Here is a 56,806-nt window from a genome sequence, read left to right as displayed (position 1 = left end):
CTTCATCAGCCCACCCCAGTTTCAACAACTGATCTGCGACCGCGCGGGTCTTGGCGATATAGTCACAGGCCACGGCATCATCATCAATGCGAAACCCCGTGATAAATTTCGAATGCCGATCCCAGCCACGCCGAAAGGCGCGGCGGGTGGAGTTTAGAGGCCCCGCTGCCTCAAGGGTGCAAACCTGCAGGAAGGGATAAGGGGCCATCAAATCCTTCAGACGCCGCCACCACCGATAGGGCATCGTATCCGCGATCAAAGCGATCAATTTGAAATCCTGATCCGTTTGAGCGCCCAAGGACGGGAGGCAGATTTGTTCAAACAACACAAATCGCTGCTTCATGCGCGCAGGATCATAGAGCATGGCCTCTAGCGCCCATTGCTCCATCGTGGCCGAACCAAAGCCACCTTCGCCCGCATAGGAAAAACGGCAGACGCCCACAATCTGATTGGATAAATCCTTGGCCATATGCCGCTTTCATTCCCAGTTTAGGACCCCAAGCTTACGGGATGGGCACGCATCGGGAAAAAGGCGGTATAAAAAAGGAAACGCCCCATTGCGAGATCGCAACGGGGCGCTTCAATAGCTTACTGCGCACAGCGCAAGACGCTCTTACTCTTCGCCTTCGCTTGCAGCGTCTGACGCGACATCGGCCAGATCTGCTTCGCTTGGTGCAGCAAGGGCTGCAGCGGCTTCTGCCTCAGCGCGGGCCGCCTCAATTACCTTATTGTCACGCTCGGCTGCGATGCGGCGAACGCGCTGTGTCGCGCCGCCTGTGCCCGCAGGGATCAAGCGACCCACGATGACGTTTTCCTTGAGGCCAACCAACTTGTCACGCTTGCCCTGCACCGAAGCCTCGGTGAGAACGCGGGTTGTCTCCTGGAAGGACGCCGCAGAGATAAAGCTACGAGTCTGCAAGCTGGCCTTAGTGATACCAAGCAACACGGGCTCACCTGTCGCTGGACGACCACCACGGGCTTCGACTTTGGCGTTCTCCTCATCGAATTCCGCCTTGTCGACATGCTCACCCTTCAGCAGCGTTGTCTCGCCTGAGTCGAGGATTTCAATCTTCTGCAGCATCTGGCGCACGATCACTTCGATATGCTTATCGTTGATCTTCACACCTTGCAGACGATAGACGTCCTGCACCTCGTCAATGAGGTAATCTGCCAAAGCCTCGATCCCCATGATCCGCAAAATATCATGCGGCGCAGGGTTGCCGTCCATGATGTAATCGCCCTTCTGAACGAAATCACCTTCGACAACGGGGATGTGCTTGCCTTTTGGAACCATGTATTCCACGGGCTCCATTGACTCATCAACAGGCACAACACTGATGCGGCGCTTGTTTTTGAAGTCACGGCCAAAGCGCACATACCCATCAACCTCTGCGATGATGGCGTGGTCTTTTGGACGGCGGGCTTCGAACAATTCCGCAACGCGCGGCAGACCACCGGTAATGTCCTTGGTCTTTGCACCTTCGCGCGGGATACGGGCCACAACATCACCCGCCTCAACAGATTGGCCATCTTCCACCGAAAGAATGGCGTCCACCGACATCGGATAGGTCACAGGGTTGCCCTGATCATTGCGCACAGGTTCGCCATCGGCACCTACGATCAAGATTTCGGGCTTAAGTTCATTGCCCTTTGGCGCAGCGCGCCAATCCATCACGATCTTCTGGGTCATGCCAGTCGCATCATCGGTTTCATCGCGAACTGCGATGCCGCTGACGAGGTCGATATATTTCACTGTGCCCGATTTCTCGGCGATGATTGGAAGAGTGTATGGATCCCACTCAAACAAGCGGTCGCCACGAGACACTTTGGCGCCCTCGGCCACATGCACCTTGGTGCCGTATCCCAGTTTGAACGCGGCGCGCTCGACCCCGTTATCATCAATGATAGCAATCTGCATATTGCGGCCAACAACGATCACATCGCCTGCGGCGTTCTTCAGCGTGTTGGCATTGCGATACTCAATTTTGCCTTCTTGACCAGCTTCTTGGAAACTCTGCTGGCCACCTTGTGCAACCCCACCAATGTGGAATGTGCGCATCGTCAGCTGCGTGCCAGGTTCACCAATGGACTGAGCCGCGATGATACCGACCGCTTCACCCACGTTTACACGGGTGCCGCGTGCAAGGTCACGACCATAGCAGACGGCGCAAACACCCTCTTCCGCCTCACAGGTCAAAGGCGAACGGATTTTGATCGAAGCCAGACCGGCGGCTTCCACCGCATCTGCCTTGCGCTCGTCAATCAGCTCACCCTTGGAGACGATCACTTCGCCCGTTGCAGGTGCGATGACGTCTTCGCCAGCCGAACGGCCCAAAATCCGCTCTGCCAATGAAGAGACAACCTCGCCATCATTAATCGCTGCTTCAGCGGTGATTGTGGCATCAGTGCCGCAATCGACCATACGCACGATACAATCCTGCGCCACGTCCACCAAACGGCGGGTCAAGTAGCCCGAGTTCGCCGTTTTAAGCGCCGTGTCAGACAGACCCTTACGGGCGCCGTGGGTCGAGTTGAAGTATTCAAGAACGGTCAGACCTTCCTTAAAGTTCGAGATGATTGGCGTCTCGATGATCTCGCCCGATGGTTTGGCCATCAGACCGCGCATACCACCCAGCTGCTTCATCTGCGTCACAGAACCCCGCGCGCCAGAGTGGGCCATCATGTAAACGGAGTTTGGTTCAGACTCTGCGCCATTCTCATCGAATTTCTTCGCAGAGATGGTCGCCATCATCGCGTCAGTGACTTTGTCATTGGCCTTTGACCACGCATCAATCACCTTGTTGTATTTCTCACCTTGGGTGATGAGACCGTCCATATATTGCTGTTCGAATTCCTTCACTTGGTCGCGGGTTTCATCAACCAACGTCCATTTCGTGTCAGGAACAACCATGTCGTCCTTACCGAAGGAGATACCAGCACGGAACGCTTCACGGAAACCAAGGCTCATGATCTGGTCACAGAAAATGACGCTCTCTTTTTGACCGCAATAGCGATAGACAGTGTCGATGACCTGCTGCACTTCTTTTTTGCGCAGCAAGCGGTTCACCAATTCAAACGGCGCTTTTGCGTTTAGCGGCAGAAGCGCGCCAATGCGCAAGCGGCCAGGCGTGGTTTCAAACCGCTGATAAACCTCGTTGCCCTCGTCATCAATTTGCTTGATGCGCGCGGTCACTTTGGCGTGCAGATGCACCTCACCTGCGGTCAGGGCGTGCTCGACCTCCTCGATGGAGGAGAAGGACATGCCTTCACCCTTCATGCCTTCGCGTTCCATGGTCACATAGTAAAGACCCAAAACCATGTCCTGAGACGGAACAATAATCGGTGCGCCGTTTGCAGGCGACAGAACGTTGTTCGTGGACATCATCAAAACGCGGGCTTCAAGCTGCGCTTCAAGGCTCAATGGAACGTGAACGGCCATCTGGTCGCCGTCAAAGTCTGCGTTAAACGCAGAACAGACCAAGGGGTGCAGCTGAATAGCCTTACCTTCAATCAAGACAGGCTCGAACGCCTGAATGCCCAAGCGGTGCAAGGTCGGCGCGCGGTTCAAAAGAACGGGATGCTCTCGGATCACTTCGTCCAAGATATCCCAAACTTCGGGGCGCTCTTTTTCAACCAATTTCTTGGCTTGCTTGACTGTCGAAGACAGGCCCTTGGCTTCAAGGCGCGAATAGATAAACGGCTTGAACAGTTCCAACGCCATTTTCTTTGGCAGGCCACACTGGTGCAGTTTCAACTCTGGGCCCGTCACAATGACCGAACGACCCGAGAAGTCGACCCGCTTACCCAAAAGGTTTTGACGGAAACGACCCTGCTTGCCCTTGAGCATATCAGACAGCGATTTCAGCGGGCGCTTATTGGCACCTGTGATCACGCGACCACGGCGGCCATTGTCAAACAACGCATCCACAGATTCCTGCAACATCCGCTTTTCGTTACGGATGATGATGTCAGGTGCCCGCAATTCGATCAGACGCTTCAGACGGTTGTTGCGGTTGATCACGCGGCGATAAAGATCGTTCAAATCCGATGTCGCGAAACGACCACCATCAAGCGGCACAAGCGGACGCAATTCTGGTGGGATCACGGGGATCACTGTCAGCACCATCCATTCTGGGCGGTTGCCAGACTCGATGAAATTTTCAACGATCTTGAGGCGCTTGATGATCTTCTTCGGCTTCAACTCACCGGTGGCTTCCTTAAGGTCTTCGCGCAACTGTGCTGCTTCGGCCTCAAGGTCGATATTGGCAAGCATTTCGCGGATCGCTTCCGCGCCGATATTCGCTTGGAACGCATCCGACCCATAGGCGTCCTGCGCATCCAGGAATTCTTCTTCGGACAAGAGCTGACCATAGCTCAGATCGGTCAGACCTGGCTCAATCACCACATAGTTTTCGAAATACAGGATCCGCTCCAGATCACGCAGCGTCATATCCAGCATCAGACCAATGCGGGATGGCAGCGATTTCAGGAACCAAATATGCGCAACAGGTGCAGCCAATTCGATATGGCCCATGCGTTCGCGGCGCACCTTCTGCAAGGTCACCTCAACGCCGCATTTTTCGCAGACAACGCCACGATACTTCATGCGCTTATATTTGCCGCACAGACATTCGTAATCTTTTACAGGCCCAAAGATACGCGCGCAGAACAGGCCGTCACGCTCGGGCTTAAATGTGCGGTAGTTGATCGTCTCAGGCTTTTTGATCTCGCCATACGACCAGCTGAGAATACGCTCAGGGCTGGCAAGCGAGACTTTGATCTCGTCAAACGCTTTTGGCGCGACAAGCGGGTTGAACGGGTTGTTCGTGAGTTCCTGGTTCATTTTCAAATCCTTGAATTCGGGCAGAGAGATGGGGGATCAGGCAGCGGCGGGGACGGGCCCCGCCAACCGCTTACTCTTCATCCTCCGCATCCAGGAGTTCCATGTTGAGGCCGAGGCCACGCACTTCCTTGACGAGAACGTTGAACGATTCAGGCACGCCTGCTTCGAAATTGTCCTCGCCTTTGACGATCGATTCATAGACCTTGGTTCGGCCTGCAACGTCATCCGACTTAACAGTGAGCATTTCCTGCAAGGTGTATGCAGCGCCATAAGCCTCCAAGGCCCAGACCTCCATCTCACCAAAGCGCTGCCCACCGAATTGCGCCTTACCGCCGAGCGGCTGTTGGGTGACAAGGCTGTATGGCCCTGTCGAGCGCGCGTGGATTTTGTCATCCACGAGGTGATGCAGTTTCAGCAGGTATTTCACACCCACGGTGACGGGACGGGCGAATTGCTCACCCGAGCGGCCATCGTAAAGAACCGATTGGCCCGATGTGTCAAAGCCCGCGCGGGTCAGCGCATCGTTTACATCGGCCTCTTTTGCACCGTCAAATACAGGCGTTGCAATCGGAACACCGCGGGTCACGGTTGAAGCGGACTCAACCAATGCTGCGTCGTCCAGATCGGCAAAGGCCTCGCCATACACCTCATCACCATAAGCGATTTTGAGGGCATCACGCACAGGCGTCATGTCACCAGAGCGGCGATATTCGTCCAAGGCTTCGTCAATCTTCAGACCCAGACCGCGTGCGGCCCAACCCATATGGGTTTCCAAAATCTGACCCACGTTCATACGCGAAGGCACACCGAGAGGGTTCAGAACGAAATCGACAGGGGTGCCATCTGCAAGGAAAGGCATATCTTCCATCGGAACCACTTTCGAGATCACGCCCTTGTTGCCGTGACGGCCCGCCATCTTATCACCTGGCTGAAGCTTGCGCTTCACGGCGATAAAGACTTTGACCATTTTCATCACGCCTGGAGGCAGGTCATCGCCGCGGCGAACTTTCTCGACCTTATCCTCAAAACGGTGATCCAAGGTGCGCTTCTGTGCGTCGAACTGTTGGTTCAGCGCCTCTACTTCAGCGGCGTCTTTCTCATCACCAAGGGCAAGCTGCCACCACTGGCCGTGGCTGAGCGTTTCAAGCAACTCTTCCGTGATCTCAGACCCTGCTTTGACGCCTTTTGGCCCTTTTACCGCAGTTTTGCCTAGCAGCATGGACTTGAGACGCGCATAGATATTGCGCTCAAGAATTGCCAACTCGTCATCACGGTCGCGTGCCAGACGCTCGACAATCTCGCGCTCGATTTGCAGCGCGCGCTCGTCCTTGTCGACACCATGGCGGTTGAAAACGCGCACTTCCACGACTGTCCCGAAATCACCAGGTGGCAGGCGCAAAGATGTATCACGCACATCAGACGCTTTTTCGCCAAAGATCGCCCGCAGAAGTTTTTCTTCTGGGGTCATTGGGCTTTCACCCTTTGGCGTGATCTTACCAACAAGAATGTCACCGGGCCCAACTTCGGCGCCGATATAGACGATGCCCGCCTCATCGAGGTTGCGAAGGGCTTCTTCCCCTACGTTTGGAATGTCGCGGGTGATTTCCTCAGGCCCAAGCTTGGTGTCACGGGCAGCAACTTCGAATTCCTCGATATGGATCGAGGTGAAAACGTCATCACGCACGATGCGCTCGGAAATGAGGATCGAGTCTTCGTAGTTGTAGCCATTCCATGGCATAAACGCCACGACCACGTTCTTACCCAAGGCCAATTCGCCCATATCGGTCGAGGGGCCATCGGCAATCACTTCACCTTTGCCAACACGATCGCCCACTTTCACCAAGGGGCGCTGGTTGATGCAGGTGTTCTGATTTGAGCGCTGGAATTTACGGAGGCGGTAGATATCCACGCCCGCATCGCCCAGTTCCAGATCTTCGGTGGCGCGCACAACGATACGTTCTGCATCCACTTGGTCGATGATCCCGCCACGTTTGGCCATGATCGCCGCACCAGAATCGCGTGCAACAACACTTTCGATGCCTGTGCCTACGAAAGGCGCGTCAGCTTGCAACAGCGGAACCGCCTGACGTTGCATGTTAGAGCCCATCAAAGCGCGGTTCGCGTCATCGTTTTCCAAGAATGGAATGAGCGAGGCAGCAACCGAAACCAACTGCTTGGGCGATACGTCAATCAGGTCAACCTGATCGCGCGGTGCAAGCGTGTATTCGCCCGATTGACGGGTGTTCACCAGATCATTGATGAACTTGCCGCTTGCGTCCAAAGTCGCGTTGGCCTGCGCAACTGTGTGGCGCATTTCTTCTGTCGCGGACATGTAGACGACCTCATCGGTCACTTTGGTGTCTACAACGCGGCGATATGGGGTTTCGATGAAGCCGTATTTGTTCACCCGTGCGAAGGTCGCAAGCGAGTTGATCAGACCAATATTCGGCCCTTCGGGCGTTTCAATCGGGCACATACGGCCGTAATGGGTTGGGTGAACGTCACGAACCTCAAACCCTGCGCGCTCGCGCGTCAGACCGCCAGGCCCAAGAGCCGACAAGCGGCGCTTATGGGTGACTTCCGACAGTGGGTTGGTCTGGTCCATGAACTGAGACAACTGGCTTGAGCCAAAGAATTCGCGAACAGCCGCAGCGGCGGGTTTCGCGTTGATCAGATCCTGTGGCATCACAGTATCGATTTCGACCGAGGACATACGTTCCTTGATCGCGCGCTCCATACGAAGCAGGCCCACGCGATACTGGTTCTCCATCAATTCACCCACCGAACGCACGCGGCGGTTGCCCAAATGGTCAATATCGTCAATGTCGCCCTTGCCATCGCGCAGTTCAACCAAGGCCTTGATGCAGGCAACGATATCTTCGCGGCGCAGAATGCGGGTTGTGTCAGGCGCATCTAGATCGAGGCGCATGTTCATCTTCACGCGACCAACGGCAGACAGATCATAGCGCTCGCTGTCGAAGAACAGCGTGTCAAAGAGGGCGCTTGCCGCTTCAACGGTTGGTGGCTCGCCTGGGCGCATGACTCGATAGATATCCATCAACGCGCCTTCGCGGCTCATGTTCTTATCAACGGCCATAGTGTTGCGGATATAGGCGCCAACATTGATGTTATCGATGTCGAGAACTGGGATGTCGGTGATGCCCGCATCCATCAGATCCATCAGCGTGCCGCCCGTGACATTGCCATCCTTGTCGGTTTCCCATGTCAACTCGTCCCCAGCTTCGACATAAATCGCGCCAGTTTCTTCATTGATGATATCCTTCGCAACAAAGCGGCCCACGATGTGATCGAAAGGCACCAACAGCTCGGAGACTTTACCCTCGTCAATCAGCTGCTTCACAGCGCGCGGGGTAATCTTCTTGCCTGCTACAGCGATGACTTCGCCCGTGGCTGCATCAACAAGATCAAATGTAGGACGGGTGCCGCGCACGCGCTCGGGGAAAAACTTGGTTGCCCAACCTTTGTTCTTAATAGAGCGGAACATCACAGTGTCATAATAGGCATCCATGATGCCTTCTTGATCCAAACCAAGTGCATAAAGCAGCGTGGTCACTGGCAATTTGCGGCGGCGGTCAATGCGCGCAAATACGATGTCCTTGGCGTCAAACTCGAAATCCAACCAAGAGCCGCGATAAGGGATGATGCGGCAAGCAAACAAAAGCTTGCCCGAAGAATGGGTTTTGCCTTTGTCATGGTCGAAGAACACACCAGGGGAACGGTGCATTTGGCTGACGATCACGCGCTCGGTGCCGTTCACGATGAACGTGCCATTTGGCGTCATCAAAGGCATATCGCCCATGAACACATCTTGCTCTTTGATGTCTTTGACGGATTTTGCGCCCGTATCCTCGTCAACATCAAATACGATCAAACGCAAGGTCACCTTGAGCGGCGCAGCATAAGTCAAATCGCGGCTTTGGCATTCCTCGACATCAAACTTCGGGGCTTCCAATTCGTATTTAACGAATTCCAAAACCGAAGTTTCGTTGAAATCTTTGATCGGGAAAACCGACTGGAAAACACCCTTGATGCCTTCACCATCCAAAGGCGCGTCTTGGTCGCCTGATTTCAGGAAAAGGTCATAGGAAGATTTCTGAACCTCGATGAGGTTCGGCATTTCCAATACTTCACGGATTTTGCCATAGAATTTGCGAATGCGCTTTTGGCCTGCGTAGGTCTGAGCCATGCTCTGATACACCTTTCGTTTCTTTCGCTCCACGCGCACCGTCGGGGCCACGGCACGGGGGGCTTTGAAACAAGCGGATGGAGGATCCATTCATGCCTGCCGTCCCACCAGCAAGCTCCCGATCCTGCACCACACCTAGAAGAAGGTCTTGGCCACCAAGGCCCTCATCTAGGTGAGGATGGCTGGACAGGAAAAACCCGCCCAGCCACATCGCAACATGGGGAATGCGCCACGCGCATTCCTACCATGATTACTTGAGTTCGACTTCTGCGCCAGCTGCTTCGAGCTTGGCTTTGATGTCGTCTGCTTCTGCTTTTGCAACGCCTTCTTTGACGGCCTTGCCACCTGCTTCAACGAGGTTCTTCGCTTCAACGAGGCCAAGACCTGTGATGCCGCGAACTTCTTTGATGACAGCAATTTTATTGCCGCCAGCAGATTTCAGGATAACGTCAAATTCGGTTTTCTCTTCAGCAGCTGCGCCGGCGTCACCACCAGCAGCAGGGCCTGCCATCATGACAGCGCCGCCTGCAGCAGGCTCGATGCCATATTCGTCTTTGAGGTAGTTCTTCAGTTCTTGTGCTTCGAGAAGGGTCAAGCCCACGATCTCTTCGGCAAGTTTTTTGATATCAGCCATTTTTCGGTTTCCGTATCTAAAATTTGTGATCCAACGTCATGCGGCATAGCCAAACATAACGGGTCTCAAGGTTGCATTATGCGGCTTCGGCCTTCTCTTCGATGGTCGAAAGGATGTTCGCAATATTCGAAGCAGGTGCGCCAATTGCGCCGGCGATGTTGGAAGCAGGTGCCCCAATGCAGCCCACGATCGAAGCAATAAGCTCCTCACGGGATGGCATGGACGCAACGGCTTTAACGCCAGCTTGATCAAGCACAGTGCCACCCATAGCACCGCCAATGATAACGAATTTAGCATTCGCCTTGGCGTAGTCCTCGGCAACCTTGGCCGCAGCCACAGGATCCTCGGAATAGGACAACACAGTCATACCCGTCATCAGGTCAGCAATGCCTTCGGCAGGCGTTCCTTGAAGGGCGATCTTGGCGAGCCTGTTCTTGGCGACGCGTACAGACCCACCAGCTTCGCGCATTTTCGCGCGCAGGTCTTGCATCTCAGCAACCGTGAGGCCCGCGTAGTGAGACACCACGACAACGCCAGAGCTTTCAAAGATTTGGCCGAGTTCCTCGACCACTCTCTCTTTCTGGGCTCTATCCACAGTTCTACTCCAATTAGGGGGTCACCCCCCGGCTCAAGTTTGGCAGGTTTCCCTACCTCTTCGGGTCCAAGTGAGGGGCCCGAGCCAGACCGCCCGAAGGCGCGGTGGCCTTGCGGAAATCCGAAACTCGTTTCCCATCTCAGGAAGGATTTACGGGCATGCGCCCACCCTCCGTCTCGGACAGGTGACCGCACCCACGAGCGAATCGCAGACACGGGTCGAGACGGGGCCATACGACAGAACGCAAAGAAACCCAAGAGGGAACACCACTTTGTGACCAAAGTTGTCCCACCCGAGTTCTTGCGGTCAAACCCCGCGGTTTTCGGCCCCCTCGCACAGAGAGGGCCAAAACTGTTTACGCGTTGGTCGCGCTTTCAACGCTAACCGACACGCCAGGCCCCATGGTGGAGCTGAGCGTGATACGCTTCAAATAAGTGCCTTTTGCGCCTGCTGGCTTGGACTTCGATACAGCGTCGACAAAGGCGCGGATGTTTTCCGCCAGTTTCGCTGCGTCAAAGCTGGCTTTGCCAACTGCACAATGAACGATGCCCGCCTTCTCGACCTTAAACTGAACCTGACCGCCTTTGGCCGCTTCTACTGCCTCTTTAACGTCCATGGTCACAGTGCCGATTTTTGGGTTTGGCATCAGGTTACGAGGCCCAAGAACCTTACCCAAACGGCCCACGATTGGCATCATGTCAGGGGTTGCGATGCAGCGATCAAACTCGATCTTGCCGCCCTGAACGATTTCCATCAGGTCTTCCGCGCCAACGATATCCGCGCCTGCAGCCTTGGCTTCATCTGCCTTAGGACCGCGTGCGAAAACCGCAACGCGCACAGATTTGCCTGTGCCATTTGGCAAGGTCACTGTGCCGCGCACCATTTGGTCAGCGTGACGAGGGTCAACGCCCAAGTTCATTGAAATATCAACCGATTCATCGAATTTTGCCGAAGCATTGGCTTTGATCAGCTCAACGGCTTCTTCGATTGTGATGTCTTCTTTTCCTGCGAAGGCGGCACGGGCTGCCGTTACGCGCTTACCAATCTTGCCCATAACTTACCCTTTCACCTCGATACCCATCGACTTTGCAGAGCCGAGGATGATTTTCATTGCCGCTTCAACATCGTTCGCGCTTAGGTCTTTCATCTTAGCTTCAGCGATTTCACGAACCTGAGCAACAGTCACAGTTGCGATAGTCTCACGACCAGGATTTTCGGCACCGCGTGGGCGGTTGCGCTTTCCAACAGATTTCAAACCTGCGGCCTTTTTCAGGTAATAAGACGCAGGCGGCGTCTTGATTTCCATCGCAAAAGATTTGTCTTGGTAATAGGTGATCAAGGTGGGGCACGGGGCGCCCTGCTCCATATCTGCGGTCTTGGCGTTGAACGCCTTGCAGAATTCCATGATGTTAATCCCGCGCTGACCCAATGCAGGGCCAACAGGTGGGGATGGGTTAGCTTGACCTGCAGGGATCTGCAGCTTCATCGTTCCAGCAAGTTTCTTGGCCATCTGGCCTCTCCTTTTTTTCATCGGCACAGCTTTGCTGCACCCTATCAGGATCGGGACGCGTCCCTTTCCCAGTCGCTAGCGTGGTTCGGCACATCATGCGCGCATGATCCTGCCTCCCACGAATGAGCGGCGCCTGCGCGCCGCACCCACATCAGGCGGTTTTCGACACCTGCGTGAATTCCAATTCCACGGGCGTTGCGCGCCCGAAAATCGAGACCGTCACCTTGAGGCGCTGGTTCTCATCATCAACTTCTTCGACCATGCCATCGAAATCTTCAAACGGCCCGTCATTAACCTTAACCTTTTCACCAACATCAAAGGTGATGGTCGAGCGGGGGCTGGCCTCGCCCTCTTCAACACGGTTTAGGATCGCGTTCACTTCATCATCGCGCATCGGCATGGGGCGGCCCTGCGGCCCAAGGAACCCTGTGACGCGCGGGATCGAAGACACAGCATGATAGGCGCGGTCGGTCAATTCCATGCGCACCAGAACATAGCCAGGCATAAAGCGGCGCGGGACGGTGACTTTCTTGCCACGGCGAATCTCGATCACTTCCTCTTCAGGAACGAGAACTTCTTCGATCTCATCCTCGAGGCCCTTTTCGGCCACGGCGTTTCTGATCTGCTCGGCGATGCGCTTCTCAAAATTTGACAGCACGCTCACCGAATACCACCGTTTCGCCATCCGCTTCTTCCATCCTCGACATAAGGCGCAATCGCGCGCCAGTTATTTTAGTGTCCAACCGCTTGGCATCATGCCGCGCGTGCCGTCCCGAAACAAAAAATCAGCGTGTATCTCGAATCGATACACGCCACCGGGAAATGTTCTCCGTCCCCCTACCCCCCGAAATAGGGAAAATCAAGGGTTCAAGGGTCTTAGCCTACCGCCGTCAGCAGCAATTCCAAACCTTGGCGGATCAGCCAATCGACCATGAAAAAGAACAACGCCGCCAAAACCGCCATCGCGAATACCATCGCGGTGGTGGTCACAAGCTCGCGGCGGGTCGGCCAAACGATCTTGGCAATCTCGGCGCGGGTTTGTTGAACAAATTGGATCGGGTTGGCCATGGACTTTTACCTTTTTCGATTGTCGGCTGATATAGGCAAGCGCGCCCGATGATGCAAGCCGCGAAGCACGCTATGTGCAGTCCAAGGTTGATAATCAAGGAAAGTGGCAGGGGCAGCAGGATTCGAACCCGCGGCCTACGGATTTGGAATCCGTTGCTCTACCAACTGAGCTATACCCCTAAGGCCGTGCATGCTGATAGCGGGGCTTGGCCCCCAATGCAAGAGGAAGGCTGCGCAGATTTCCATGGTTTATCTCCCGCTTGATGCTTGCACGGCGGGACAGTTTGCGCGAAGGAACCTAGCTATGACCAAGACCGCCACAACCCTACGCAAAAGGATCGCAAATTCCGCCTTTGCAAATCGCGCGGTTGCAGCGGCTTTCGGGGCATGGGCGCGGTTGGTGCGCATAACCTCGCGCCGCGAGGAAGAGGGTTGGACACAGATTGAGACGGCATTAGCCACCCACGGCGCTGTGATCATCGTTTGTTGGCATCAACGGCTGATGATGACGCCTTTTATGTTTGATCTTTCTAAATATCGCTGTCGCAGCCTGACGTCTGATGCACGGGCGGGGCGGTTGGTGGGCCATATCCACCGCCATTTCGGCTATGAAAGCGTGCCAATGCCGCGCGGTATCCTTGGGGCCGCCGAATTGCGCCTGATCCTAAAAGGGTTGCGCGAGGGCATCTCGATTGGCGTTTCGCCAGATGGGCCACGCGGGCCTGCGCGGGTCGCAAAATCAACCCCGATCCAATGGGCGCGCTCCGCCCAAGTGCCTGTGGTCAGTTTTACGTTTTCAGCCAAACATTATCTCAAATGGCCAACATGGGATCGGCTTATCTTCCCGCTGCCTTTTACCAAACTGCATCTGCGTTGGCGGGTTTGGGAGGAGACTGTGCCCCCGAAGCTCTCGGAGGCCGAGACCGCCGCACTGGCCGAAAGACTGCAATCCTTCATGGATGCAGAGGCGCTCGCAGCAGATCACAAAGTAGGTCACAATACCGCACAGCTTTAATGAAGAAAGCCGCCCCGGAAGGCGCGGCTTTCTTTGAGTTTAGAAAATCGCTAGCGATTAAGCGATGATTTTGGAGACCACGCCTGCGCCGACTGTGCGGCCGCCTTCGCGGATGGCGAAGCGCAGACCATCTTCCATCGCGATGGGGGCGATCAGCTCGACTTCGAACTTCAGGTTGTCGCCGGGCATAACCATTTCCGTGCCAGAAGGCAGGGTCACAGTGCCGGTAACGTCCGTGGTGCGGAAGTAGAACTGAGGACGGTAGTTCGCGAAGAATGGGGTGTGACGACCACCTTCTTCTTTTGTGAGGATATAGGCCTCAGCTTCGAACTTCGTGTGTGGCTTCACAGAACCTGGCTTGCAGAGAACCTGACCACGCTCAACGCCCTCACGGTCGACACCACGCAGAAGCGCGCCGATATTGTCGCCCGCTTCACCACGGTCAAGCAGCTTGCGGAACATCTCAACGCCTGTGCAGGTCGTCTTGGAGGTGTCGCGGATACCAACGATCTCAATCTCGTCACCCACATTGATCACACCACGCTCAACACGGCCCGTCACAACTGTGCCGCGGCCAGAAATCGAGAACACGTCTTCAATTGGCATCAAGAATGGCTGGTCAACTGCGCGTGCAGGCGTTGGGATGTAGCTGTCAACAGCTTCCATCAACGCGCGGATCGAGTTCTCACCGATCTCTGCGTCACGGCCTTCCATCGCAGCCAAAGCAGACCCTTTAACAACAGGAATGTCATCGCCAGGGAAGTCGTAAGAAGACAGAAGCTCGCGGATTTCCATCTCAACAAGTTCCAACAACTCTTCGTCATCAACCTGATCGACTTTGTTCATGTAAACAACCATCGCAGGGATACCAACCTGACGACCAAGCAAAATGTGCTCGCGCGTCTGTGGCATAGGGCCGTCCGCCGCGTTCACAACCAAGATCGCGCCGTCCATCTGCGCCGCACCGGTGATCATGTTCTTCACATAGTCAGCGTGACCAGGGCAGTCCACATGCGCGTAGTGACGCGCATCTGTCTCATACTCAACATGCGCAGTCGAAATCGTGATCCCACGCGCCTTCTCTTCAGGTGCGCCGTCAATCTGATCATACGCCTTGAAATCACCAAAATACTTCGTGATAGCCGCTGTCAGTGTCGTCTTGCCGTGGTCAACGTGACCAATCGTGCCAATGTTCACGTGCGGCTTATTACGTTCAAACTTTTCCTTTGCCATAGCCCTGGCGCCTCATTTTTTGGGGGGCAAAATCTGTGCCCGAGTTCAACACGCGCGCTCGTTACGAGGCCTGAGACAAAAAATCAAGACGACATTCAAATCATTCAGCCCATGGTTGCTAACTGGGTTAGGGCGCAGGACGTGGAACGGGCGTGACAGTTGGCGTGGCACTGGTTTCTTTCACGGCCATTTCGGGCACCTCAAGGGCAGTAAGATCCGCCTCAGCCAAAGGATCGGGGGGCACATCTAATCCCTCAAGCGCCGCATTTGCCGCATCGGGGTCAATGCCAAACCATTGCGGGTTTTCAAGCATCCATGCCTGCACGCGCTTGGCCGCGTTGCGGGCCAAAATCTGCATCTGTTCTTCGCGGTCACGGGTGAAGCCCGACCCAAATATCGTATCGGGTGACGCGCCCTCAAAAATGGTGATTTGGTTGGGTGCCTCATGCAATTTCACCCCTGCCGCATCGTCCCAAATATTGGCAGAAATCACCAAAACCGATTTTGGGCTGAGAAGGACGGGAATACCAGGATGGGCCAGAGAATAGGCATCTACACTCAGCGCAATATGGTAGAGCTTATCCCCCTCATATGCGCCAAATCGGCGATCAATCTCTGAGGAGATCACCGCAATCCACTCTTCGGGTGTGGCATCGCGTGAGGGGGGGACTTGCTGCATATTATCAGCAACAACAATATTGAACCCCAAGGCAAAATCCCCCATCGGGATTTGCGCCTGCCCCAAAGGATCGGGGGCTGCACAACCAATTAGCAGCAGGGACATCATTCCCGCCGCAACACTGCGCCTTGAGAATGTTAAAAATCGCATGACAGACCCCCAGTGTTGTCAAAGCGGTTATGTAAAGCGGTTATCCCTTGGGAAACCGCGCGGTGCCATGCGCCCTGCTGTGGCCCGTTTGCCAATCCAATCGGCAAGTTCTGTTTCCGTGCGGGTGCGTCCCGCAGGATCAGACCAACTTAGACCATCGGCCAAACGCAAGCCACGCGCATCGACCAAACCGCCATCTTTGTATTTTTGCAGCCGCACACCTTTACCGCGCCCAAGTTCGGGCAATTCGTCAAGAGGGAAGATCAGCACTTTGCGATTTTCACCGACAACGGCGATGTGATCATCCTCTGCCGCCAATCTATGGCAGACAACCGCGCGCACACCTTCGCGCAGGTTTAAGACTTGCCGCCCTGTGCGCGTCTGCGCCAAAACCTCATCTTCAGCAACGAGGAACCCGTCCCCCGCACTGGAGGCCAAAAGTAGCTTTTGCCCCTCACGATAGGGGAAGAACGCCAAAATCTCGGCCTCATTGGGCAAATCTACCATCAGGCGCAACGGCTCGCCCAAGCCGCGCCCGCCAGGCAGGTTTGAGGCTTGGATCGTGTAGAAACGTCCGTTGGAGGCAAAAGCCAGCAACTTATCGGTTGTTTCCGCATGGAACAGGAAACGGCCCGCATCGCCATCGCGGAACTTCATCTCTGTGCCAAGATCAACATGGCCTTTGACTGCCCGCACCCATCCCATGGCTGAACACACCACCGTAATCGGTTCGCGCTCAATCATCGCCTCAAGCGGCACATCTTCAATCTCGCCCGCTTCGGCAAAGGCGGTGCGGCGTGCGCCACCTTCGGCGCTTGCGCCAAATTTCTTGCGGAATTCACGCAATTCATCGGCAATCCGCGCCCATTGCAAGCTTTCGGTTTCCAACAAATCCTCTAGGCCCGCACGCTCCTCCATCAGCGCGTCACGTTCGCGCTGCAATTCCATCTCCTCCAGTCGGCGCAGACTGCGCAGACGCATGTTGAGAATGGCATCGGTTTGCGTTTCGGTCAGTTCACCCTCGCCTTCGGGCGGGGTCTGATAATCCAATTCGGAGGTGGCGCGCACGAATGTGCGTGACCAATCTTCGCGCATCAGTGCAGCTTTGGGGTCTTGGTCATAGCGGATAATATCAATCACGCGGTCAAGGTTGAGGAAGGCGATCAGAAAGCCTTCAAGAACCTCTAAGCGGTGATCGATTTTTGCCACGCGATGCTCGGAACGGCGAATCAACACATCGCGGCGATGGTCGAGGAAGGCGCGCAGCACTTCCTTGAGGCTGCACACTTTTGGCACGCGCCCATCGATCAGCACATTCATATTCAGCGAAAACCGCGTCTCAAGGTCTGAATTGCGGAACAGCATCCCCATCAAAACTTCTGGGTCTACATTGCGCGAGCGCGGCTCAAGCACGATGCGAATATCTTCGGTCGATTCATCTCGAAGATCCGCCAAAATCGGCACTTTTTTTGTTTGGATCAGTTCGGCCAGCTTTTCGATCAGCTTGGATTTTTGAACCTGAAACGGGATTTCTGTAACCACGATCACCCATGATCCGCGGCCTTGATCCTCGACCTCCCATTTTGCACGCAAGCGAAACGCGCCACGGCCCGTGCGATATGTTTCCGCGATACTATCACGCGGCTCGACAATCACGCCTCCTGTGGGGAAATCGGGGCCTTGGATATAATTCAAGAGTGTTTCATCGCGGGCATCTGGGGTTTTGATCAAATGCAAACATGCGGCGATGAGCTCGTCCAAATTATGCGGAGGAATGTTTGTGGCCATGCCCACCGCAATCCCGCTCGCCCCGTTCGCCAAAAGATTGGGGAAGGCTGCGGGCAGAACCTCGGGTTCCGTCAAGGTGCCATCGTAATTGGGGCGGAAATCAACGGCGTTTTCGTCCAAACCTTCAAGCAGCGCCTCGGCCATCGCGGTCATGCGCGCCTCAGTATATCGGCTTGCCGCGGGGTTATCGCCATCAATATTTCCAAAATTTCCCTGACCATCGACCAATGGATAGCGCAGGTTAAAATCTTGGGCCAAACGCGCCATTGCGTCATAAATCGCGGCATCGCCATGTGGGTGGTAATTCCCCATCACATCGCCTGAGATTTTCGCAGATTTACGGAAGCCTCCGTTCGAGGCCAAACGCAACTCGCGCATTGCAAACAGGATGCGGCGATGAACAGGTTTCAGGCCATCACGCGCATCAGGCAGGGCTCGATGCATGATGGTAGACAGCGCATATTGCAGATAGCGCGTGCCAATGGCACGGCTGAGCGGCTCAACTTCCCGCCTCTCGTGAAAACTGTCATTCTGCTCGCTCATTGCACAACCTGATAGGCAAATTGCCCCGACCAAACAAGCGCCCCGTGCGCCCATTGCGATAAATTATTCCTCGCCTGCGCGGTTTTTTGCCCCAGATCGCCAGAATAGCAGGTCACCGCTGTGATCCGTGATTGCGCATTTTGTGCGTCACACATAGGCAAAGGCTGCGACAGGGCGAAGGCAAAGACCATGACAAAATCTATTCTGATAACAGGCTGTTCGTCAGGCATCGGGGCGTGCTGCGCGCACGGGTTGCGGGCACACGGTTGGCGGGTCATCACAAGCGCCCGCAAAACGGCGGATGTTGCGGCGCTGCGCGCCGATGGGTTCGAGGCCGTGCAATTGGATTACGCCGACCCTGCATCTGTGGAGACGGGGCTTGCAAACTGCCTTGAGCTGACGGGCGGCACCCTTGACGCGCTTTTCTCAAACGGGGCCTTTGGCATCCCTGGTGCAGTCGAAGATTTGCCACGCGGCGCTCTGGCCGAGATTTTCGAAACCAATGTCTTTGGCGTTCATGATCTGACGCGCCGCGTGATCCCTGTGATGCGCGCACAGGGGCATGGCCGCATCGTGCAACATTCGTCTATCTTAGGGCTTGTGACCTTGAAATGGCGCGCGGCTTATGTGTCGACCAAATTCGCGCTTGAAGGGCTGACCGACACACTGCGCCTTGAGATGCGGGATACAAATATCAGCATCAGCACATTGAACACGGGGCCCGTCACCTCGAAAATCCGACAGAATTCTATTCCGCTTTTCGAAAAATGGATTGATTGGGAAAATTCTGCACGCGCGGATCAATATCGCAACGGCTTGTTGAAACGCCTCTATGAAGAGCGCGGGCCTGACCCCTTTGAACTGCCTCCCGAGGCGGTTCTGAAGAAGCTTGTTCATGCGCTTGAGGCACCACGCCCCAAGCCGCGCTATTACATCACAACGCCAAGCTACTTCATGTCGACCGCGAAACGGGTGTTACCGACCCGCGCCCTTGATTGGCTGATCGCAAAAGGGTGAGATTGCCGCATCCGTCCACTGCCCTCTGGCAAAAATAATTCGCCTCTGTAAAAAACGCCCTAGCTGTGGCCTATCACAGACCGCCACGACCGAAGGGAAACCCAAATGATCAACGACCCACTTTTTATTGTTGTCGCCTTGGCCTGTCTGGTCGTTGTGGCGATCTTGTTTCTTGGCATTAATTCCTTCCGCAAAGGCACCGCCGAAAGCGCGAAGCAATCCAATAAATTCATGCAAGCCCGTATCATCGCGCAATTTGTGGCGGTGATTTTGATCGTTCTTTTTGTCATTTTGCGCGGCTAGCCAGCCAATTAAGGGAGCAGACCCATGGTTGTTTTGAACAAAATTTACACAAAAACAGGTGATGACGGTGAAACCGCCTTGGGTGATGGCAGCCGCGTGGCGAAACATTCCATGCGCGTCACAGCATATGGAACCGTGGACGAGTTAAACGCGACCTTGGGCATCGCGCGGCTTGAAGCCAGTGACGAGATGAGTGCGCATCTTGCCCGCATTCAAAACGATCTTTTCGACCTAGGGGCTGATCTTTGCACCCCAAATATCGAGAAAGACGCCGAACGCCCCTATCCCGCCCTACGTATTGTTGAGGCGCAAGTGACGCGTTTGGAAAAAGAAATCGACAAGATGAACGCCGATTTGGAACCGCTGCGCAGTTTCATTTTGCCAGGTGGCAACGCCTTGTCGGCACATCTGCACATGTGTCGCACCGTCTGCCGCCGTGCCGAGCGGAATTGCGTGGAATTGGCAACGATGGAATCGGTCAACCCTATGGCGGTGAAATATCTAAACCGCCTCTCTGATTGGTTCTTCGTTGCGGGTCGCGTGGCCAATGAGGGTGGCAAAGCCGATATTTTGTGGACACCAGGCGCCAATCGCGAGGCTGAGTAGGTTACCGCAAACAAGCCTTTAAAATTAGTTTTCCCGAGAGCAGCGCCGCGTTAGAGCGTCTCAGATGCCGCTTTTGGTCTGTTGCCGCAGGGAATCAGCGATTAAAACAGCGTCTGAATAATCGCGCCGCGGCGCATGATCGAAATGCTTTAACTGGAGAACGTGCGGATGAAAATTCTGGTGCCGGTCAAGCGCGTGATCGACTATAACGTAAAAGTTCGTGTCAAAGCGGATGGCTCGGGTGTTGATCTCGCCAATGTGAAAATGTCGATGAACCCGTTTGACGAGATTGCCGTGGAACAGGCAATCCGCCTGAAAGAAGCGGGCAAGGCTGAGGAAGTGGTGGTTGTGTCCATCGGCGTAAAACAGGCGCAAGACACATTGCGCACCGCTTTGGCTATGGGGGCAGATCGCGCGATCCTTGTAGAAGCCGCCGATGATGTGCATCACGATATCGAGCCTCTGGCCGTTGCCAAAATCCTGAAAGCTGTGATTGCAGACGAGGGCCCAAGCCTTGTGGTTGCAGGCAAGCAGGCCATCGACAATGACATGAACGCAACCGGTCAGATGCTTGCCGCCCTTCTGGGATGGAGCCAAGCAACCTTCGCCTCTGCCCTTGAGGTCGAGGGCGACAGCGCCACTGTGACCCGCGAGGTTGATGGCGGCTTGCAGACAATTAAGGTCAAAATGCCCGCAATCGTCACAGTTGACCTGCGCTTGAACGAGCCGCGTTACGCGTCACTGCCAAACATCATGAAGGCGAAGAAAAAGCCCCTCGATGAAAAAACGGCGGCAGATTACGGCGTGGATGTGACCCCGCGTTTGACAGTGATCAAAACGACCGAGCCAGAAACCCGCAAAGCGGGCATCAAGGTGGCTTCGGTTGAAGAGCTTATCTCGAAACTTAAAGACGAAGCGGGGGTAATCTGATGGCGGTTCTTCTTCTTGCAGATGTCACCAACGGCCAGCTTGCCGTTGATCAGGTGTCCAAGGCCCTCACAGCCGTATCTGGCTTGAGCGATGTTCATATTCTGGTTGCAGGCGAAGGTAGCGATGCCGCTGCTGCAGAGGCCGCGACCCTTGCAGGCGCATCCAAAGTAATCTTTGCGGGCGATCACGGCTTTTGCCACATGTTGGCCGAACCAGTTGCCGATTTGATCGTGTCGATGGCGGACGGCTATAGCCATATTGCTGCTGCGGCGACCTCGGACGCAAAAAACGTGCTGCCCCGTGTGGCCGCTTTGCTGGATGTGATGATCATTTCCGAAGTTGTGGGCGTTGTGGATGCCGACACGTTCGAGCGCCCCATCTACGCTGGCAACGCCATCCAAACGGTAAAATCAAACGACAGCGTGAAGGTCATGACCATCCGCACCGCAGGGTTCGATGCCGCCGCCACTGGCAACTCGGCCCCTGTTGAGGCCTTTGGCACAGCCGCCACAACAGGCCTGTCCCAATGGGTTGAGGATAAAGTGGCTGCTTCGGATCGTCCCGAACTGACCTCTGCAGGGATCGTTGTTTCGGGTGGTCGCGGGGTTGGCAGCCAAGAACAATTCGCCCTCATTGAAGGACTGGCCGACAAGCTGGGCGCTGCGGTTGGTGCAAGCCGTGCTGCTGTCGATTCTGGCTACGCCCCCAATGATTGGCAGGTGGGCCAGACGGGTAAGGTTGTCGCGCCGGATCTCTATGTTGCCGTTGGTATCTCAGGTGCCATTCAGCACCTTGCGGGTATGAAGGACAGCAAGGTGATTGTGGCAATCAACAAAGACGAAGAAGCCCCCATTTTCCAAGTGGCGGATTACGGGCTGGTTGGGGATTTGTTTGATGTCGTGCCTGAATTGACAGGCAAGCTCTGATCCAATCAAACTTGGCTCTAAAGACCCGCGCCGCGAATTGGTGGCGCGGGTTTTGTTTTTTCTACAGCTTGAGGATTTTCTCTGAGAGGTCACGCGCCGCGCGGACATGGATATCAGGCCCAAGCAAAGCGCGCACTATTTTCTCTTCTCCCAATCCAAAGAACATGCCCCGCGTTGGTTTTTCTTGTTCCTCACGCGTTGTCACGCATATCGTCAATGAGGCCGCTTGGGCGGCTATTTCTTCCAACATCCCTTTGGTGACAAAAAGCGGGTCTGCCAACAACTCACGGCAATAGCCCGTTTCCGCAGGCGGGAGGTGCCCGATCCATAGCAAGTGAACTGGGCAAATAGCGCGGTTCAAAAGGCTACGCATACGCGCCATCCAAGCCATCTTTAATTCATCCACAACGATCTGAAACCGATCTTCGGAACAGGTTAAAAGATGTTCCAACATATGGCGCGAGAAATGGAAATCCGTGAAATCAACCTCGCGAAAGATTACCCGCAATATGTCAGAGGGTTGCAGGAACCTATCATTGCGGCGTGGATGCACCTGATAAAAGCGGTTGGTCAGGTGATGCGCACCTGTAATTTGCAACACAATCGCCTCGGCCCTACTCATCGCATCGGCGATAGCCCCATCGCCAAGCGCCAATTCCAACCCCGCATTCATTGCGGCCATATTCGCCACGGGGCGCCCCAACATCGCCGACAAGCGGTCAGGATAGGGCTGCGGCACGAATTTGCCGAATGTCTCAGAGCCGCCCAAACACAGCAAAAACGGCTTGGTTAGATCAATTTGCGGCCCACGAAACCGCATCGGTGACCCCTCATAGGTCACAAGTTTATAATCGAGGGGGCCATGCCCCTTGAAGGCAAAGCTCATTGCCTGCTCCCACCTTGATTCGTCTCACCCAAGGGAAAGAATGGCCAAAGCCTCTTACGAATTCCCTAACCATCAGATTTTACAAGATTTTATGTTGATTTTTGAATGATCCTGCAGCTTTGCGTTCTCAACTGCTGCAGCGCTTTTGCGCGGTTACGGCTTGTGTCTTTGGGGCTTCGCCTTTTATGGTGCAGCATGCAAAGACCACGCGTTTTCAAGACAAAGGTTCAGCGATGGAAATCAGCAAAATCGGCATCGTAGGCGCAGGCCAGATGGGCAATGGGATCGCGCATGTCTGCGCCTTGGCAGGTTATGAAATCTGGCTGAACGATGTCAGCCAAGATCAGTTGGACAAGGGCGTAGCGCTGATTGACCGCAACCTTGAGCGCCAAGTGAGCCGCGAGAAAATCTCGGCCGCAGATAAGGCAAATGCCTTGGCGCGCATCCATACGACATTGCACCTCTATGACTTAGGCAAAACTGATCTCGTCATCGAGGCCGCGACTGAACGCGAAACTGTGAAGCAAGCCATCTTCGAAGATCTGCTTCCACATTTGCAGCCGCATACTATTTTGACATCCAACACCTCCTCTATCTCCATCACGCGCTTGGCCAGTCGCACGGATCGGCCTGAGAAATTTATGGGGTTCCACTTTATGAACCCTGTGCCCGTGATGCAGTTGGTTGAACTGATCCGCGGCATCGCAACAGATGACGAAACCTTTACGGCCTGTAAGGCGGTCGTGGATCGCCTTGGGAAAACATCGGCCACAGCAGAAGATTTTCCTGCGTTCATCGTTAATCGCATCCTGATGCCGATGATCAACGAGGCGGTTTATACCCTCTATGAAGGTGTCGGCAGCGTGCAATCAATTGACGAGTCGATGAAGCTTGGCGCCAATCATCCAATGGGGCCGCTTGAATTGGCGGATTTTATCGGTTTGGACACCTGCCTTGCCATTATGAATGTCTTACATGATGGATTGGCCGATACGAAATATCGGCCTTGCCCGCTTTTGACCAAATATGTCGAGGCAGGGTGGCTGGGACGCAAGACCGAGCGTGGCTTTTACGATTATCGGGGCGAAGTGCCTGTGCCCACCCGCTAGGGCCTAGACATAAATCGCGCGTCAGGGTTGTCTTTCAAAGACAAAACATGCGCCCTCAAATCAGCCATAAATTGACGCGGGGAGGCGCTGGCCTCCTTCCAGTCTTCTGGTAGGATCGGATGCCCGATTACAGGGGCCTGCGGTTTATCAAACGCATGGGCCACCTCATGCAGCAAAAGACCCTGCCGCAAAATGGGCGAAATCCGATTGGCAATTTGATACCACCGCGAATTTGATCCAGGGAAATTGAGCGGCAAAATTGTTGCCCCCGATGTGCGGATCATCTTTGCGGTAAACACATTCCATTCCGCTTCAACCGCAGGGCCGAAGGCGGTTTTTGCGGCGGCGACCACCCCTGATGGGAAAAGCGCAATCAACCCGCCCGCCTTGAGATGACTCATCGCTTTGTCGCGCATTTCAACCATTTTGCGCTGAGCCTCGGATTCATGGGGAAACGGCACGGGGATCATGTATTGAGCCGCGCTTTCATCAATTCCAGTCAACAGCGCGCGGGTCAAAATGCGGTAATCTGGCCTTTTGCGCCCGATCAGATCAGCCAAGATCATGCCATCCACCAAACCATGCGGATGATTGGCCACCAACACCACGGGCCCTGTTGCGGGAATACGGTCAAGCTGTGCCTCTGGGGTCAGCAAATCAATGCCCATGACCTTCATCGTAGCAGGCCAAAACTCCTGCCCTTTCGGGGCACCAAGTGTTTCAAATGCACGCACGCGGCGGATAATCGTGATCTTGCCCGTCATCCATTCTATCGCGCGAATAATCGTGCGTGTGACGGGGCTGTCGAATGTGTTGGAGTAGGTCAGGCTGCGCCGATCATAGACGGGGCCTTGCGGCACTTCGGCCGCCACAATGGGTGCTGCGCCAGATTTTGTTTCTGTCGTCTCAGTCACGCAGTCTGTCCCCTCCAGCCGCTTGTCGCAAACGGGCCTTAACGGCCTTCGCCAAATTTATCTGCGACAAGCTCCGTCAGCGCCCCTGCCAGAGATTGCGCTTGAGTGCCAGTTGTTTCAACCTCAATTTCAGTGCCAATCGAGGCAGCAAGCATCAAAAGGCCCATAATCGAGTCGCCCGAAGCAGAAATGCCATCTTTGCTTACTGTCGCTTCGGCATCGAATTTTTCGACTGTTTCGACAAATTTCGCAGAGGCCCGCGCGTGTAGGCCTTTTTCATTTACGATTTTCAGAACGCAGCGTACCGTCTCGGTCATTCAGGGGTTCCATCAAAGCTGTTGATATAGCGCCGCCCCGCCTCGGTGGCGCGCGCCACCGCTTGATCCAAGGGCAAATGGCGCGATTTGGCCAATTTGATCAGCATCGGCAGATTAACACCGGTCAGAATTTTGCGGTTGGCACTGCGGCACGCAGGCAAGGATAAGTTCGAGGGTGAACCACCATACATATCGGTAACCACAACCACACCATAGCCTGTATCCACGGCATCTGCGGCGGCAGAAATATCACGTTGGCAGGTGGCGCGATCATCTTCGGGGCCGATGGGGATCGCGCGGGCCGCGTGAACAGGCCCCACCACATGTTCAGTCGCGGCCAACAATTCGCGGGCCAATCCACCATGTGCAACGATAACAATCCCTATCACCCGCAAGACCCTATTGTATTTCAGGGCGTGGCGATGAGGCCGCGCCGCTCCAATTCTCTATGACGTTTTGACACTTGCCAGCCCGCTTGTGCAAGGTGGCTTACGATGATTTCCGTCATTGCAACAGAGCGGTGTTGCCCCCCCGTGCATCCAAACGCAACTGTCAGATGCGTTTTTCCTTCGTCAACATAAGCAGGAAGGAGCGTTTCAATCAGTCCCAAAACTTGGGTGGAGAAGGGCGCGAACCGCGGATCTTTGGCAATGAAATCGCGCACGGCTTGGTCGCGCCCATCAGATCGGCGCAGATCATCGTGCCAATACGGATTTTCCAAAAAGCGACAGTCAAACACCATATCGGCGCCAGTCGGCAGGCCGCGCTTGTAAGAAAAGCTTTGGATCGTCAGCGCCAAGCGATACGGGGTTGTTGCGCTAAAATGGCGCGCAATCTCCTCGCGCAACTCATGCGGGCTGAGGTTGCTGGTATCGATCAGGCTTGTGGCGCGGGCGCGCACGGGGCTAAGCAATTCCTTCTCACGGCGTATGCCTGTCAGTGTATCCTCAGCGGGGGCCATTGGATGGCGCCGCCGCGTCTCTGAAAAGCGGCGAACAAGAACATCATCGGCGCAGTCGAGATAAACCAGTTCGGATAAAACCTGCTCATGCGCGGCCAATCCATCGACCGCAGCAATCAATGCCTGTGCGGAGAAATCGCGGTTTCGTGGATCTGTGCCCAGCGCCAGAGGCCGCGTCAAAGGTGGGCCTTCCAATAGGCGGGGCAAGAGCGACAATGGCAGGTTATCAATCGCCTCGTATCCCAAATCCTCTAACGTATGGATGGCGCTGCTGCGGCCCGCACCAGACGGCCCTGTGACAAAGACCACCCGTTGCGCCTCGTCATCTCCCGAGGGGCGCGTGTGCTGTGGGTGGCCTGTTTTATCTTCGCGATCCATCGGCTTGGCACTTGTTAAGAACGGGTGGCATTGGCTCCTGCTCACAACTGTAGCGCAAATGGGCTGCGATCCAAGCGATTACGCGAGCGGGGCGAAGCCATGTCGCAGGGCGTGAACCACCGCGCTTGTCTGCGGGACGCGCGCATTGACGCCCAAAAGACGCGCAAAATGCCCGCGCCACATCGCCATGCGGGTGGCAGGCAGGCGTGGCTGCGGCATGTCTTGCAGATGTAAGACAAGCGCAAGGGCCGCCTGATCCACCAATGGCCCCGCATTCAAAAGCCCAATCCCCCGCGCCTCAATCATCGGCAGGCGTTCAGGGGGCGCGCGCAAGGTTAAACCTTCGGTATCGGCCTCAAGCAGGATCGCGTCATCGCAGATCAGCTCTGCACCAAACGTCATCAAATCAAGCGCAAGCGAGGATTTGCCTGCACCAGATGCCCCCAAGATAAGCACCCCCTGCCCTTCATACGCCACCGCCGTGGCGTGCAAACGCAGCGCAGCACCATGCATATGGCCAAACTGCGCCAAATCGAGCGCATTGGCAAAATTCCCACGATCCTCAGCCATAGATTAAATCGGCAAGCCAACGATGAACCGCGCACCAAGCGGGTCGGAGGTGACATCAGCCTCAGTGGGGCGAATATTTTCAGCCCAGATCACCCCACCATGCGCCTCAACAATCTGCTTGGAAATCGCAAGGCCGAGGCCCGAGTGATTGCCAAATTGTGCTTGGGGCCGCTCTGAATAGAAACGGGTGAACACTTTCGTCAGCGCGTCATCAGGGATGCCTGGCCCTGTATCTTCTACCACCACCAAAATGCGATCCTCTCTTTTGCGCGCCCAGATACGGACGGCATCCCCAGCATCGCAGAAAGACAAGGCATTGGACAAGAGGTTGACAAAGACCTGCGCCAAACGCCCCTCTAGCCCGGTGATCAGGATGAGCGCATCTGGCAAATCCGTGATGAAACTTACATCTTTCGCGCGCGCCTCGCCCGCGTGATAGTCGCAGATGTTGCGCAAGGTTCGCAGAAGATCAAATTCTTCTTCCTCCTCCTTGACCAAATCAGCATCTAATCGCGAGGCATTCGAAATATTTCGAATCACTGTTTTTCTGCGGCCAGAATGTGGCATCGGCGCGTGAACGAACCGTTAGCGCCTCAACAAATCGGGCGAGTTCGACAAAATTTGTCCAATCGGGGAAATGGTTGCGCTAACTGTGCGGATGCGTCCTGTTCAGTAATAAAACCGTCATGTTATACGGGGCTTACGCGGGGTTGAGTGCAGCTCTGTTCCCGCGTTGATTTCCATCACTGCCGGGCAGCATCGGCACAGGAGCACAAGAGAACATGAGCACAGGACGCGTGAACCCCGCCCATCGGCTGGAGCATCAAGGCATTTCGGATCTGGGCCAGGTTCACTATAACCTGCTTGAACCTGCACTGATCCAAGCCGCTTTGACCCGCAATGAGGGTCGCCTTGGCAACGGCGGCACTCTGTTGGTCAGCACAGGAAAATATACGGGCCGCTCTCCTAAAGATAAATTTGTTGTCGCAACCCCTTCGGTCGAGCCGCATATCTGGTGGGACAACAACGCCCGCATGGAAATGGACGCCTTCGATCGCCTCTATTCCGACATGGTCGCGCATATGAAGGGCGGCGAATATTTCGTGCAAGATCTCTATGCTGGTGCGGATGCGGACCACCGCCTTGATGTGCGCGTGATCTCGGAGTTGGCATGGCACAACCTGTTCATCCGTCACCTGCTGCGCCGCCCATCGCGCACAGAACTGGACAGCTTTGTGCCCGAATTCACAATCATCAATTGCCCTAGCTTTAAGGCGGATCCTGCGAAACATGGCTGCCGCACGGATACAGTGATCGCGCTGAATTTTGACAAAAAACTGATCTTGATCGGTGGCACCGAATATGCGGGCGAAAACAAGAAATCGGTTTTCACCTTGTTGAACTATCTCTTGCCTGAGAAGGGCCTCATGCCGATGCATTGCTCGGCCAATCACGCCACGGGTAACCCTGATGATAGCGCGGTGTTCTTTGGTCTTTCTGGCACAGGAAAAACCACGCTTTCCGCTGATCCTGCTCGCGTGTTGATTGGTGATGATGAGCATGGATGGTCAGAAAATGGCATCTTCAATTTTGAGGGTGGCTGTTACGCCAAGACCATCAACCTGCGCAAAGAGGCAGAACCAGAAATCTACGCCACGACCCATAGTTTCGGCACTGTAATCGAAAATATGGTCTATGACGAAGAAACGCTTGAACTTGATTTTGACGATGCAAGCCTGACGGCAAACACCCGCTGCGCCTATCCGTTGGAGCAGATCTCAAACGCGTCCGACACAGGGCTTGGCGGGCATCCGAAAAATATCATCATGCTGACCTGTGATGCTTTTGGTGTTTTGCCTCCGATTGCGCGCCTGACCCCTGCGCAGGCGATGTATCATTTCTTGTCAGGTTTCACCTCTAAGGTTGCCGGCACAGAGCGCGGCGTGACCGAGCCAGAACCAACCTTCTCAACTTGTTTTGGCGCCCCCTTTATGCCGCGCCGCCCTGAGGCCTATGGCAACCTTCTGCGCGAAAAAATCGCCACTTACGGGTCGACCTGCTGGCTTGTGAACACGGGCTGGACGGGCGGGGCCTATGGCACAGGGTCGCGCATGCCCATTAAAGCAACCCGCGCCCTTTTGACCGCGGCACTGGATGGGTCACTCAATCAAGGCCAATTCCGCAAAGACTCCAATTTCGGCTTCGAAGTGCCTGTCAGCCTTAAAGGGGTAGATGATGCCCTGCTTGATCCACGCAGCACATGGTCAGATGCCGCAGCCTATGATGCGCAGGCCGCAAAATTGGTTGGGATGTTCGCCGATAACTTTGCGCAATATGTGCCCTACATAGACGAAGACGTAAAAGCAGCCGCGATCAGCTAAACCTCATCGCAAGAGCAAGGCTTCGAAAACCGCTCCCGACACAGGGGCGGTTTTTTTATCAGCCCATCAGACCACGGCGCACCAAATTGGCCCCCGCCACAAGTAGAACGATCAATGTGATCTTGCGAAATTTGACGGGATCAAGCCGATCAGACAGCTTGAACCCCACCTGCATGCCCAGAAAGGCAGGGATGAGCAGCGCCACCGAAAACGGTGCCGTGGTCAGGTTCAGCACCCCTGAGGAAAGATGCCCCGTCAACAGGCTGACCGACCCCAGACCATAGACCACACCCTGCACCAACATCTGGCGGGCCTTTGGAGTATCAAGGGCAATGAGATAAAGAACCGTGGGCGGCCCCCATGTGCCTGTCAGCCCCCCCAAAGCCCCCGCCAAAGTGCCGACACCCCATTCCGCCTTGCGGCGGTGCTGCGGTGGAATGTGAAATTTGATGCCCATCAACTGGATCAGGGTTAACACCACCACAGGAAAACCAAGGATCAGATACATCGTTTGGGTTGGTATGACGGTCACAAATTGCGCAACGATAACGATCATCACACAGACGATCAGGATATACCGCCAATATTCCTCAAACGCCGTTTTGGCCTCAGCCCAGCCATAACGGGCCACCTGCAATCCGTTGGAAAGGACTATCGGGAAAATGATGCCTGCAATCGCCAATTGCGGCTCTAGAAACATCGACAAACCCGAAATCATGATCAAGGGCATGGCAAAGCCAACCGCACCTTTCACGAAACCTGCCGCAAAAGTCACGCCAAGGGCGAGGGCGAAAGCCCAATATGGCATAAGGTGTAAGAAATCTGTCATGGCTGCTCCCTGCCTTGGTCAGGGTATTGCGCACATCCAACACCAAAACAAGCGCGACATTTTAATTCTTTTCGGTGCATTTTTTCGAATTAATGTTGCGCTGCATCTGCAAAATGATTTAGAAGCAGGTGCAGAATCGAAAGATAAGCTTGCCCTTGCGCACCCTCAATTTGGAGAGACGCTATGCCCCGTGACGCCGAAATGACCGCTGCCCCTGTGATCTTGGCCAATCTCACCGCTTTGACGGCAGAGGCCCTGCCCCCAGTCGAGGCGGTTTTGGCCCGTGCCAAAGACGCCGTGCGCGATTTGGTGACAGTGGACGGGAAAATCTCGGGCGCGGCGATTGAGGCGGAGCAGACCGCCGCACATGGTCTGGCCTGGCTTGCCACCTATGTTGAGGCGCTGCGCCAGATGCAAACATGGGCCGAACTCTTGGGCAGTGAAGGCAAGTTTTGTGATATTGAACAATTAATCTTGCAAATTGCTTTTGGCGAATATCTGGCCCAACTTCAGGGCGGGATTGCTATGAACCAAGGCGAAGTGCTGCGCCTGTCTGAACTTGGGCTTGGGGACGCAGATGCAAATCTTCTGAAAACAGATGCAATCGCCACATTGGTCACACGCGGCAACACCCAAGCAGCCCGTTTGCGCCTTGTTGAGTTGATGCATGAACGCGCCGCAGAAATCACTGTTGGCACCTCAGGCCTTGAAGATGAATTGGAAATGATCCGCGAACAATTCCGCCGCTATGCGCTGGAAAAGGTCGAGCCTTTCGCACATGACTGGCACCTGAAAGACGAACTGATCCCCCTCTCGGTGATCGAAGAGCTGGCAGAGATGGGCGTGTTCGGCCTCACCATTCCAGAGGAGTATGGTGGCTTTGGCCTGTCCAAAGCGGCGATGTGTGTCGTCTCGGAGGAACTTAGCCGCGGATATATTGGTGTGGGCTCCCTTGGAACGCGTTCAGAAATCGCGGCTGAGTTGATCCTTGCTGGGGGAACAGATGAGCAAAAGGAAAAATGGCTGCCCGCCTTGGCAAGCGCCGAGAAGCTGCCAACAGCCGTGTTCACCGAACCCAACACTGGCTCAGACCTGGGCAGCCTGCGCACCCGCGCGGTCAAGGATGAGGCGGGCAATTACCGCATCACGGGTAACAAGACATGGATCACGCACGCGTCACGCACCCATGTCATGACCCTCTTGGCCCGCACTGACCCCACGACCACCGATTACCGTGGCCTGTCGATGTTCTTGGCCGAAAAAACACCGGGCGATGACGAAAACCCCTTCCCCACCGCAGGTATGACGGGCGGCGAGATCGAGGTCTTGGGTTATCGCGGCATGAAAGAATATGAACTTGGCTTCGACAATTTCGAGGTGAAGGGCGAGAACCTTTTGGGCGACCAAGAGGGGCAAGGCTTTAAGCAACTGATGCAAACTTTTGAAAGCGCGCGCATCCAAACCGCTGCCCGCGCCATCGGCGTGGCACAATCCGCCTTGGATGTTTCGATGCAATATGCCCAAGATCGCAAACAATTCAGCAAATCCCTAATCGAATTCCCGCGTGTTGCCTCAAAATTGGCCATGATGGCCGTAGAAATCATGATTGCGCGGCAATTGACCTATTTCTCCGCTCGCGAAAAAGACAATGACCGCCGTTGCGACCTTGAGGCAGGAATGGCCAAATTGCTTGGCGCACGAGTGGCATGGGCCGCCGCGGATAACGGATTGCAGATCCATGGCGGCAATGGGTTTGCGCTTGAATATAAAATCAGCCGTATTTTGTGCGATGCCCGTATACTCAACATCTTTGAAGGCGCGGCAGAGATCCAAGCTCAGGTGATTGCGCGCCGCCTTCTAGGCTAATCATGCGCGCCTTGAGGGCATTTGCCGCCCTTCTGGCACTCGCCGCTTGCAATGAAGACACGCCCATGCCCCCTGTCGGGGCATGGGTCTTGCAATCTGATCCAAGCATAACCTTGAAAGTGGACGCAGAATTTAACTTTTACGGTCAAGGCCCCTGCAACCGTTACTTTGGTCGGTTCGAAGTGGTGGAAACTGGCCTCAGTGCAGGCCCAATTGGCGCTACGCTGATGGCCTGTCCCAATCTCGACCAAGAATTCGCCCATTTCAGCGCCCTTGAGGCGACCCGCAGCACGGCTGTAGAGGATGGGCAATTGGTTCTGCGCAGTGCTGAGGGCGCATTTCAGCCATCAACATTGACGGTTGAGGATATCCACTAAGCGCCCACGCGCGGCGGGAAGTGGGCGATCCCCCAAACTGGGGGCCAAATGATTGGCCAAAAAATGCCCTGTCAGGCGCAAGCCTGCTTGCCGTTCAGCGTGATCAGCGGGGCCAACCCCCTGCAAAAAACGCGGCAAGGGTAAAAGGCGATCTGCCCATTCACCCGCCGCATCGCGCGCCACAGCGCGCCCTGTGCGCGGCGACACATAGGCCAAATCCTGCGACACGCCTGTGCGGGCGCAGTGGCTGAGATCGAGGCCAAAGCCCAACTCAGACAACAGCGCCAATTCCCATTGCACATAGGCATCGAGCCAATGATCCGCACCAAGCCCATCCAGCAGTGCAAGGCTATGTGCATAAAGCGCGGGGTAAGCGCTGCGTTCAGGCAAGGCAAAAGACAAAAGTGCGCAAACCGCGTTGAGCCCTGCAAGCTGCACAGGGTCGCTCATCACAGGGGCCGCGCGCGCGATCAAAGGCTCGATTGTGAAGGCGCCCATATGATCCGCGAGGCGCGCGCGCCATGTCGCCTGAAGCTGCGTTCCAACTTGCAAATGGGCGGCCATTTTGCGAGAGGCCCCACCCCGCAAAACGCCCACGAAACGGCCCTGCTCTGCCGTGAAAATTTCAAGGATGGCGGCAGATTCCCCATGGCGCCGCGCCGCGAGCAATACACCTTCTGCGTGCCATTCCATCAGATCAGACCCTTTGCTGAGGCTAAAGCAATCCCTCTTGATCTAGCATATGCCGACCCGCACGATCTTCCACCTCAATCACCCAAAGATCAGGGTCAAATTCGCGCTGTTTGGCGATGGCTGCATCCACCTCGGCCTCTGGCCCTTGCGTCAGCACATCCCAAACCCGCGCACCAGTCTCTAGATCAAACCCACGATGAAACAAGGAGGCGGTGCCATCAAGCAAGGACAGCTTAACCAAGACCGCACCCGCATCCTTATCACCCCGCGCCACGACAAAGGCGGGAATCTCGGACAAAGACAGCCGCCGCAGATAGGCTTGCACCCAAAACTCTGCGCGCAGACGGGGGGTCACTTGGTGTTCCCGTCCTTAAAATCGAGGCCCATTTCTGAATAGCGCTCAGATTCTTCGAGCCAATTCGGGCGCACTTTGACCTGCAAAAATAGATGCACCTTGCGGCCAAGAAACTCGGCCAATTCTTCGCGCGCGGCGCGCGAAACGGCCTTAATTGTTTCGCCCCGATGACCCAACAAAATGCCCTTATGTCCGTCACGGCTGACGTAAATCACTTGATCAATGCGCGCGCTGCCATCATCGCGTTCCTGCCAGCTCTCGGTTTCCACCGTTAATTGATAGGGCAATTCTTGATGCAGGCGCAGGGTCAGTTTCTCACGGGTCATCTCTGCCGCGATCATGCGCATTGGCAAATCCGCAATCTGATCCTCAGGATAAAGCCACGGCCCCTCTGGCATCTCTTGCGCCAACCATTCGCGCAAATCGCCCACACCATGGCCGCGCTCTGCTGAGATCATAAAGGTTTTCACAAATGGAAAAGCCGCGTTGGCCTCTTCGGTCAGCTTCAACAACTGAGGCGCCTCAACGCGGTCGATTTTGTTAATCGCCAAAGCGATCTTCCGACCCGAGGCCTTTTCAAGCAAACCGCTTAAGATTTCCTTGACCCCTTCGGTCAATCCACGATGGGCCTCGATGAGCAGGACAACCACATCCGCATCCGCGGCCCCTGTCCAAGCGGCCGCGACCATCGCCCGATCCAAACGGCGGCGCGGCCGAAACAGACCAGGCGTGTCGACAAAAACAATCTGGCTTTCGCCCTCAAGCGCCACACCACGAATACGCGCGCGGGTGGTCTGGACCTTATGGGTCACAATCGAAACTTTTGCCCCGACCATATGATTAAGCAAGGTAGATTTACCTGCGTTCGGTTCACCAATAAGGGCAACAAATCCAGCGCGGCTGGTCATGGGCAGTTCCTTTTTTCAACGATCTTTGGGCATAGCGGGAAATCAGCCCTAGCGCCAGACGCATTAAGCGGAACCACCATCGAGGGCGGCAAGCAATTTTTTTGCGGCTTCTTGTTCGGCGTGACGCTTGGCTTTGGCACTGGCCTGCGCGGCCTCGCCCGAACTGAGCGTAACTTCGATGGTGAAGGTAGGGGCATGATCTGGCCCTTCACGGCTTAGCTCGGCATAGCGAGGCAAGCCTTTCCCCTTGGCCTGCGCCCATTCCTGCAAGGCGGTTTTCGCATCGCGGGCATCATCGGCCACTGTATCGGCCTTGCCCGCCCAAAGACGGCGGATCAGCCCACGCACCGCATCATAACCTGCGTCCAAGTAAACGGCGGCAATCACAGCCTCCATTGCATCGCCCAAAAGGGCATCTTTGCGGCGCCCCCCCGTCATCATTTCGGATTTTCCCAATTTCAACACCGCGCCCAAATCTACGCTGCGCGCGACTTCGGCACAGGTTTCCTTGCGCACAAGTGCGTTAAAGCGGGGGGCCAGTTGCCCCTCTGGCGCGTCTTGATCCTGTTCGAGCAACAGCTCAGCAATGACCAATCCCAACACGCGATCCCCCAAGAATTCCAAGCGTTGATTATCCGCTCGGGTCGGAGAGGAGAGCGAAGAATGGGTCAAAGCCCGCAAAATCAATTCGGGGCGGGAAAAGCTATGCCCTAAACGGGCGCAAAACTCGTTAATCTCACGCGATAATTTCACTGTAATGCTCTAAAAAACCGATCACTGCGCCATGTCCAGAAATAGACCATGCGATCCCCTGCAGAAGAAAAGATCACCCGATCTGCGCGGCCCAAAAGATTTTCAACAGGCACGAACCCAACCCCGCCAATAGAACGAGGGAAACGGCTATCTTGAGAGTTGTCACGATTGTCGCCCATCACGAAAACATGACCCTCGGGCACGGTAAATTCGGGGGTGTTATCCGCGAAAGAGCGGTCATCAATATTCAACACCGCATGCGATACCCCATTGGGAAGCGTCTCAATCGCGCGGTCTTTTTCGCAGATCCCACCCGCCCCAACAGGCGCATTGGAACAGCGCGGAAGGTGGCCCAGCGGGCCTTGTGGCTCGAACCCCTCCACGAAAGGTGCTGTTGGCTCTTGTGGGACGGGCGTGCCATTGATGATCAACTGGCCGTCTTGAACTTGGATCACATCCCCTGGCAGACCAATAACACGCTTGATAAAATCTGCGTCATTGGTGGGATGGCGGAAGACGGCGATATCACCACGCTCGGGCAATGTCTCGAAGATGCGGCCTGAGAAGGGACACATCGAGAAAGGGCAGCTGTGACGCGAATAGCCATAGGCCATTTTATTCACAAACAGGAAATCACCGATCAGCAACGTGTCTTTCATCGAGCCTGACGGGATCCAAAATGGCTGAAAGAACAAGGTGCGAAAGACACCCGCAATCAGCAGCGCGTAGACAATCGTTTTGATCGTCTCACCAATTCCCTCTTTTTTTGCCTTATAGCTTGCCATGCGTTTTGCCCCATCCGCTAAAAAATCGCGGTAGCCTTCGCCTGTGGCACCCTTGTATCGCATCGCGGCAGGATTGCCAAAACGTCAACCGACCCATGCCCCTCATGGGCTGCGCGCGCCCTGCTGTCAAGCAAGCGAACGGTTTGGCGGGGTTGGCATAGCGGGAAGTTGCGCAGATATCCCATCAGGCAGCGCCTCGATCACAACGAATGCCTGCGCCCATGGGTGATCATCGGTCAATGTAACGTGGATAACGGCATCATACCCTTCTGGGGTCATTTCGTTGAGCCGCTCTTGCGCCCATCCTGTGACGTGCATCACGGGCTGGCCCGTTTCCAAATTCGTCACCGACATATCGCGCCACGCAATCCCCATGCGCAGCCCCGTTCCCAGTGCCTTGGAACAGGCCTCTTTGGCGGCCCATCTTTTGGCGTAAACCGCAGCGGGGTTTTGCATGCGTTCGGCACGTTTTTGTTCATGTTCGGTGAACACGCGGTTGCGGAACCGATCACCAAACCGATCAAGCGCACGTTGGATGCGTTCGATATTTGCCAGATCCGTTCCGATCCCCAAAATCACGCGCGGGCCTCCTCCATCAGGCGGCGCATTTCACCGATGGCCGCAGACAACCCTGTAAACACCGCCTCGCCGATCAAGAAATGACCAATATTCAATTCGCGCACCTCTTTGATGGCCGCAATCGGGGTGACTGTCGCATAATTCAATCCGTGCCCCATATGCACCTCAAGGCCCAGATCAGCCGCCTGTTTTGCACCTGCAATCAAGCGGGAAAGTTCGGCTTTGTGGGCCTCCATCTCACCCTCGGCGTGGTAATCGCAATAGGCCCCCGTATGCAGTTCAATCACAGGCGCCCCAATGCGCGCGGCTGCCGCAATTTGCAGCGGGTCTGCGGCGATGAACATCGACACACGGATGCCTGCATCGCGCAAAGGCGCAATGAATTCCGCAAGGCGCGCCTCGTCCCCTGCCACATCAAGGCCACCTTCGGTGGTGCGTTCTTCGCGCCGCTCAGGAACGATACAGGCGGCATGTGGGCGATGAGACAGGGCGATTTTTTGCATCTCCGCGGTGGCGGCCATCTCGAAATTGAGCGGGGTTTTAATCGCCGCCATCAGCCCCGCGATATCTTCGTCCCGAATGTGACGGCGGTCTTCGCGCAAATGCGCTGTAATGCCATCAGCCCCCGCCGCTTCGGCTAAGAGGGCCGCCCGCACAGGATCAGGAAGCGCACCACCGCGCGCGTTTCGCAATGTTGCGACATGGTCAATATTGACACCCAGCCTAAGATCGCGGGTCATCTGGTGCCTCCCACCCATTGGACAATGAGTGCTAATCTAGCGTTTTGCGCCCGAAGTGCCAGCCTGTTCGCGGTGTTTCTCAATCTTCGCTCTGCGCTTGGCAATGCGGCGCTTTTGATACGCACGGATCAGGGGCACACTGATAAAATAGGCCAAGATTGATGATAAAATCCCCGGAATAATCGCCCCAATCATCCATGGGAAGAATGCCGTGTCATAGAAAATCTTGAGTTCATGCCAATGCGCGGGCGCACCTGAGAAGATCGACCACAGGTTATGCAACAAATCATCCGCCGCCCCCCGAAACCGCGCAATCAACCCTGCATTCACATCACTGCGCATGGTTGAGCCAAGCATGAAATGCCCTGTTTCAAGCGAGATTATCGCAATCGGCACATAGGTCAGCGGGTTGCCGACAAAAGTCGCCAGAAGCGAAGCAATCACATTGCCCCGCAAAATCCATGCAAGCAGAGCTGCGATGAAAAAGTGCAACCCAAAAAAGGGCGTAAAGACCGCAAATACGCCAGCGGCAACACCGCGCCCAATCGATTCCGCCGATCCCGGCAGGCGGTTCAGACGATGGGTGACATATTGGAAGGCACGCATCCATCCGCCACGCGGATAGACCCATTCGGCCACAATCCGAAGCAAGGGTCGCTGATCCCTTCGCTTAAACACCACGGATTGTTCCTCTCCCTTACTCGCGTAGCTACACCCGCGCCGTGTCGGGTCTAAGGACGCCTTTCTACATGTCGATAACGGCCAAGCTTGGCGACATCGCTATCAGCCTCCAATGCCATCATCACCGCATGCAGATGTTCAGCATCCCTTACATCAACATCAATTAATAAACGAAAGAAGTCTGGCTTTCGGTCGATAAAATGTAAATCAGAGATATTGGCATTTTGTTCGCCAATCAACGTGCAGATTCTTCCCAAAACACCGTTAAAATTCGAAATAGTCACGTTGATCGTGACGTTATGCACCGCAGCGTGCCGACCTTCTGACCAATGCAGGTCAATCCAACGCTCGGGCGCGTTGTCGAATTCAGCCAAAGATTCGCAGTCAATCGCATGAACCATTGGCCCACGCCCCCGATAGGTGATGCCCACAATCCGTTCACCTGGCACGGGCTGGCAACATTGGGCACGCTGCACATCTGACCCCGAAGGCAAACCAATCACAGCCCGCTTTTGATCGACATCGACAAAATCACCGCTGGTGGCGAGTTCTGGATAAAGCTTGGTCACCACATCGCGCGCCGAAATTTCAGCAGATCCGATCCGCGCCAAAACCTCGTCACCATCTTCTAAGCCAAGCGCCTTGGCGGCTGTGTCCAAGGCCTTGGGGGTGGATTTCTTATTGGCATGCTCAAACGCCACCCGCGCCAATTCGCGCCCCAATTTGATATAACGCCCCCGATCCTCTTCGCGGAGGCGGCGGCGGATTGCGGCCTTGGCACGACCTGTCACCACAATATCAATCCATGTGGCTTGCGGGCTTTGACCTTCGGCGGTCACAACCTCGACCGATTGGCCATTTTTCAGGCGTGTCCAAAGCGGCACACGAATGCCATCAACCTTGGCCCCCACGCAAGAATGGCCAATGCGCGTATGAATCGAATAGGCGAAATCTAACGGGGTCGCCCCGCGCGGCAACTTCACAACATCCCCTTTAGGCGTGAAGCAAAACACTTGGTCGGAATACATTTCCAACTTCACATGTTCGAGGAATTCATCATGATCCTCGGCCATCTCAAAGCGTTCTGTCAGCGTGGACAACCATTTTGCAGGATCAACTGCAAACGGGTTCGCCGCGCGCACACCGTCTCGATAGGACCAGTGCGCCGCGACACCAGATTCAGCAACTTCATGCATCTGGCGCGTGCGGATTTGGATTTCAACACGCTTGCCATCTCGCCCTGAAACAGAGGTATGGATCGAACGATAGCCGTTCGACTTGGGCTGGCTGATGTAATCCTTGAATCTTCCCGGAACCGAACGCCATCTTTGATGCATCGCCCCTAAAACGCGATAGCATTCATCCTCTGTCTCAACGATGACGCGAAACCCGTAAATGTCGGACAAACGCGAAAAGGCGAGGTCTTTTTCCTGCATTTTGCGCCAAATCGAAAAGGGCTTTTTGGCACGGCCATAGACATCGCCAGAAATGCCATGCTTGGCCAAAACGGCTTCGATATCATCGGTGATCTTTGGGATCACATCGCCCGATTCTTTCTGCAAGGTCAAAAAGCGGCGCATGATCGAATTGCGCGCTTCGGGATTGACCACGCGAAAGGCAAGGTCTTCCAACTCCTCGCGCATCCATTGCATCCCCATACGGCCTGCAAGCGGCGCGTAGATATCCATTGTCTCGCGCGATTTTTGCAGCTGCTTTTCGGCGCGCATATGGCGGATGGTGCGCATATTGTGCAATCGGTCGGCCAGTTTCACGAGGATCACGCGCAGATCCTTGGACATGGCCATGAACAATTTGCGAAAGTTCTCAGCCTGCTTTGATTCGCGATTGGACAGCTGCAAATTAGTCAGCTTGGTCACGCCATCGACCAATTCCGCAACATCCGTCCCAAAACGGCTTTCCAGTTCGGAATAGGTGCCCTTGGTATCTTCGATTGTGTCATGCAGCAGCGCCGTTGCGATTGTGGCATCGTCCAGCCGCATCTCGGTCAGGATCGCGGCCACCGCAACAGGGTGGGTGAAATAGGCCTCACCCGATTGGCGCATTTGTCCCTGATGCATATCCTGCGCATAGGAATAGGCCCCCCGCAGGAGGGCCTCATTGCATTTTGGATTGTAGTTTCGGACAAGACTGATCAGATCATCGGCATCGAGAAGGCCGCTTCGATCTGATCCATTTCCGTCCATAAATCGCCTGTTTTAGTTCTGCCCCTGCGCTTCAAGCAGGGCACGCAACATCTGTTCTTCGGTCATGTCATCCGCTTGTGGACGATCCTGATCGGCGCTTTGCAGCAATGTCATCGTGTCTTCTTCAGGCTCATCAACCTCAATCTGGGTTTGATGCGATTCAATGAAACGCTCACGCAGGCCATCTGCGGATTGTGTCTCTTCTGCAATCTCGCGCAACGCAACGACAGGATTCTTGTCATTGTCGCGATCCACAGTAAGCGGCGAGCCAGACGCCATTTCGCGGGCGCGATGTGCAGCAAGCATCACCAATTCAAAGCGGTTGGGAACCTTGTCTACGCAATCTTCTACCGTCACGCGGGCCATACTAAACTCTCCAAGGCTGATTAAGGGAGGGGCGCAAGCCTCGTAAATAGTCAGACCGCCCCCGAAATACAAGTGCAAAAGACCGCGCGCGCGCTCACAGTGGATTGATCTCACGACACTGTTCGGGCGGCAATTTTGCGCGCAATTCAGAAACCGTTTCGCCAAGGATCGGGTGACACCAATTTGGGGCAACATCACAGAGCGGGATTAAAACAAAGCCGCGCTCAGCCATGCGGGGGTGGGGTAAAATCAATTGATCAGGCGCGCGCGATTGCGCCTCTTTTGTCGAAAGATTGGCCCAAACGTGCCATGTGTCTGGATCTGGCAAAACCAAATTGCCGAGGCCTAAAAGATCTAAATCCAACCCACGCGCGGCCCAGCGTTGCAGACGGCTGCGGCCAAAATCAGCCTCTATGGCATGCAGCTTTTCCAGCAGCAAATTTGGGCCTAACGGCCAGTCAAAGGAGATCGCTGCATTCACAAAATCAGGGCCAGAACCTGCAGGAAATGCAGGGGTTCGATAGAGTTGGCTCAATTTGAAATCGCCACCATCCTGCGCGGTCACATAGTCCCGCAACTGTGCAATCGCACGATCCAAAACCACGCGCGGCGCCTGCCCCTCGACAGGTAGATTTGAGCCAAGCGCGACAAGTGCTTTGCGCGGCTCCGCATTAGAAAGGAAAGCTTGCGCCAAATGATTTATCCTCTATTTTGCTCTGCATTGCTGATCGTGATATTTTGACGAATTATTCAAGGCCGCGATTGGTCTGTTTATTATAAGGTCTTTCAAATGTTTTATCGTGATGAGCGCCTCGCGCTCTTTATTGACGGCTCAAATCTTTATGCGGCAGCCAAGGCTTTGGCTTTTGATATCGACTATAAACTCTTACGCCAAGAATTCATGCAACGCGGAAAACTTCTTCGCGCATTTTACTATACGGCCCTTCTTGAGAATGACGAATATTCCCCGATTCGTCCTCTGGTGGATTGGTTGAACTACAACGGGTTCACCATGGTGACGAAAGCCGCCAAGGAATTCACAGATGCGCAAGGGCGGCGCAAGATCAAAGGGAATATGGATATTGATTTGGCGGTCGATGCGATGGAAATCGCAGACCATGTCGATCATATCGTGCTGTTTTCTGGCGATGGCGATTTTCGTCCGCTTGTGGCTGCCATCCAACGCAAGGGCGTTCGGGTTTCGGTTGTGTCCACCATCCGCTCGAACCCACCTATGATTGCCGATGACCTAAGGCGGCAGGCGGACAATTTCATTGAATTGGACGAGTTAAAAGACGCAGTAGGACGCCCCCCGCGCGAAAATGGCGGTGAGGATGACTTTGAGGAAAGCTATTAAGGCGCCCCGCGCACAGCACCGCGCCCCTCTTCCTCCCCCACCAGATAGAGCGACAACATCTTCGACAAATCCCCCAAGCGCACAGGCTTGGTCAGATAGGCATCCATGCCGACATCAATCCCCTTTTGGCGGTCATGGCCAACGGCGTCAGCTGTGATGGCGATTATAGGGATTTTTGAGAACCCTGACGCACTTTCACGCGCCCGAATTTCGCGGGCCATTTCAAAACCATTCGTCGTGGGCATGTGACAATCGGTGAGGATCAGATCGAAACAGTCTTGATCCAGCGCTGCAATCGCCTCGCGCCCATTGATGCGCAGGAAATGTGGCATGTGTGAGGCGTTTGCGCCGATGCCGTTTAGGCAGAAACGCTAGACGGCGGGGCCACAAAGACTTAACTGTGGGGTGATCGGAGAGATACTATGCAAAAACCGCCCCTCACCCTCTATTTGGCCGCGCCGCGCGGATTTTGCGCAGGTGTAGATCGCGCAATTAAAATCGTGGAAATGGCTCTCGAGAAATGGGGCGCACCCGTCTTTGTGCGCCATGAAATCGTGCATAACAAATTCGTGGTGGATGCCCTACGCGAAAAGGGCGCAGTTTTTGTCGAAGAATTGGACGAGTGCCCAAATGATCGACCCGTAATTTTTTCTGCCCATGGGGTGCCCAAATCTGTTCCCGCAACCGCAGAGCGGCTGCAGATGATATATGTTGATGCAACCTGCCCGCTTGTGTCCAAAGTGCATATCGAGGCGGCGCGGCATCATGAGGCGGGGTTGCAGATCGTGATGATCGGCCACGCGGGCCATCCGGAAACGATTGGCACTATGGGCCAATTGCCCGAAGGCGAAGTGGTCTTGGTTGAAACAGTAGCGGATGTGGCGGCCCTCACGGTGCGCGACCCCCTGAAACTGGCCTTTGTGACGCAAACCACCCTTTCGATTGATGACACCGCCGATGTTGTTGCGGCCCTCAAGACACGGTTCCCTGCGATTATCGGCCCACACAAAGAAGACATTTGCTACGCCACCACCAACCGCCAAGAGGCCGTCAAGGCGATGGCGGTCAAGGCAGATGCCATGCTTGTCGTGGGCGCGCCCAATTCCTCAAATTCAAAACGCTTGGTCGAGGTAGGGGCAAAAATGGGCTGCAACTATGCGCAGCTTGTGCAACGGGCGACTGATATTGACTGGCGCGCGCTTGAGGGGATTACCAGCCTTGGTCTGACGGCGGGCGCATCTGCGCCAGAGCTGTTGGTCAATGAGGTGATTGATGCCGTGCGGGCGCGCTATGATGTGACAGTCGAACAGGTTGAGACTGCCGTAGAAAATGTTGAGTTCAAAGTGCCGCGCATCCTGCGTGAGCCTGCCTAACCATCGCCCATGGATCCGCTTTACCCATTTGTTTTTGCAGGGCTGTTTTCGCCTGGGCCAAATGTTATCCTCTTGACCACATCAGGCGCGCTGTTCGGGTTTCGCGCGACCATTCCGCATATTTTCGGTGTCGCCGCAGGGGTGGGGGTGATTGCTGCTGCCTCAAGCTTAGGTGTCAGCGCGATTTTATTGGCCTATCCAGTGGCTGCCTTAGTGATGAAAATAGCCGCAGCATCTTGGATCCTTTATATGGCATCCACCCTATGGCGGGCCAAACCGGCAGATCCTAAGGCGCGACAGGTCGCAAAGCCGTTTACCTTTCTTCAGGCTGTGATGTTTCAATGGGTCAATCCCAAGGTTTGGGCCGTTAGCCTTGCCGCTGCTGCGGGCTTTGGCGCGGGTGGCACGCTTTTGACAGAAGCCTTGCGCCTTTCGTCCGCCTTTTCAGGAATTAATCTTTTTGTCTGTCTGTTTTGGGCAGCAGCAGGAACGGCCTTGGCGCGGCTTCTGACCACGCCGCGTGCATGGAATATTTTTCGCAAAACCATGGCAAGCGCCCTCGCGCTGACAGCCGCAATGGTCTTTATGTGAGCCCCGCCCTATATTGCGCCACAGGGTCAGGCTGCGACCCAATCAACCAATTAGGCCCGATGCAATGTTCCGATTTTTCGAAACACTGGTAGATCCCTATACGCCCTACGCCGATGAGGATACGCCCCCCAATCGACTCTGGCCGTTTTTGCGCGGCTATGCGCAACCCTTCAAACGGGTGTTCATCGCAGCCGCCTTTATGTCGATGGTGGTCGCTTCGATTGAATTGGGGCTGATCGTCTATTTGGGGCGCGTTGTTGATCTGCTATCAGTCAGTAGTCCCGCAGAACTGTTTGCAAATCACGGGCTCGAGCTTGGCTTAGTCGCGCTCTTTGTGGTGCTAGTCCGCCCTTTGATGCAGCTTTTGGATGTGGGGCTTTTGAACAATGCGATCCTGCCGAATTTCGGCACGCTGATCCGTTGGCGGGCACATCGGCATGTTTTACGTCAATCGGTCGGATGGTTCGAAAATGATTTTGCGGGCCGTATCGCAGGGCGGATTATGCAAACCCCGCCCGCCGCAGGCGATGCGGTGTTTCAGATTTTTGACGCCATCACATTTTCAATCGCCTATTTCATCGGCGCGGTGATCCTACTGACCCAGTCAGACCCACGGCTTGCCGTGCCCTTGGTGATTTGGTGCGGGCTCTATGGGCTGTTGGTGCGCTGGACAATCCGCAATGTCACCCCCGCCTCCAAGGCCAGTTCAGATGCGCGATCCATGACAACGGGACGGGTCGTTGACAGCTATACCAACATCCACTCGGTCAAGCTTTTCGCGCATACAACACGCGAACTGGACTATGCCCACGAGGCGATTGAGCATACCCGCCAAACATTCGCCCGCGAGATGCGGATATTCACGATAATGGACGTCACGCTATTGACCTTGAACGGACTTTTGATTGTGTCCGTTGTCGGTTGGTCGGTCTGGTTGTGGTATACGGGAACGGCGACTGTGGGCGTTGTGGCGGCGGCAGCCGCCCTCACCTTACAACTCAATGCAATGACGGGCTGGATCATGTGGGCTCTCTCAAGCCTATTCCGAGAATTGGGGGTGGTGATGGAGGGGATGGAGACCATTGCCCAACCGATCACATTGCGTGACCGCCAAAACGCATCCGCGCTCAAATTCGAGAAAGGATTGATCGAATTTGATGCGGTCAGTCACCATTATGGGCGCGGCGCGGGTGGCTTAGATCGCCTCAGTTTATCCATCCAGCCCGGCGAAAAGGTCGGGCTTGTCGGGCGCTCTGGCGCTGGGAAATCGACCCTCGTTAAACTTTTGCTACGATTTTATGATTGCGAAGGCGGCGTGATCCGCATTGATGGCCAAAATATTGCCGATGTGACCCAAGACAGCCTGCGCGCCACAATCGGCGTTGTGCAGCAAGACAGCAGCCTGTTGCACCGCTCCGTGCGCGACAACATCGCCTATGGCCGCCCCGATACAAGTGATGCTGACGTAATCCGCGCCGCAGAACGCGCCGAGGCCTTAGGGTTCATCCATGATCTAGAAGACCCAGAGGGCCGCACAGGGTTTGAGGCCCATGTTGGCGAACGCGGGGTGAAACTTTCAGGCGGACAAAGACAGCGTATTGCGCTTGCGCGGGTGGTTCTGAAAGATGCGCCGATTTTAATTTTAGACGAGGCCACAAGCGCGCTTGATAGCGAGATTGAAGCGAGCATCCAAAACACGCTGAGCGACCTGATGGCAGGCAAAACCGTGATTGCGATTGCGCATAGACTGTCGACCATTGCGCAGATGGATCGCATCATCGTTTTAGATGAAGGCCACATCATCGAAGATGGCCCACATGAGGTGCTTTTGGCAAAGGGCGGGCTCTATGCTTCGCTGTGGAACCGCCAATCGGGCGGCTTTCTTAATCCAGACGGAGGTTCCGCGTGAGCGAAGAAACCCTCACCATCACCCGCCTCGGACATCGCGGCGATGGCATTGCACAGAACGCGGGCGGAGGCCAAATCCTTGTCCCCCTTACCCTGCCTGACGAGGTGGTGCGCGGCGTGGTAAACGAAGGTCAATTGGACGGGGCCAAAATTGTGACCCCTTCCCCCGCGCGGGTAAAACCTGTCTGCGCGCATTATAAATCCTGTGGCGGGTGCAGCCTGCAACATGCCTCGGACACATTTGTCAGTGCGTGGAAGGCAGACCAAATTGCAATTGCGCTTGCCGCGCACGGGATCACAACTGATATCCGCGCAACCCTAACTTCGCCTGCGCACTCACGCAGGCGCGCCACCTTTGCCGCGCGGCGTACAAAATCGGGGACGATGGTAGGATTTCATGCCCGAAAATCGGACGTCCTTGTGCCGATCGGCGAATGTCACCTTTTGCCCGATGAGATGGTGGCCACGCTGCCCGTATTGGCCGAGATCGCCCGTTTGGGGGGATCGCGCAGTGCGGTTTTGGGCTTTAGCCTAACCCAGTCCGAAATCGGGCTTGACCTCCACGTGACGGGCGGCAAGCCCTTGGATCATGCGCTGTGGGTTGAATTGCCAAAATTCCGCACCGAATTTCTGCGCCTGACATGGGGGGATGAGGTCGTCTTTATGGAAACCCCACCCTATCACCAAATGGGGCACGCGCGTGTCACCCCACCCGCAGGTGCATTTTTGCAAGCCACCAAAGCGGGCGAAGCAGCGCTTTTGGCCACTGCACGCAGCGCGATTTCGGGGGCCACACGCATCATTGACCTTTTTGCGGGATGTGGAACCTTTACCTTTCCACTGGCCGAAACAGCGCCCGTGCACGCAGTCGAAGGCAGCGCCGATATGGTCAAGACCTTGCAAAACGCCGCCCGCTATGCGGACGGGCTAAAGCCCATTACCGCCGAAACCCGCGACCTGTTTCGCCGCCCCGTTTTAAGTGACGAATTAGCCAAATATGACGCGGTGGTCATCGACCCGCCCCGTGCAGGCGCACAGGCACAGGTGCATGAATTGGCGAAAACCGACATCCCCCAGATTGCATTTCTATCCTGCAACCCGATCAGTTTTGCACGTGACGCAAAAACCCTAATTGACGCAGGTTATTGCCTTGAATGGGTGCAGCCCATCGACCAATTCCGTTGGTCGCCGCATATAGAACTTGCCGCCCGCTTTATCCGACCCCTTATGACGCGGTAACGCGCTCAAGGATGGCCGCTATGACCCGTGATTTTACGACCACGCGACAGATACTTGCCGATTGGCTAGACCGCCCTCACATCCGCCAATTCATCATCGGCGTGATCATTTTTAACGCCATTCTTTTGGGCCTTGAGACACCGCCCGAAGTTATGGGAACGGCGGGCACCATTATCCTGACATTGGACTGGATTTGCCTTGCGATTTTCGTGATCGAAATTGCGCTGAAACTGGTGGCCCATGGCGCGCGGTTTTTCCGCTCGGGATGGAACGTTTTTGATTTCTTGATTGTTGGGATCGCGCTGATGCCCGCCACCCACGGGCTGTCAGTTCTGCGCGCCTTGCGCATCTTGCGGGTATTGCGGGTCATCTCAGCAGCGCCACGATTGCGCCGCGTGGTCGAGGGGTTTGTGACCGCCCTGCCAGGAATGGGCAGCGTGTTCTTGCTGATGGGGATCATCTTTTACATCGGTGCCGTGATGGCAACCAAACTGTTCGGGGCATCTTTCCCCGAATGGTTCGGCACGCTTGGCGCGTCTTTCTATTCCCTGTTCCAAATCATGACGTTGGAAAGTTGGTCCATGGGCATCGTGCGCCCCGTGATGGATGTTTATCCTTATGCGTGGCTGTTCTTTGTGCCTTTCATCATGGTCACGACCTTTGCGGTGGTGAACCTGCTGGTTGGCCTGATCGTCAATTCCATGCAAGACGCTCATGCCGAAGAAAGCAATGCCGCCACAGATGCCATCGTGATGAGGTGCTAGACCGACTGCGCAAGATTGAGGAGCGGTTGGGGAAGTAGGCGTTTAAGCCCGCTTCCCCAAAACATCTACGCCCAAGGTCACGAAAACCTTGGTCACGATATCCTCGGCATTCATGCCTGCCACCGCATACATGTCGCGCGGGCTGGCTTGGTCGATGAAAATATCGGGCAGCACCATGGAGCGGTATTTGATCCCCCGATCAAACACGCCCGTTTCCGCCAGATGATGCGCGACATGGCTGCCAAAGCCGCCAATCGCCCCTTCTTCAATGGTGATCAGCGCCTCGTGATGACGGGCGAGTTGGTCGATCAAATCTGTATCCAACGGTTTGGCAAAACGCGCGTCAGCAATCGTGGGCGTGATCCCTTTCTGGGCCAAAATCTCCGCAGCTTCGCGCACTTCTTTCAGGCGGGTGCCAAAGTTCAAGAGAGCCACGCGATTGCCGTCTGCGATCATCCGCCCCTTGCCGATTTCAAGCGCCTGACCGCGTGCAGGTAACTCGACCCCAACACCTTCGCCGCGCGGAAAGCGGAAGGCAGACGGGCGATCCCCAATCTCTAGGGCGGTGCGCACCATATGCACCAATTCCGCTTCATCGGCAGCCGCCATCACCACGAAATCGGGCAAATTTGCCAGATAGGCGATGTCAAAACTGCCCGCATGGGTGGCGCCATCGGCACCAACAAGCCCCGCGCGATCAATCGCAAAGCGCACAGGCAGACGTTGTATGGCCACGTCATGCACAACTTGATCATAGCCGCGTTGCAAGAAGGTCGAATAAAGCGCGCAGAAGGGTTTCAACCCACCCGCCGCCATACCCGCCGAAAAGGTCACCGCATGCTGTTCGGCAATGCCCACATCAAAACAGCGTTCGGGAAAGCGTTCTTCAAATAGGTTCAGGCCTGTTCCGTCTGGCATCGCCGCCGTGATAGCCGTCACCAACGGATCCTCGGCGGCCTCGGCAATCAGCGCATCTGCAAAGACACGCGTATATGAGGGCGCGTTTGAGGGCGCTTTGTGTTGCTTGCCCGTGACCACATCGAAGCGCGCGGTGGCGTGGCCGCGATCTGGGCGATCTTCGGCATAGCCTTTGCCCTTCTTGGTAATCGCATGAATGAGCATCGGCCCATCCGCCCGCGCCTTGACGGTGCGCAAAACCGCAAGCAGCTGATCCATATCATGTCCATCAATCGGGCCGATATAATCAAAGCCCAATTCTTCGAACAAGGTGCCGCCGACTGTCGCGGATTTCAGAAGTTCTTTCGCGCGGCGCGCCCCGTGTTGGAACGGCTCAGGCAAAAGCGATACTGCGCCCTTGGCGGCGGCTTTGAATTCCTGAAACGGCGCGCCTGCATAAAGGCGGGACAAATAAGCCGACATCGCACCTGTTGGCGGTGCAATCGACATTTCATTGTCGTTGAGGATCACAATCAACCGCTTTTTCAGATGGCCCGCATTGTTCAGGGCCTCATAGGCCATGCCTGCGGAAATCGAACCATCACCGATAATCGCAATCGCATCTCCCAAACCTGTCTCGCAGGCACCGCTTAAATCGCGCGCAACGGCAAAGCCGAGCGCCGCAGAAATAGAGGTGGAACTATGCGCAGCACCAAATGGGTCATAAGGCGACTCGCTGCGTTTCGTGAAACCTGACAAGCCACCCTTTTGGCGCAGACTGCGGATACGATCCCGCCGCCCTGTCAAAATCTTATGCGGATAACATTGGTGGCTGACATCCCAAATGATCTTGTCACGCGGGGCGTCAAATACGGCGTGAAGTGCCACGGTCAACTCAACCACACCCAGACCAGCCCCCAAATGCCCACCCGTCTCGGAGACAGCCGAAATCGTCTCGACGCGCAATTCATCGGCCAAGCGGGTCAGCTCATGATCAGAAAACCACTGCAAATCGCGCGGCGTGGTCACTTGATCCAAAAGCGGTGTTTTAGGTCTATCTGTCATCGGCCCTCCAGTGGTCGCCATATAGCCATGACAGGGGCCAAGGGCAACGGATCACGCCTATCTGTCGCGGGCAATGATGAATCGGGCAAGGTCGCGCAGGCTTTGGGCTTTATCCCCGAATGGTGCGAGGGCCGTTTCCGCCTCAGCGACCAAGCGCGCTGCCTCAGCCTTGGCACCGTCTAGCCCCAGAAGCGTGACAAAGGTTGCTTTGCCCGCATCGGCATCTTTGCGCAGGGCCTTACCTGCCTTGCTGCTGTCACCTTCCACATCCAAAATGTCATCAGCAATCTGAAAGGCGAGGCCAATTGCACGGGCATATGCCCTCAACGGTGCGGGATCTTGGCCCGCTATGATCGCTGCGGCATGGGCGGGCCATTCCAACAGCGCGCCCGTTTTATTGCTTTGCAATTCCGTGATTTGTTCAAGGGTTAAGGGGGACGCAGCGGTTTCTGCGGCAATGTCCTGCGCCTGCCCTAAAACCATACCGCGCGCACCTGCGGCTTCAGCCAAGGTCGACACCAATTTGATCCGCACCTCCGCGGCCCCAAGATTAGGATCAGCCAAAAGCGTGAATGCAAAACTTTGCAGCGCATCCCCCGCGAGAACCGCAATCGCCTCGTTCCATTTTTTGTGAACAGTGGGCTGACCGCGGCGCAGGTCGTCATCGTCCATGCAAGGCAGATCATCGTGGATCAAACTATAGGCATGGATGGCCTCAACCGCACCCGCCGCAGGAAGCGCGGAGGCCGCAGGAATGCCATATAGCGCCGATGCCTCAAGCACCAAAAACCCACGCAAACCCTTGCCACCCTGCACCGCATAGCGCATCGCCGCGGCTACATCATCTGTGCCATATTGCGCAAGCGCCTCGGTCAAGAACGCTGCAATGACACGGGACTGGGTGCTGAGGCGGGTTTGAAACTCAATAGGGGCCAAAGGCGCTCAAAGCCCCTCAACTGGGGCGCTGCCAGTTGGCGCGCCTGTGCCATCTAGGGTGATTTTGGAGACTTTTTCTTCGGCCTCTTTGAGCTTGGCCTCACAACGTGCGCGCAGCGCAGCCCCCCGTTCATAGAGCGCGATGGATTGGTCAAGTGGCACATCCCCACGCTCAAGCTTGGCCACGACTTCCTCTAGGGCGCGCAAAGCATCTTCAAAACTCATCTGCGCAAGGTCGTTGTCATCTGTCATTTCGAAGCTTCCATCAATTCTGTGACATGGGCCGCAACACTGCGCCCCAGTGAGGGCAGATCATAACCGCCCTCTAACGCCGAGACCACCCGCCCCGCGCATTGGGTTTCGGCAAATGCGCAAATTTCTCGCGTCAGCCATGCAAAATCCGTTTCATCCCAATTTAGATTGGCCAATGGATCGGCCTGATGCGCGTCAAAACCTGCGGAAATCAGGATAAGGTCAGGCGCAAATTCAGCCAATCGCGGAAATACATCGCGAAGATAGGCCTGTTGCATCAAGGCCCCGCCTGAATTGGGTGGAAGGGGCACATTCAGGATGTTACCCGCCACGCCACGTTCGCCACGCGCCCCCGATCCTGGATAAAGCGGCATCTGGTGTGACGAGACAAACAAAGCGCGGGTTTCATCCCACAGCAAATCTTGCGTGCCATTGCCGTGATGCACATCGAAATCAATCACGGCCACCCGTGCGGCCCCCGCCCGCTCGAGTGCATGTTTGGCCCCAATCGCTACTGACCCAAAGAGACAAAACCCCATGGCTGTTGCAGTTTCGGCGTGATGCCCAGGTGGTCGCGTGAGGACGAATGCGTTTTTGGCGCGGCCCTCCATCACGGCATCTATTGCTGCGATCATACCCCCTACACCCGAAAGCGCAGCCTGCCATGACGCGGGCGACAGAAAGGTATCGCCATCAAGCGCCACTTGCCCTTGCGTGGGCAAAGCCGCTTTGAGTTGATCAATATAGGCTTGGGGGTGGCACAATCGCAGATCGTCTTCCGTGGCCAATGGGGCCGCGTGGCGTTCAAGCCCCACGAAATCTACGCCATCCAAATGGGCCTTTATGGCCGCAATGCGCGCCACCTGTTCGGGATGGCCCTCTGGCGTCAGATGATCTTGCGCAAATGGGTTTTCAAATAGCCATGTCGCCATCAGTCAGGCACCAACATATAGCCCGCGCCGCGGACAGTTTGCAGATAACGGGGTTGTTTCGGGTCAGCTTCAATCTTGCGGCGTAGACGGGTGATTTGCACATCAATCGCGCGCTCTTGCGCAGGGTCGCCGCCTGCCATCTTGTCACGGCCCAATTCTTCGACCAACTGCTGACGGGTCACAGAACTGTTCACATGGGTTGCAAAGATCCGCATCAATGCGGCCTCGGTTGCAGTCAGGCGCAAAGGCTGATCACCCTGCCACAACTCGCCACGATCAATGTCAAAGCGCATGGCACCAAGATGCAGCAGTTTGGGCAGGTTTTGGCTGGCTTCGGGTTGCGGCATACGGCGCAGGATCGCGCCGATACGCAATAGCAATTCCTTGGGTTCAAAGGGTTTTGGCAAATAATCATCTGCCCCCGCCTCAAAACCTGCAATACGATCTTGCGCCTCGCCCTTGGCCGTCAAAAGCAAGATTGGGCAATCCATCGTTTTGCGCAAATCTTGTGTCAGGTTAATGCCATCCTCACCCGGCATCATCACATCAAGCACAATTAAATCGAAATCTAACCCCTGCAACAGGCGGCGGGCTTGCGCAGCATCGCGCGCAACACTGGCCAGAAACCCGTTGCGAATCAGAAATTTCTGCAACAGCCCGCGGATGCGTTCATCATCATCCACGATCAGGATATGCGGGTTGGTGTCTGCCATTTTAGGTATCCAAACCTGCTTGGAAATGGCGCAGCATCTCAGGATCCATCATCTGCTCAAGGACAGCACGAAATCCTGCCACGGCCTCTGGCCCCGCATTGCGATAGGCCGCGCGCATGCGGTTGCGCTGCGCCTCTGACAATTCGCGTTCAAGCTTGGCGCCTGTTTCGGTGAGATAAAGATGCCGTTCGCGCTTATCCTGCACCCCAACGCGGCTTTCGACCAAACCATCGGCGATCAGACTCCGCAGAACGCGATTGAGGGACTGCTTGGTCACGCCCAGAATATTCAGCAGGTTATTGACTGTCGTTCCAGGGGTGCGGTTGATGAAATGGATGGCACGATGATGGGCGCGACCATATTCGTAATTTTGTAAAATGCGATCAGGATCAGCGGTAAATCCCCGATAGGCGAAGAACATAGCCTCAATCCCGCGGCGCAGCTGCTCATCCGTCAAAAAGAGCAAGCTTTCGCCCGTGCCGATAGGGTTATTGACTGCACGTTCTGCCATCTTCATCTCCCGCATCTTTTTAGGTCTTTGGCATCGGAACCAAGGAACACTTCACAGTTTATGTCAGCCTTGTTGACTTTCCAAGAATCAATTGTTACCGAATTGCCAGTTTTGCGAAATATTATGTCCGAAACGGCCGTATTTTGCACAACATTTGCAAACTGGCGCAGATATGCGCCCTGAAGGAAAGATGGGATTGGAAAGATGAGCGGCACCTACGATAACCGCGATGGGAAAATCTGGCTGGATGGGGCTTTGGTCGATTGGCGCGAGGCCAATGTGCATATTCTGACCCATGCGATGCATTATGCATCTTCCGTCTTTGAGGGCGAGCGCGCCTATGGTGGCAAAATTTTCCTCAGCCGCGCTCATTCCGAACGGCTGCATTTTTCCGCAGGCCAATTGGACTTCGAAATTCCATTTACTGTTGACCAAATTGAGGCAGCCAAGGCCGAGGTTCTCGCGGCCAATGGCCTGAGCGATGCCTATGTGCGCGCGGTTGCGTGGCGCGGCGCGGGTGAGGATATGGGTGTCTCCTCTCGCCGTAACCCCGTTCGTTTGGCCATCGCGGCATGGGGCTGGGGCAATTACTATGGGGATGCAAAAACCAAAGGCGCCAAACTTGATATAGCGCGTTGGAAACGCCCCTCGCCCGAAACGGCGCCAAGCCATGCCAAGGCCGCAGGCCTGTATATGATCTGCACAATGTCTAAGCATGAGGCCGAAGCCAAAGGCTGCTCGGATGCCATGATGTTTGATTATCGCGGCTATGTCGCCGAGGCGACAGGCGCAAATATCTTCTTCGTCAAAGATGGCGAAGTGCATACGCCAAAGCCAGATTGCTTCCTCAATGGCCTAACCCGCCAGACAGTTATCGGTATGTTGAACGATCGCCAAATCAAGGTGCATGAGCGTCATATCATGCCGGAAGAATTGGAAGGGTTTGAACAATGCTGGCTGACGGGAACCGCCGCAGAAGTCACCCCAGTGGGTCAGATTGGCAGCTATAATTTCGAGGTTGGCGCCCTGACGCGGGACATCTCGGACGCCTACGAAAAACTGGTTCGCGCCTAAGCGACACCACGCATCACGGCCCGCAAGATCAGCTGACCTTGCGGGCCTTTTTATGATCTCCCTTGCATTTCTTAGAATTCATGCCACCATCAGTCTATGGTGATGCATACTCAATCCTTTGGCGCTTCCCATATTCCCGAAAAGGTCGCCTTTGATCGTGGCGAATTATCGGCGATCCTGTCGATTTATGGCCGCATGGTGGCTGCAGGTGAATGGCGCGATTATGGAATGTCGCTGCTGAGTGATGTTGCGATTTTCTCAGTTTTCCGCCGCACCGCCGAACACCCCATTTATCGGATTGAAAAGCGCCCCAAATTGGCAGGCAAGCAGGGAATGTATTCCGTGATTGGGATGGACGGGCGCATTCTCAAGCGCGGGCATGATCTGCGCAATGTGCTGCGCGTGCTAGAGCGCAAATTGATCCGCGCCGTAGACGATTAATACCCCGTCATTCTATCAAAACATGTTTGCGCGCGGTGATCTCGCCGCCGCCAGACGTGCGAATGCGCGCCTCGGCATGGGCAAGCGGCTCATAGGCCACCGCCATGTGATGGGCATTTGCGTGCAACAGCATCTCTTCATCGGCCATGATCCCGACATGGCCCCTCCAAAACACCAAATCCCCGCGGCGCAGTGGTGCATCCTCGGGCAAAAGCGCGCCGAGCGCTGCCTCTTGTTGGTCACTGTCCCGTGGACAGTCTTGACCACAGGCGCGCATCGCCAATTGGATCAGGCCAGAGCAATCAATGCCCCATCGGCTGCTGCCGCCCCAAAGATAGGGGGTTCCAAGGAATAGATCAGCCACGCCCACCGTATCCGAAAACCGCGCCGTTAAGGGGCGCAGGTGGGATTTTGGAACATGATGCCCCGTCTGGATGCGATGAAAGCTTTCACCCTCTTTCGCAGGCTCAACCACGTTGACACGTGCGCCGAAAAAGATCGACACATCGGGCGACGATTTTACATCGGGGCGCGGATAGAGATGGGTTGCGGGGGCGGTGACCCAATGGGTGACGGGCGTTTCTGCCGCAAGGGCCTGCAATAAAATATAACCTACTTGGCCGTCCCGCTCTGCTTGACCAAAAACTTGCCCATCGCGCGTTTCAAGCGCCAAAAACCGCTCGCCAAACAACAATTGGCTCGCCCGCTTGCCCTTTGGTTCGGTCATGATATTGGCCAACGGTTGCTGCACCGTCATCCATGTGCCGTCCAAGAATTCATCCGCCATAACCTGACCTTGCAGCGCCCGAAGCGCCACCCGCCCATTGCTTGCCGTGATCCGTGGATCGCTTGCCATGTCTTAAACCCCTTCAGACAGCACCGCGTATAGCGCACGAATGCCCTGACCCAAACCCCCTTTTGGGCGCGCAGGTGCATCACTTTGCTGCCATGCAAAAATATCGAAGTGACAATAGCGCGCGGCGCCTTGGGTGAAGCGGCGCAAAAACAAGGCCGCCGTAATCGACCCCGCCATGCCCCCAGAGGGCGCGTTATCCAGATCGGCAATGCCCGGTTCAATCATAGCCTCATAAGGGGCGTGAAAGGGCATACGCCAAACAGGGTCGAACTGATCAGGGCTTTTGGCAGTAATCTGCGCGGCAAGACCCTCATCATCTGTGTAAAATGGCGCAAGGTCTGGCCCCACTGCGACCCGCGCAGCGCCAGTTAATGTTGCCATAGAAATCATAAGATCGGGGGCGCCTTCAGCCCCAAGCGCCAAGGCATCAGCCAAGACCAGCCGCCCCTCTGCATCGGTATTGTTGATCTCGACCGTCATGCCGTTGCGGGCGGTCAAAATATCACTGGGGCGAAAGGCTGAACCATCAACGGCATTTTCAACTGCAGGGATCAAAACCCGCAACCGCAGCTTTAGACCCGCATCCATGATCATCTGAGCAAGGCCCAAAACATTGGCAGCCCCCCCCATATCCTTTTTCATCGTGCCCATGGATGATCCAGGTTTCAGGTTCAAACCGCCTGTGTCAAAACACACGCCCTTGCCCACCAAGGTGATTTGCGGCCCGCCTTCGCCCCAAGTCATATCAATCAAACGAGGCGCGCGGGGACTGGCCCGACCGACCGCATGGATCATCGGGAAATTCTGCGCCAATAGATCGTCCCCAAGGATCACGGAAATCTTGGCGTTATAGCGCGCCGCCAACTCGCGGGCGGCCCCCTCCAATTCTTCGGGGCCCATGTCTTGCGCAGGGGTGTTGACCAGATCACGCACCATGGCCTCGGCTTGGGCGAGCCGTTCGAAATGCGGGGCATCTATGCCCGCAAGCGCCACTAAGGCCGCCTCGCGACCCGATTTTTTACGATAGCGGTCAAACCGATATTCCGCCAGTAAATACCCCAGTGCAATTTCTTCGCGAAGGTTTTGCGGGTGGGCCTCCAATGAGGCTGAGGCCACCTCATAAAGACCTTTTGGCAAATCAGAAATCGCGGCACCTGCAGCGAACCGTTTCCTGATCCGATCAGCGGACGTTCCTACC

General features: G+C 55.5%; 57 protein-coding genes, 1 tRNA gene and 2 pseudogenes (2 of these 60 cut by a window edge). 19 read left to right on the top strand and 41 right to left on the bottom strand.

The window, feature by feature from the left end:
* The 10 genes from AAC622_RS12385 to AAC622_RS12340 all read right to left on the bottom strand — a co-directional run.
* Positions 1 to 469, bottom strand: partial view of a glycosyltransferase gene (locus AAC622_RS12385; RefSeq protein WP_340262988.1) — the 5' portion only. The gene continues 389 nt to the left of window position 1, outside the view; 469 of the gene's 858 nt are visible here — the first part of the coding sequence; the start codon lies at positions 467 to 469; its stop codon lies off the left edge, out of view.
* Between the two features lie 144 nt (positions 470 to 613).
* Entirely contained in the window at positions 614 to 4,843 is a 4,230-nt protein-coding gene (gene rpoC, locus AAC622_RS12380) for a DNA-directed RNA polymerase subunit beta' (protein ID WP_340262985.1), read from the bottom strand.
* Positions 4,844 to 4,913: 70 nt separating this feature from the next.
* The gene (rpoB, locus tag AAC622_RS12375) at positions 4,914 to 9,050 is read right to left on the bottom strand and encodes a DNA-directed RNA polymerase subunit beta (RefSeq protein ID WP_340262982.1); all 4,137 of its coding nucleotides are present in this window, start codon (positions 9,048 to 9,050) and stop codon (positions 4,914 to 4,916) included.
* A 250-nt stretch (positions 9,051 to 9,300) separates the two neighbouring features.
* Complete coding sequence (gene rplL, locus AAC622_RS12370; protein ID WP_317657484.1) at positions 9,301 to 9,684, bottom strand: 50S ribosomal protein L7/L12; 384 nt, start codon at positions 9,682 to 9,684, stop codon at positions 9,301 to 9,303.
* Between the two features lie 76 nt (positions 9,685 to 9,760).
* Positions 9,761 to 10,279 carry a 50S ribosomal protein L10 gene (gene rplJ / locus AAC622_RS12365; RefSeq protein WP_340262980.1) on the bottom strand — a complete coding sequence of 173 codons (519 nt, stop codon included), beginning with the start codon at positions 10,277 to 10,279 and terminating at the stop codon, positions 9,761 to 9,763.
* Positions 10,280 to 10,634: 355 nt separating this feature from the next.
* On the bottom strand, positions 10,635 to 11,333 hold the full coding sequence (gene rplA, locus AAC622_RS12360) for a 50S ribosomal protein L1 (protein WP_317657486.1): 699 nt from the start codon (positions 11,331 to 11,333) through the stop codon (positions 10,635 to 10,637).
* A 3-nt stretch (positions 11,334 to 11,336) separates the two neighbouring features.
* Positions 11,337 to 11,789, bottom strand: a complete 453-nt coding sequence (gene rplK / locus AAC622_RS12355) for a 50S ribosomal protein L11 (RefSeq protein ID WP_340253991.1) — start codon at positions 11,787 to 11,789, stop codon at positions 11,337 to 11,339.
* Between the two features lie 151 nt (positions 11,790 to 11,940).
* On the bottom strand, positions 11,941 to 12,474 hold the full coding sequence (nusG, locus tag AAC622_RS12350; RefSeq protein ID WP_317657488.1) for a transcription termination/antitermination protein NusG: 534 nt from the start codon (positions 12,472 to 12,474) through the stop codon (positions 11,941 to 11,943).
* A gap of 191 nt (positions 12,475 to 12,665) precedes the next feature.
* Positions 12,666 to 12,857, bottom strand: a complete 192-nt coding sequence (gene secE / locus AAC622_RS12345; protein ID WP_317657489.1) for a preprotein translocase subunit SecE — start codon at positions 12,855 to 12,857, stop codon at positions 12,666 to 12,668.
* A gap of 104 nt (positions 12,858 to 12,961) precedes the next feature.
* A tRNA-Trp gene (locus AAC622_RS12340) sits at positions 12,962 to 13,037 on the bottom strand.
* A gap of 124 nt (positions 13,038 to 13,161) precedes the next feature.
* Here AAC622_RS12340 and AAC622_RS12335 point away from each other — a divergent pair.
* Positions 13,162 to 13,872 (top strand): lysophospholipid acyltransferase family protein, encoded by a 711-nt coding sequence (locus AAC622_RS12335; RefSeq protein ID WP_340262978.1) that lies wholly within the window; start codon positions 13,162 to 13,164, stop codon positions 13,870 to 13,872.
* 57 nt (positions 13,873 to 13,929) lie between these two features.
* Here the strand turns inward: AAC622_RS12335 and tuf are convergent, their stop codons facing one another.
* From tuf to AAC622_RS12320, 3 genes are all read right to left on the bottom strand, one after another.
* Complete coding sequence (tuf, locus tag AAC622_RS12330) at positions 13,930 to 15,105, bottom strand: elongation factor Tu (protein WP_340243653.1); 1,176 nt, start codon at positions 15,103 to 15,105, stop codon at positions 13,930 to 13,932.
* 127 nt (positions 15,106 to 15,232) lie between these two features.
* Positions 15,233 to 15,934, bottom strand: coding sequence for a hypothetical protein (locus tag AAC622_RS12325; RefSeq protein WP_340262975.1), 702 nt, complete (start codon positions 15,932 to 15,934; stop codon positions 15,233 to 15,235).
* 27 nt (positions 15,935 to 15,961) lie between these two features.
* Positions 15,962 to 18,265 (bottom strand): DNA topoisomerase IV subunit A, encoded by a 2,304-nt coding sequence (locus tag AAC622_RS12320; RefSeq protein ID WP_340262972.1) that lies wholly within the window; start codon positions 18,263 to 18,265, stop codon positions 15,962 to 15,964.
* 189 nt (positions 18,266 to 18,454) lie between these two features.
* Here AAC622_RS12320 and AAC622_RS12315 point away from each other — a divergent pair, with 189 nt between their 5' ends.
* The 5 genes from AAC622_RS12315 to AAC622_RS12295 all read left to right on the top strand — a co-directional run bounded on the left by AAC622_RS12315 (position 18,455) and on the right by AAC622_RS12295 (position 22,047).
* Positions 18,455 to 19,282 (top strand): SDR family NAD(P)-dependent oxidoreductase, encoded by an 828-nt coding sequence (locus AAC622_RS12315; protein WP_340262970.1) that lies wholly within the window; start codon positions 18,455 to 18,457, stop codon positions 19,280 to 19,282.
* Between the two features lie 105 nt (positions 19,283 to 19,387).
* Positions 19,388 to 19,585, top strand: a complete 198-nt coding sequence (locus tag AAC622_RS12310; RefSeq protein WP_317657285.1) for a twin transmembrane helix small protein — start codon at positions 19,388 to 19,390, stop codon at positions 19,583 to 19,585.
* A 24-nt stretch (positions 19,586 to 19,609) separates the two neighbouring features.
* On the top strand, positions 19,610 to 20,191 hold the full coding sequence (locus tag AAC622_RS12305) for a cob(I)yrinic acid a,c-diamide adenosyltransferase (protein WP_340262968.1): 582 nt from the start codon (positions 19,610 to 19,612) through the stop codon (positions 20,189 to 20,191).
* A gap of 168 nt (positions 20,192 to 20,359) precedes the next feature.
* A complete protein-coding gene (locus tag AAC622_RS12300) occupies positions 20,360 to 21,121 on the top strand; it encodes an electron transfer flavoprotein subunit beta/FixA family protein (RefSeq protein ID WP_340262966.1) in 762 nt (253 codons plus the stop codon).
* A complete protein-coding gene (locus AAC622_RS12295) occupies positions 21,121 to 22,047 on the top strand; it encodes an electron transfer flavoprotein subunit alpha/FixB family protein (RefSeq protein ID WP_340262963.1) in 927 nt (308 codons plus the stop codon). The genes AAC622_RS12300 and AAC622_RS12295 overlap by 1 nt, the downstream gene beginning before the upstream one ends.
* Before the next feature lie 61 nt (positions 22,048 to 22,108).
* Here AAC622_RS12295 and AAC622_RS12290 read toward each other — a convergent pair whose 3' ends face one another.
* Positions 22,109 to 22,933: a DUF6473 family protein gene (locus AAC622_RS12290; RefSeq protein ID WP_340262961.1), complete on the bottom strand. Its 825-nt coding sequence runs from the start codon at positions 22,931 to 22,933 to the stop codon at positions 22,109 to 22,111.
* 233 nt (positions 22,934 to 23,166) lie between these two features.
* Here AAC622_RS12290 and AAC622_RS12285 point away from each other — a divergent pair, with 233 nt between their 5' ends.
* The gene (locus AAC622_RS12285; protein ID WP_340262959.1) at positions 23,167 to 24,042 is read left to right on the top strand and encodes a 3-hydroxybutyryl-CoA dehydrogenase; all 876 of its coding nucleotides are present in this window, start codon (positions 23,167 to 23,169) and stop codon (positions 24,040 to 24,042) included.
* Here the strand turns inward: AAC622_RS12285 and AAC622_RS12280 are convergent.
* The 6 genes and pseudogenes from AAC622_RS12280 to AAC622_RS12255 all read right to left on the bottom strand — a co-directional run.
* Complete coding sequence (locus tag AAC622_RS12280; RefSeq protein ID WP_340263066.1) at positions 24,039 to 24,917, bottom strand: lysophospholipid acyltransferase family protein; 879 nt, start codon at positions 24,915 to 24,917, stop codon at positions 24,039 to 24,041. The genes AAC622_RS12285 and AAC622_RS12280 overlap by 4 nt on opposite strands.
* Before the next feature lie 77 nt (positions 24,918 to 24,994).
* Positions 24,995 to 25,273: an HPr family phosphocarrier protein gene (locus AAC622_RS12275; RefSeq protein ID WP_340262957.1), complete on the bottom strand. Its 279-nt coding sequence runs from the start codon at positions 25,271 to 25,273 to the stop codon at positions 24,995 to 24,997.
* A complete protein-coding gene (locus AAC622_RS12270) occupies positions 25,270 to 25,662 on the bottom strand; it encodes a PTS sugar transporter subunit IIA (protein WP_317657278.1) in 393 nt (130 codons plus the stop codon). Before AAC622_RS12270 ends, AAC622_RS12275 begins: the two co-directional genes overlap by 4 nt.
* Before the next feature lie 20 nt (positions 25,663 to 25,682).
* Positions 25,683 to 26,612, bottom strand: a complete 930-nt coding sequence (gene rapZ, locus AAC622_RS12265; RefSeq protein ID WP_340262955.1) for an RNase adapter RapZ — start codon at positions 26,610 to 26,612, stop codon at positions 25,683 to 25,685.
* A 78-nt stretch (positions 26,613 to 26,690) separates the two neighbouring features.
* Positions 26,691 to 27,182, bottom strand: a complete 492-nt coding sequence (locus tag AAC622_RS12260) for an HPr kinase/phosphorylase (protein WP_340262954.1) — start codon at positions 27,180 to 27,182, stop codon at positions 26,691 to 26,693.
* Between the two features lie 3 nt (positions 27,183 to 27,185).
* Positions 27,186 to 27,713 (bottom strand): annotated as a pseudogene (locus tag AAC622_RS12255) (sensor histidine kinase); the annotation flags it as partial.
* A gap of 251 nt (positions 27,714 to 27,964) precedes the next feature.
* Here AAC622_RS12255 and AAC622_RS12250 point away from each other — a divergent pair.
* Positions 27,965 to 29,563: a phosphoenolpyruvate carboxykinase gene (locus tag AAC622_RS12250; protein ID WP_340262953.1), complete on the top strand. Its 1,599-nt coding sequence runs from the start codon at positions 27,965 to 27,967 to the stop codon at positions 29,561 to 29,563.
* Between the two features lie 58 nt (positions 29,564 to 29,621).
* On the opposite strand, the gene AAC622_RS12245 is transcribed toward AAC622_RS12250, so the two are convergent.
* Complete coding sequence (locus AAC622_RS12245) at positions 29,622 to 30,392, bottom strand: sulfite exporter TauE/SafE family protein (protein ID WP_340262952.1); 771 nt, start codon at positions 30,390 to 30,392, stop codon at positions 29,622 to 29,624.
* Here AAC622_RS12245 and AAC622_RS12240 point away from each other — a divergent pair.
* The 3 genes from AAC622_RS12240 to AAC622_RS12230 are packed head-to-tail and all read left to right on the top strand — an operon-like array spanning position 30,391 to position 32,635.
* Positions 30,391 to 30,597 carry a hypothetical protein gene (locus AAC622_RS12240; RefSeq protein WP_340262949.1) on the top strand — a complete coding sequence of 69 codons (207 nt, stop codon included), beginning with the start codon at positions 30,391 to 30,393 and terminating at the stop codon, positions 30,595 to 30,597. The genes AAC622_RS12245 and AAC622_RS12240 overlap by 2 nt on opposite strands.
* The gene (locus tag AAC622_RS12235; protein ID WP_340262947.1) at positions 30,576 to 32,258 is read left to right on the top strand and encodes an acyl-CoA dehydrogenase family protein; all 1,683 of its coding nucleotides are present in this window, start codon (positions 30,576 to 30,578) and stop codon (positions 32,256 to 32,258) included. The genes AAC622_RS12240 and AAC622_RS12235 overlap by 22 nt, the downstream gene beginning before the upstream one ends.
* A 2-nt stretch (positions 32,259 to 32,260) precedes the next feature.
* Entirely contained in the window at positions 32,261 to 32,635 is a 375-nt protein-coding gene (locus AAC622_RS12230) for an META domain-containing protein (protein WP_340262945.1), read from the top strand.
* On the opposite strand, the gene recO is transcribed toward AAC622_RS12230, so the two are convergent.
* The 11 genes from recO to folK all read right to left on the bottom strand — a co-directional run bounded on the left by recO (position 32,606) and on the right by folK (position 41,393).
* On the bottom strand, positions 32,606 to 33,328 hold the full coding sequence (gene recO / locus AAC622_RS12225; RefSeq protein ID WP_340262943.1) for a DNA repair protein RecO: 723 nt from the start codon (positions 33,326 to 33,328) through the stop codon (positions 32,606 to 32,608). The two genes, AAC622_RS12230 and recO, sit on opposite strands and share 30 nt — an antisense overlap.
* 22 nt (positions 33,329 to 33,350) lie before the next feature.
* Complete coding sequence (locus tag AAC622_RS12220) at positions 33,351 to 33,683, bottom strand: DUF1491 family protein (protein WP_340262941.1); 333 nt, start codon at positions 33,681 to 33,683, stop codon at positions 33,351 to 33,353.
* Positions 33,680 to 34,591, bottom strand: a complete 912-nt coding sequence (era, locus tag AAC622_RS12215) for a GTPase Era (protein WP_340262939.1) — start codon at positions 34,589 to 34,591, stop codon at positions 33,680 to 33,682. The genes AAC622_RS12220 and era overlap by 4 nt, the downstream gene beginning before the upstream one ends.
* Before the next feature lie 63 nt (positions 34,592 to 34,654).
* A complete protein-coding gene (rnc, locus tag AAC622_RS12210) occupies positions 34,655 to 35,344 on the bottom strand; it encodes a ribonuclease III (RefSeq protein ID WP_340262937.1) in 690 nt (229 codons plus the stop codon).
* Entirely contained in the window at positions 35,341 to 36,129 is a 789-nt protein-coding gene (gene lepB, locus AAC622_RS12205) for a signal peptidase I (RefSeq protein ID WP_340262935.1), read from the bottom strand. The genes rnc and lepB overlap by 4 nt, the downstream gene beginning before the upstream one ends.
* Positions 36,130 to 36,255: 126 nt before the next feature.
* Complete coding sequence (gene acpS, locus AAC622_RS12200; RefSeq protein ID WP_317657264.1) at positions 36,256 to 36,708, bottom strand: holo-ACP synthase; 453 nt, start codon at positions 36,706 to 36,708, stop codon at positions 36,256 to 36,258.
* The gene (locus tag AAC622_RS12195) at positions 36,705 to 37,448 is read right to left on the bottom strand and encodes a pyridoxine 5'-phosphate synthase (protein ID WP_340262933.1); all 744 of its coding nucleotides are present in this window, start codon (positions 37,446 to 37,448) and stop codon (positions 36,705 to 36,707) included. The genes acpS and AAC622_RS12195 overlap by 4 nt, the downstream gene beginning before the upstream one ends.
* 36 nt (positions 37,449 to 37,484) lie before the next feature.
* The gene (locus AAC622_RS12190) at positions 37,485 to 38,099 is read right to left on the bottom strand and encodes a DUF2062 domain-containing protein (protein WP_340262932.1); all 615 of its coding nucleotides are present in this window, start codon (positions 38,097 to 38,099) and stop codon (positions 37,485 to 37,487) included.
* An 80-nt stretch (positions 38,100 to 38,179) separates the two neighbouring features.
* Positions 38,180 to 40,333, bottom strand: a complete 2,154-nt coding sequence (locus AAC622_RS12185) for a RelA/SpoT family protein (protein WP_340262931.1) — start codon at positions 40,331 to 40,333, stop codon at positions 38,180 to 38,182.
* A 12-nt stretch (positions 40,334 to 40,345) separates the two neighbouring features.
* Positions 40,346 to 40,699 (bottom strand): DNA-directed RNA polymerase subunit omega, encoded by a 354-nt coding sequence (gene rpoZ, locus AAC622_RS12180; RefSeq protein ID WP_213675507.1) that lies wholly within the window; start codon positions 40,697 to 40,699, stop codon positions 40,346 to 40,348.
* A gap of 94 nt (positions 40,700 to 40,793) precedes the next feature.
* Positions 40,794 to 41,393, bottom strand: a complete 600-nt coding sequence (gene folK / locus AAC622_RS12175) for a 2-amino-4-hydroxy-6-hydroxymethyldihydropteridine diphosphokinase (RefSeq protein ID WP_340262929.1) — start codon at positions 41,391 to 41,393, stop codon at positions 40,794 to 40,796.
* A 96-nt stretch (positions 41,394 to 41,489) separates the two neighbouring features.
* Between folK and AAC622_RS12170 the strand changes: the two genes are divergently transcribed.
* Positions 41,490 to 42,056: a LabA-like NYN domain-containing protein gene (locus AAC622_RS12170; RefSeq protein ID WP_317657259.1), complete on the top strand. Its 567-nt coding sequence runs from the start codon at positions 41,490 to 41,492 to the stop codon at positions 42,054 to 42,056.
* Here the strand turns inward: AAC622_RS12170 and AAC622_RS12165 are convergent.
* On the bottom strand, positions 42,053 to 42,388 hold the full coding sequence (locus AAC622_RS12165; protein ID WP_340262927.1) for a response regulator: 336 nt from the start codon (positions 42,386 to 42,388) through the stop codon (positions 42,053 to 42,055). The two genes, AAC622_RS12170 and AAC622_RS12165, sit on opposite strands and share 4 nt — an antisense overlap.
* A gap of 90 nt (positions 42,389 to 42,478) precedes the next feature.
* On the opposite strand from AAC622_RS12165, the gene ispH reads away from it, so the two are divergent.
* The 5 genes and pseudogenes from ispH to AAC622_RS12140 all read left to right on the top strand — a co-directional run bounded on the left by ispH (position 42,479) and on the right by AAC622_RS12140 (position 47,969).
* Positions 42,479 to 43,429, top strand: coding sequence for a 4-hydroxy-3-methylbut-2-enyl diphosphate reductase (gene ispH / locus AAC622_RS12160; protein ID WP_340262925.1), 951 nt, complete (start codon positions 42,479 to 42,481; stop codon positions 43,427 to 43,429).
* Between the two features lie 9 nt (positions 43,430 to 43,438).
* Positions 43,439 to 44,020: a LysE family translocator gene (locus tag AAC622_RS12155; RefSeq protein WP_340262923.1), complete on the top strand. Its 582-nt coding sequence runs from the start codon at positions 43,439 to 43,441 to the stop codon at positions 44,018 to 44,020.
* A 64-nt stretch (positions 44,021 to 44,084) separates the two neighbouring features.
* On the top strand, positions 44,085 to 45,929 hold the full coding sequence (locus AAC622_RS12150) for an ABC transporter ATP-binding protein (protein WP_340262921.1): 1,845 nt from the start codon (positions 44,085 to 44,087) through the stop codon (positions 45,927 to 45,929).
* Positions 45,926 to 47,167: a class I SAM-dependent RNA methyltransferase gene (locus tag AAC622_RS12145; protein ID WP_340262919.1), complete on the top strand. Its 1,242-nt coding sequence runs from the start codon at positions 45,926 to 45,928 to the stop codon at positions 47,165 to 47,167. The genes AAC622_RS12150 and AAC622_RS12145 overlap by 4 nt, the downstream gene beginning before the upstream one ends.
* A 20-nt stretch (positions 47,168 to 47,187) precedes the next feature.
* Positions 47,188 to 47,969: pseudogene (locus AAC622_RS12140) on the top strand (ion transporter).
* Positions 47,970 to 47,973: 4 nt separating this feature from the next.
* On the opposite strand, the gene dxs reads toward AAC622_RS12140, so the two are convergent.
* The 6 genes from dxs to AAC622_RS12110 are packed head-to-tail and all read right to left on the bottom strand — an operon-like array spanning position 47,974 to position 53,237.
* Positions 47,974 to 49,893, bottom strand: a complete 1,920-nt coding sequence (dxs, locus tag AAC622_RS12135) for a 1-deoxy-D-xylulose-5-phosphate synthase (protein WP_340262917.1) — start codon at positions 49,891 to 49,893, stop codon at positions 47,974 to 47,976.
* Between the two features lie 57 nt (positions 49,894 to 49,950).
* A complete protein-coding gene (locus AAC622_RS12130; protein ID WP_445322635.1) occupies positions 49,951 to 50,820 on the bottom strand; it encodes a polyprenyl synthetase family protein in 870 nt (289 codons plus the stop codon).
* Between the two features lie 15 nt (positions 50,821 to 50,835).
* Positions 50,836 to 51,081: an exodeoxyribonuclease VII small subunit gene (locus tag AAC622_RS12125; RefSeq protein ID WP_340262915.1), complete on the bottom strand. Its 246-nt coding sequence runs from the start codon at positions 51,079 to 51,081 to the stop codon at positions 50,836 to 50,838.
* Complete coding sequence (locus AAC622_RS12120; RefSeq protein WP_340262913.1) at positions 51,078 to 52,013, bottom strand: histone deacetylase family protein; 936 nt, start codon at positions 52,011 to 52,013, stop codon at positions 51,078 to 51,080. The genes AAC622_RS12125 and AAC622_RS12120 overlap by 4 nt, the downstream gene beginning before the upstream one ends.
* Positions 52,013 to 52,726 carry a response regulator gene (locus tag AAC622_RS12115; protein WP_340262911.1) on the bottom strand — a complete coding sequence of 238 codons (714 nt, stop codon included), beginning with the start codon at positions 52,724 to 52,726 and terminating at the stop codon, positions 52,013 to 52,015. Before AAC622_RS12115 ends, AAC622_RS12120 begins: the two co-directional genes overlap by 1 nt.
* Before the next feature lies 1 nt (position 52,727).
* Positions 52,728 to 53,237: a MarR family winged helix-turn-helix transcriptional regulator gene (locus tag AAC622_RS12110; RefSeq protein WP_317657248.1), complete on the bottom strand. Its 510-nt coding sequence runs from the start codon at positions 53,235 to 53,237 to the stop codon at positions 52,728 to 52,730.
* 204 nt (positions 53,238 to 53,441) lie between these two features.
* On the opposite strand from AAC622_RS12110, the gene AAC622_RS12105 reads away from it, so the two are divergent.
* Both AAC622_RS12105 and AAC622_RS12100 read left to right on the top strand, forming a co-directional pair.
* Positions 53,442 to 54,311 carry a branched-chain amino acid aminotransferase gene (locus AAC622_RS12105; RefSeq protein WP_340243737.1) on the top strand — a complete coding sequence of 290 codons (870 nt, stop codon included), beginning with the start codon at positions 53,442 to 53,444 and terminating at the stop codon, positions 54,309 to 54,311.
* A gap of 96 nt (positions 54,312 to 54,407) precedes the next feature.
* Positions 54,408 to 54,752, top strand: a complete 345-nt coding sequence (locus AAC622_RS12100) for a DUF2794 domain-containing protein (protein ID WP_340243739.1) — start codon at positions 54,408 to 54,410, stop codon at positions 54,750 to 54,752.
* Between the two features lie 7 nt (positions 54,753 to 54,759).
* Here AAC622_RS12100 and AAC622_RS12095 read toward each other — a convergent pair whose 3' ends face one another.
* Together AAC622_RS12095 and AAC622_RS12090 are read right to left on the bottom strand one after the other, a co-directional pair.
* Complete coding sequence (locus tag AAC622_RS12095; protein WP_340262909.1) at positions 54,760 to 55,608, bottom strand: C40 family peptidase; 849 nt, start codon at positions 55,606 to 55,608, stop codon at positions 54,760 to 54,762.
* A 3-nt stretch (positions 55,609 to 55,611) separates the two neighbouring features.
* Positions 55,612 to 56,806, bottom strand: the 3' portion of a protein-coding gene (locus AAC622_RS12090) for a leucyl aminopeptidase family protein (RefSeq protein WP_340262908.1). The gene runs 215 nt beyond the window's last position; the window shows 1,195 of its 1,410 coding nt (coding positions 216-1,410); its start codon lies off the right edge, out of view — the gene reads right to left on this strand; the stop codon is at positions 55,612 to 55,614.

Origin of the sequence: Roseobacter sp. HKCCA0882 (assembly GCF_037805225.1) — a bacterium.
Classification (GTDB): domain Bacteria; phylum Pseudomonadota; class Alphaproteobacteria; order Rhodobacterales; family Rhodobacteraceae; genus M30B80.
Note: the sequence above shows the minus strand (reverse complement) of the source record. Positions and strands in the feature narration are given on the sequence as shown.

Bases quoted from the DNA above. Each gene is read 5' to 3' on its own strand.
- AAC622_RS12115 (WP_340262911.1), bottom strand. From the start codon at position 52,726: ATGGCAGACACCAACCCGCATATCCTGATCGTGGATGATGATGAACGC.
- recO (WP_340262943.1), bottom strand. From the start codon at position 33,328: ATGGAATGGCACGCAGAAGGTGTATTGCTCGCGGCGCGGCGCCATGGG.
- rplA (WP_317657486.1), bottom strand. From the start codon at position 11,333: ATGGGCAAGATTGGTAAGCGCGTAACGGCAGCCCGTGCCGCCTTCGCA.
- AAC622_RS12110 (WP_317657248.1), bottom strand. From the start codon at position 53,237: ATGGCAGAACGTGCAGTCAATAACCCTATCGGCACGGGCGAAAGCTTG.
- tuf (WP_340243653.1), bottom strand. From the start codon at position 15,105: ATGGCAAAGGAAAAGTTTGAACGTAATAAGCCGCACGTGAACATTGGC.
- AAC622_RS12170 (WP_317657259.1), top strand. From the start codon at position 41,490: ATGTTTTATCGTGATGAGCGCCTCGCGCTCTTTATTGACGGCTCAAAT.
- rplK (WP_340253991.1), bottom strand. From the start codon at position 11,789: ATGGCCAAGAAACTTGCTGGAACGATGAAGCTGCAGATCCCTGCAGGT.
- ispH (WP_340262925.1), top strand. From the start codon at position 42,479: ATGCAAAAACCGCCCCTCACCCTCTATTTGGCCGCGCCGCGCGGATTT.
- AAC622_RS12185 (WP_340262931.1), bottom strand. From the start codon at position 40,333: ATGGACGGAAATGGATCAGATCGAAGCGGCCTTCTCGATGCCGATGAT.
- AAC622_RS12250 (WP_340262953.1), top strand. From the start codon at position 27,965: ATGAGCACAGGACGCGTGAACCCCGCCCATCGGCTGGAGCATCAAGGC.
- AAC622_RS12240 (WP_340262949.1), top strand. From the start codon at position 30,391: ATGGCTGCTCCCTGCCTTGGTCAGGGTATTGCGCACATCCAACACCAA.
- AAC622_RS12260 (WP_340262954.1), bottom strand. From the start codon at position 27,182: ATGGCTGAGGATCGTGGGAATTTTGCCAATGCGCTCGATTTGGCGCAG.
- lepB (WP_340262935.1), bottom strand. From the start codon at position 36,129: ATGGCAAGCTATAAGGCAAAAAAAGAGGGAATTGGTGAGACGATCAAA.
- AAC622_RS12310 (WP_317657285.1), top strand. From the start codon at position 19,388: ATGATCAACGACCCACTTTTTATTGTTGTCGCCTTGGCCTGTCTGGTC.
- AAC622_RS12305 (WP_340262968.1), top strand. From the start codon at position 19,610: ATGGTTGTTTTGAACAAAATTTACACAAAAACAGGTGATGACGGTGAA.
- AAC622_RS12285 (WP_340262959.1), top strand. From the start codon at position 23,167: ATGGAAATCAGCAAAATCGGCATCGTAGGCGCAGGCCAGATGGGCAAT.
- nusG (WP_317657488.1), bottom strand. From the start codon at position 12,474: ATGGCGAAACGGTGGTATTCGGTGAGCGTGCTGTCAAATTTTGAGAAG.
- AAC622_RS12320 (WP_340262972.1), bottom strand. From the start codon at position 18,265: ATGAGCGAGCAGAATGACAGTTTTCACGAGAGGCGGGAAGTTGAGCCG.
- rpoC (WP_340262985.1), bottom strand. From the start codon at position 4,843: ATGAACCAGGAACTCACGAACAACCCGTTCAACCCGCTTGTCGCGCCA.
- rpoZ (WP_213675507.1), bottom strand. From the start codon at position 40,699: ATGGCCCGCGTGACGGTAGAAGATTGCGTAGACAAGGTTCCCAACCGC.
- AAC622_RS12230 (WP_340262945.1), top strand. From the start codon at position 32,261: ATGCGCGCCTTGAGGGCATTTGCCGCCCTTCTGGCACTCGCCGCTTGC.
- AAC622_RS12120 (WP_340262913.1), bottom strand. From the start codon at position 52,013: ATGGCGACATGGCTATTTGAAAACCCATTTGCGCAAGATCATCTGACG.
- rpoB (WP_340262982.1), bottom strand. From the start codon at position 9,050: ATGGCTCAGACCTACGCAGGCCAAAAGCGCATTCGCAAATTCTATGGC.
- AAC622_RS12150 (WP_340262921.1), top strand. From the start codon at position 44,085: ATGTTCCGATTTTTCGAAACACTGGTAGATCCCTATACGCCCTACGCC.
- AAC622_RS12155 (WP_340262923.1), top strand. From the start codon at position 43,439: ATGGATCCGCTTTACCCATTTGTTTTTGCAGGGCTGTTTTCGCCTGGG.
- AAC622_RS12335 (WP_340262978.1), top strand. From the start codon at position 13,162: ATGACCAAGACCGCCACAACCCTACGCAAAAGGATCGCAAATTCCGCC.
- rapZ (WP_340262955.1), bottom strand. From the start codon at position 26,612: ATGGATCGCGAAGATAAAACAGGCCACCCACAGCACACGCGCCCCTCG.
- AAC622_RS12235 (WP_340262947.1), top strand. From the start codon at position 30,576: ATGCCCCGTGACGCCGAAATGACCGCTGCCCCTGTGATCTTGGCCAAT.
- AAC622_RS12275 (WP_340262957.1), bottom strand. From the start codon at position 25,273: ATGACCGAGACGGTACGCTGCGTTCTGAAAATCGTAAATGAAAAAGGC.
- dxs (WP_340262917.1), bottom strand. From the start codon at position 49,893: ATGACAGATAGACCTAAAACACCGCTTTTGGATCAAGTGACCACGCCG.
- secE (WP_317657489.1), bottom strand. From the start codon at position 12,857: ATGGCCAACCCGATCCAATTTGTTCAACAAACCCGCGCCGAGATTGCC.
- AAC622_RS12195 (WP_340262933.1), bottom strand. From the start codon at position 37,448: ATGACCCGCGATCTTAGGCTGGGTGTCAATATTGACCATGTCGCAACA.
- AAC622_RS12125 (WP_340262915.1), bottom strand. From the start codon at position 51,081: ATGACAGATGACAACGACCTTGCGCAGATGAGTTTTGAAGATGCTTTG.
- AAC622_RS12315 (WP_340262970.1), top strand. From the start codon at position 18,455: ATGACAAAATCTATTCTGATAACAGGCTGTTCGTCAGGCATCGGGGCG.
- AAC622_RS12165 (WP_340262927.1), bottom strand. From the start codon at position 42,388: ATGCCACATTTCCTGCGCATCAATGGGCGCGAGGCGATTGCAGCGCTG.
- AAC622_RS12300 (WP_340262966.1), top strand. From the start codon at position 20,360: ATGAAAATTCTGGTGCCGGTCAAGCGCGTGATCGACTATAACGTAAAA.
- AAC622_RS12100 (WP_340243739.1), top strand. From the start codon at position 54,408: ATGGTGATGCATACTCAATCCTTTGGCGCTTCCCATATTCCCGAAAAG.
- AAC622_RS12325 (WP_340262975.1), bottom strand. From the start codon at position 15,934: ATGCGATTTTTAACATTCTCAAGGCGCAGTGTTGCGGCGGGAATGATG.
- rplL (WP_317657484.1), bottom strand. From the start codon at position 9,684: ATGGCTGATATCAAAAAACTTGCCGAAGAGATCGTGGGCTTGACCCTT.
- AAC622_RS12290 (WP_340262961.1), bottom strand. From the start codon at position 22,933: ATGAGCTTTGCCTTCAAGGGGCATGGCCCCCTCGATTATAAACTTGTG.
- AAC622_RS12245 (WP_340262952.1), bottom strand. From the start codon at position 30,392: ATGACAGATTTCTTACACCTTATGCCATATTGGGCTTTCGCCCTCGCC.
- era (WP_340262939.1), bottom strand. From the start codon at position 34,591: ATGACCAGCCGCGCTGGATTTGTTGCCCTTATTGGTGAACCGAACGCA.
- AAC622_RS12105 (WP_340243737.1), top strand. From the start codon at position 53,442: ATGAGCGGCACCTACGATAACCGCGATGGGAAAATCTGGCTGGATGGG.
- AAC622_RS12095 (WP_340262909.1), bottom strand. From the start codon at position 55,608: ATGGCAAGCGATCCACGGATCACGGCAAGCAATGGGCGGGTGGCGCTT.
- AAC622_RS12295 (WP_340262963.1), top strand. From the start codon at position 21,121: ATGGCGGTTCTTCTTCTTGCAGATGTCACCAACGGCCAGCTTGCCGTT.